The organism is Arthrobacter sp. ISL-30, from assembly GCF_018613855.1.
In the GTDB taxonomy this organism is placed as follows: domain Bacteria; phylum Actinomycetota; class Actinomycetes; order Actinomycetales; family Micrococcaceae; genus Arthrobacter.
Genome location: NZ_JAGGPK010000045.1, coordinates 1 through 51132, shown reverse-complemented (window position 1 = coordinate 51132; position 51132 = coordinate 1). Strand labels below are relative to the sequence as shown.

The window sequence follows — 51132 nt, the reverse complement described above, 5'->3', positions numbered from 1 at the left end:
CACCCGGTGCCGCCCACCGATCACTCAACCCTGCCCACACCACACACTGGCCCACCTCATTTTCGGACTAGTTGGGGGGCGCGGAGACGACGGCGAGCGCCTCCTCCACCGAATCCACCAGGAAGATCCGCCCACCCATGGGCCTGCCTTTGGCCAGGCTCTGCAGCATCGGCCAGGCGGGATACCGGTGTTCCCAATGCTCACGGCCTACGAGCACCATGGGAGTGATGGTCTCGGGCGCACCATAGTAGTTTTCGCAGGCGTCCTGGAAGATTTCCTGGACAGTACCCGCGGAACCGGGCAAAAAGATGATTCCGCCGTTGCACAGTTCCAGGAGGATAGCCTCGCGTTGGGCGTTGGCAAAATACTTGGCGATATGCGTGGCGAAGAGGTTGGGCGGTTCGTGTCCATAGAACCAGGTAGGGATGCCTAGCGACCCCGTCCCCTCCGGGTGGCGGCGTACCACGTCCGCAGCTGTTCGGGCCCAGGCCGTGATCGACGGCCGGTAACCGGGAACCGCGGCGAGCGCCTCGAGCTCAACGGCGAAGTCGGCGTCGGACAGTCCACTCAGGTAGGCACCAAGGTTGGCGGCCTCCATCGCTCCGGGCCCGCCGCCGGTGGCCACCCTGAGCCCCGAGGCGGCGAGGAGCCGACCCAGCCGGGCGGCTTCGGCAAAATCATTGCCGCCCCGCTGCGCCGCGTGCCCTCCCATAACGCCCACCAGCCCCGAATCTGCGAAGTCACCCTCAACCAGGAGCTCATCCAGGGCGTCTCCAATAGCATGGTCATGCAATGCGGCTGCAAGGGTTGCATCCAGGCTCGCGCGCTGCCGGGGCAGGATGCTCCACTCGTACACACGGGCATCGAGTGTTGCCTCGTATTCGCTGGAGCCGATGTTCTGGTAGAGCTCCGTCGCGCTGTAGAGGGTTCCCCGGTAAGGGTTGAAGGGAATGCCGTGCAGCCTCGGGAAGATCAGCGCACCGCGGCTGCGCAGCGAATCCTCCGTCCCATCATCAAAGGTGCAGCCCAGGAAAATGGCGCCTTGGGCGTCCAAGGCGCCCAGCTCCCTGGACCTTCCCCGCAGGTCCAGGGACTGGGCATGCCAACCGTGCATGCTCGCGGCACCGGCGCCGACCAGCTTGTCGAACTCCTCAACGCTGTGGATATCGAGGGTGCGTGGGCTGGGGTTCAAAGCGCCTGAGGGACTCATGGATCCAGCCTAGCGAGCGGACGGCCAGCCCAGGCAGGTGCTAGCGGGCCTGAACTGCCGGCGCGTCCTGCACCTCGGATACGCCGCGGAAGCGAGCCTCCAGTTGCTCCAGGGACCGGCCCTTTGTCTCGGGAACAAACTTGGCAACAAAAGTCAGGGACACCAGGTTGACCACCACAAGCGGCGCCCACACCAAGGCCCAGCACCACGCGAGCCATGATCATGAAGGGAACGGGTAGGGGCCATGGCACAACCCAATGCCCCCGCCAAGAAGAGCACGGCACAGACAAGCAGGGTCCCCGCCTGCCGAGGCGATCGGCGAGCCTCTCTGCTGAGGATGACGGGACATCTGAGGATGACGGGACATCTGAGTGATGCCAGTCGCTGTAGAGCGCTCTAATTTCACTGTCAAGGGTTAGTCTTAATGTCAGAACATGCAGGCAGCAGAAGCACATGCCTTGACGCGGCGTGCGACACTGATATGATCAACAAAAACAGGATGTCCTATCAAACATACATATGCAGACAATCCTTGTTTCGAAAAGCCACGGTGCCCTGGACGGGGCAGCAAGGGGAGAGCCAATGGCGAATCAACTCAGCCTCCACATTGACCGCTCCTCCCCCGTGCCGCTTTACCATCAAGTGGTCCAAGGCATTGAAGCCGCGATCCACAGCGGGCTCCTGGAACCGGGAAGTCGTCTGGACAACGAGATCGACCTGGCCGCACGGCTCAACCTGTCCCGCCCCACAATGCGCAAGGCAATGGACGAGCTGGTCCGCAGCGGGCTACTCGTGCGCAAGCGTGGCGTCGGAACGCAGGTGGTCTCCAGCCAGGTACGGCGTCCGCTGGAGCTCTCAAGCTTGTACGACGACCTCACCAACAACGGCAAGCAGCCCACCACGGAAGTGCTGAGCTTCTCCCATGAGGAAGCTGACCAGCCAACCCTTGCGACGCTGCAGCTCCCCGCCGGTTCCAAGGTGTACCACTTCACCCGCCTACGGAAAGTCGGCGGAAAGCCGTTGGCACTCATGGAGAACTGGGTTCGGGACGACATCACGAAGATCGACGCAGAAACCCTCAGCTCCGAAGGCCTTTACGCCGTCCTGCGCAGGGGTGGGGTCAACTTCCGGCTGGCCTCCCAACGCATTGGGGCAATGGTGGCCAATGACTATCAGGCTCCGCTACTCGAGACAGCGATGGGATCGGCCCTCGTCACGATGGAACGTACCGCCGTCGACGATACCGGCCGGATGGTGGAGACCGGGCACCACGTGTACCGGGGCGACTCCTACAGCTTTGAAATGACACTGGTCCAACGCTAGACATACAGTCCAACGCTAGAAATACAACTGAACGCAAGGAAGCAATCTATGGCCAACTGGGTATACCCGCTGGGCACAGCCAATGACGGCAAATGGGACATTTCACTCGGCGCCTCGGATTCCGCGCTCGTGGTGGACGGTTGGGCTCATACCGGCATCAAGGTCGCCACGCTGGCGGCCGGTGCCGCCGTCGAGCTTCCCGCTTCGGAAGAAGAGCGCATCGTGGTGCCGCTGAGCGGCTCCTTCACCGTGACGGTCGACGGCGTCGAATACCGCCTCGCGGGACGGCAGTCCGTCTTCCACGGCCCAAGTGACGTCCTGTACTCGGGAATCAGCAAGGAGATGACCATCACCTCGTCCGACGGCGGCAGGGTCGCCGTCGCCACGGCGCCGGCGAACGCGTCCTATCCCACCCGGCTCGTGACCGCTGCGGAAACCCCGGTGGAACTGCGTGGTGCGGGGAACTGCTCCCGCCAGGTCCACAACTTCGGCACTCCGGCGGCCCTCGAGGCTGACCGTTTCATCGTGTGCGAGGTCATCACCCCGGCCGGCAACTGGTCCTCCTACCCGCCGCATAAGCACGACGAGGAAAAGGATGGCGAAACAGCCCTCGAGGAGATCTACTACTTCGAAACACGCGTGGCGCTGGAGAGCCCGGCTCCCGGGGAGGCGGACGCCGTCGGCTATGCCCGGGTTTATGCCTCGGATGAACGGCCAATCGATGTTGCAGCGGAAGTCCGGACCGGTGACGTGGTGCTTGTCCCCTATGGCTGGCATGGACCTGCAATGGCAGCACCTGGGTACGACCTCTACTACCTCAACGTCATGGCCGGGCCCGGTCGCGTCCGGGACTGGCTCATCAGCGATGACCCCCACCACGGCTGGATCCGTGGGACCTGGGAGCAGCAGGACATCGATCCCCGGCTCCCGTTCGGCGCCTAGCTGCCGACGCGCTACCTGCCTCAGGACACGAATACGGCCTGCGGAACCCAGTATCCGGGTATCCGCAGGCCGTATCCGTGTCCTTTGCGCGATTCAGGCAGCCACTTCCCTCGCAACGCGGACGGGCATGCCGGTGGCCAGGGATTCCTGCGCTGCGTCGGCAACCCGGGATGCCGCGACGGCGTCCTCCGGAGTGCAGGGATTCTCCCGCTGCCCGAGAATCAACTCGACGAAGGCTGCCATCTCGGAGCGGTAGGCGTGGTCGAAACGTTCGGCAAAGGTCCTGTGGGGATCTCCGCCGGGGAAGGAGATGCCTGCCTCGGCGGAGGACAGGGCGGTCTTCTCGTCCAGGCCCACCATCAGTGAGCGCCGGGAGCCTTGGATTTCCAGCCGGACGTCGTGCCCGGCCCCGTTGTAACGGGTGGCCGACACGGTCCCTACCGTCCCGTCGTCGAAAGTTACCAGCGCGAGGGCGGTATCGACGTCGCCGACCTCGCCGATAGCCGGATCGCCGTTGTTGGAACCCTTGGCATACACCTCGACGATTTCCCTGCCCGTGAGCCAGCGGAGAATGTCAAAGTCATGGACGGAGCAGTCCCGGAAGAGCCCGCCGGAACTGGCCAGGAACTCCACCGGCGGGGGCGCCATGTCGCACGTGACGGCCCGAAGCGAGTGGATCCAGCCCAGCTCACCCGCCTGGTACGCGCGCTTCGCCTCCACGTACCCGGCGTCGAAGCGACGCTGATGGCCGATTTGGACGACCCCGTGCCGCTCATTGATGTAGTCGAGCACAGGCAGCGCGTCCGCCACATTCATCGCCACGGGCTTTTCGCAAAAGACCGGGATGCCGGCATCCACCCCGGCCTTGATTAGCTCGGGGTGGGTGGCAGTTCCCGTGGCAATAACTAGACCGTCGATGTTCGAAGCCAGGAGTTCATCAACGGAAGGCACAAACTCCGCGTCCAGCCCTTCCGCGACCCGCCGGGCATGGTCCTCAGCGACGTCCGTCAGCCGAAGCCCGACGTTGATGCCCTCGGGGTTGAGGGCATCATTGAGCGCCGCAATGTTGTTGGCGTGCATGACGCCGATACGCCCGACGCCCACCAGTCCCAGTGATATTTGCTTCATCGTTTCTCCTCCGCAAATACGGTAAACGCCTGCCGGAAAGCTTCAAGCGCGGCGTTGCTGTCCGCGCTCGCCCAGGCTTCCATACCCACTGTCCCCTCATACCCGGCGTCCGCGAGTGCCTTCGCCACGGCAGCGTAGTTGATCTCGCCCGTTCCCGGTTCGCAGCGGCCAGGTACGTCCGCCACTTGGATTTCCCCTATATAGGGAAGCGCCGTTCGGACCAGCTCGATGAGGTTCCCCTCGCCCATCTGGGCGTGGTAAAGGTCCAGCATCAGCTTGGCGTTCGGATGCCCCGCGGCTTCCACGAGGGCCAGGGTGTCCTTCGCCCTTGCCAGCGGGATGCCGGGGTGGTCAAGGATGGTGTTCAGGTTCTCAAGGCAAAAGGTCACCCCGTGCTTCTCGCCGAGCACCCCCAACCGCTCCAAGGTCCTCGCACCGGTGGCCCACATTCGCCCGGTGGAGCGGTAGACCGGCCGGGCCGCCGCGCCGTCGACCAGCTCTGCCGGGTGCACTACCATGCGGCTGACCCCGAGCTCGAGGGCTGTTGGAATGAGGGCTTCAGCCGTCCGTACAACGTCGTCCGCCGTGTCCGTATCCACCAGGCTGCCCGAGGTGTAGCCGGTCATCGAGGAGAAGACGGCACCCGTGGCCTTCAACGCCGGGATGTCCTTGTTCCGCGAATCCCACAGCTCGACGTCGAACCCCGCCTCATGAATGCGGCGCACGCGCTCAGTAAACGGAAGGTCGGTGAAGACCATTTCCGCGCATACGGCAAGCCGCATCAGACGGCCGCCTGGGCGGGGCCGGAAGGAGCCACGCCGAGGGACGCCACGCGCACGGGAGCACCCTGTTGTACCGATTCGATGCAGGCAAGTGCCATGGCCAAGGCCCTCCGCGCATCTGTGGCGCCCGGAGTGAGGCTAAAAGAGAGACGATGCTAAACGATCCTGTTGCGTCCCATCCCGCCTCGCGCGCACCACCGAGGCGAAATCGATGAGTTCGTCGGTGTAGGCCTGACGGAACAACTCCACGTTCAGCCTTGGCGTATCGGCGGAAAGGCCCTCGGCGGTGTAGCGGCGGGCCTCTGTCTCGGTGCTCCGTCCGGCCTGGACCATTCCCTTCGAGCCGAACACTTCTCCTCGCACGTCATAGCCGTAGAGTGCGCTGAAGTTCGCCTCGGCGACGGCGATGGCACGGTTGGAGTACTTGATGGTCACTACTGCAGTGTCCAGGAAGCCCTGGTCCCGGAGGTCGGGCTCTACGAGGGCGTCGGCAACGGCGTGGACTTCCACAGGCTCCGCGCCTTCATTGAACCAGTTCAGGGTGTCGAAGTCGTGGATCAGCGTCTCCAGGAAGATGGTCCAGGCGGGGATCCGTGCGGCATGGCCGATGCTTCCGGTTCCGGGGTCGCGGGTCAGGGAGCGCAGCAGTTGGGGCTCTCCGGCGATGCCCGCCGCCAGGTCTTTCTTGGCAGCCTGGAAGTCCTCCGCGTACCGACGGTTGAAGCCAATCTGGAAGTGCACCCCGGCGGAATCTACCGCAGCAAAGGCGGTGTCGAGTTCTTGGAGGCTTTGTCCGGCGGGCTTCTCACAGAAGACGTGCTTTCCCGCGCGTGCTGCATCCGCAATCAACGAGGAGTGGAAGCGGGCCGGGCTGGCAATGACGACGGCGTCGATCTCGGGATCCGCCAGGATGTCAGTGGCGTCTGCGGTGACCTTCAGAGTTCCCAGCGTGGCTGCCAACGCCTCGGCGGACTCTACGTTGGGATCGGCGATCGCAGCAAGTTCGGCGCCCGGGATGCGGCGGGCAATACTCTCCGCATGGAATGCCCCCATCCAGCCTGAGCCAATGAGGCCGATCCGGACAGGTGACGGACGGTTTCCCGCCGGTTGAGTGATGTAAGCCAAAGGTGTGTTCCTCTCAAGGGAAATCGGGGTTAAAGAAAGCAGGGGGACGGGCCTCAACGACCGGTCCCCTTGCTTCCGCTTGTCAAAGCTAGTGTCGGGACTCGCCCCCGGTCTGGGCGACATCAGCTACTTCGTTCTGGACTTCCTTCACTATGTCGGAGTGTCCGCCGAGCTGTTCGAGCTCATGGGCCAGTTCCGCCAACTCCGCACCGCCGGCCATTTGGGCGGTCAGCTCGTCGAGGGTGATGTCCTTTTTCTCGTAGTAGCCGATGGAACGGCCGCGTTTGAGGAGCAGGAAGCGGTCACCGACGGGGAAGGCGTGGTGCGGATTGTGGGTGATGAAGATGACCCCCAGCCCGCGGTCGCGGGCCTGCAGGATGTAGCGGAGAACGACGCCGGACTGCTTGACACCCAGCGCGGCCGTCGGTTCGTCAAGGATCAGGACCTTCGCGCCGAAGTACACAGCGCGGGCGATCGCCACGCACTGGCGTTCACCGCCCGAGAGTTGGCCGATGGGCTGCTCGACATCGCGCAGGTCGATGCCCATGTCGGCCAGTTCCTTCTTGGTGATGTCCTTCATTTTCTGGACATCCATGCGGCGGAATGGGCCCACACCGGTGGTGAGCTCGGAGCCGAGGAAGAAGTTGCGCCAGATCGGCATCAGGGACACGACGGCGAGGTCCTGGTACACGGCCGCGATGCCGGCGTCGAGGGCTTCGCGGGGGCTGCTTAGCTTCCGCTCCTCCCCCATGATCTTGAAGACGCCTTCGTCATGTTGGTGCAGCCCGGCGACGATCTTGATCAGGGTTGATTTGCCAGCACCGTTGTCCCCCAGGACGCAGGTCACGCGACCGTTGTCCACGGCCATGGTGACGTCCCGGAGGGCGACGATGTTGCCGTAGTGTTTGCCCACTGCTTCCAGGGACAGCAGGTGCACCGGGGTATGGGTCAGCGGGTCTTTTTCATCCTTCAGCAGGGTCTGCTGGTCAATCTGCTTGGCATTCATGGGTGTTCAGCCCCTCTACTTGAGCTCGGCGCGGCGCTTGACGATCAGGTTGACGATGGTGGCCAGAAGCAGCATCAGGCCCAGGAAGAACTTGAACCAGTCCGGGTTCCACTGTGCGTAGACGATGCCCTTATTGGCCATGCCAAAGATAAAGGCACCGATCGCCCCACCCACGGCCGAGCCGTAACCGCCAGTGAGCAGGCAGCCACCGATCACTGCGGCGATGATGTAGAGGAACTCGTTGCCCACCCCTTCGCCGGACTGGACTGCGTCGAAGGCAAATAGGTTGTGCATGCCCAGGACCCAGGCGCAGAACCCAACGGCCATGAAAAGGCCGATCTTGGTCGCCTTGACCGGGACACCGACGGCGCGGGCTGCATTTGCGTCGCCGCCAACTGCGAAGATCCAGTTCCCGACCCTCGTGCGAAGCAGCACCCAGGAGGCTACGGCGACCATCGCGATCCAGATGAACACCGTGTTGTTCACGTCCACCCCACCAATTTTCACCGAGGAGGAGAACACCGCCCGGGCCGACTGGTAACCGTCCATGCTCGAGATGGAGGGGGACGACACGCCACCACCGATCAGCCGGGTCAGGCCCAGGTTCAGCCCGGTCAGCATCAGGAAGGTCGCCAAGGTGACGATGAAGCTGGGCAGCTTGGTCTTCATCAGGATCCAACCGTTGATAAAGCCAATGGCCAGTGACACGACCAGGGCCAGGAGCACGCCGACCCAGACATTCATCGAAAAATACCAGCTGAACATGGAGGCTGTCAGGGCCGAGCTGATGACTGCAACGCCGGTGGAAAGGTCGAACTCGCCGCCAATCATCAGCAGTGAGACACCCACCGCCATGATGCCGATCGTGGAGCTGCCATACAGGACGGTAGCGAAGGCGTTCGGCTGGATGAACGTCTGGGACACCGAGGCAAAGAAGACGAAGAGGACGATCGCGCCGACAAGAGCGCCGACTTCCGGCCGGCCGAGCAGTTTCTGGAGTGGGCTTTTCCGGGTTACGCGTTCGTCCCGGGCTGTAGGTTGGACGGCTGTTTGGGTCATGGTGATTCTCCTACCTAGGGCCGGATCCCTGGCCGTTGACGGGCCACGGATCCGGCTGGAAGGGTGTCCTTAGCGGACGCCTTCCTGGGCGAACTTGAGCACGTCCGGGGCAGCGGACTTGTCGATGATGGAAGGACCGGTCAGCACCGGGAGGCCGCCGCCAACGTGGATACCGGCGCGCTTCGCCTGCCACAGGGCGTCGACGGAACCGTAGCCCTGCAGCCACGGCTGCTGGTCAACCGTGAAGGCGACTTTGCCATCAATGATGGCCTGTGCGAGTTCGCCATTCATGTCGAAAGAGGCCACCTTGACCTTGTCCTGAAGGTTCAGCGACTCAACGGCCTTGTTGATGGTCAGCGTGAAGGGCGCACCAAGTCCGATGATGGCGTCAGCCTCGGGGGTTGCCTGCAGCTTCGCCGTCACAGTGGAGGACACCTGGGTCATGTCTGTGCCCTGGACGAACAGGTTCTCAGTGGTGGGGATCTTCGACTTGACACCTGCGCAACGTGAATCCAACGCCACGTTGCCCTGTTCCATGATCACGCAAATCGGGCGCTTGACACCGAGGCTGTTGAGCTTTTCACCGACAGCGGCTCCCGCGAGGTTTTCATCAGACCCGAAGTGGGTGAAGGCGCCGATACCCCTCCAGACGTCGGCACCGGAGTTCAGGCTGACAATGGGAATTCCGGCATCTGTGGCCTTCTTCAAAGCATCCCTGAGGGCGTCCGGCTTGGCCAGGGTGACGGCGATTCCGTCCACCTTCTGGTCAACGGCCTGCTGGATGAGCTGGGCCTGGCGTCCGCCTTCAGGATCCGAGGTATAAAGCAGTTCAACGTTGTCCTTGGCTGCAGCCTCCTCGGCACCCTTGCGAAGGATGTCCCAGAAGGTATCGCCCGGTGCAGCGTGCGTGATAAGCGCCACCTTCATTCGAGGTGTGCTGGCTACCTGTCCGCCTCCGCCGCTTCCGGCTTCCGGCTGCCTTCCGCCGGTGCTGGAGCAGGCGGAAAGGGCCATCAGGGGAATAACAGCTGCCATAACAGCGGCCTTCCGCCAGGAAAATTTCGTCACGGTGAATCTCCTTTGATCTCTGGCTCTGGGCCGCCACCTTGCGGCCACAGGAGCTTCTAGAACGATCATGGTGATTCAGCTCACCAATGTCAATAGTTTGTCCTGACATCAGGATGTTTTAACTTACAAAGAACATAAGCAAACAAAAAAGCACTGGAAACAACGAAACTTCTCCGTCGTCTCCAGTGCTTTTGACTGGTTCCTGGTTCCCGGGACCTAAGCCCGGACAACAGCCGCCTGCAAGCCGGCCCGAGCCTTGAAGTAGTGCTCCAGGTCTTCCAAGGACTTGCCGCGGGTCTCAGGAACGAACTTGGCAGCGAACGTGATTGCCGCAATCCCCAGCAACACAAAAACGAAGAAGGTGTTCGAGATGCCAATGGCAGAAAGCAACTGCGGGAATCCGAAGCCGATCAGGAAGTTGACTATCCACAAGACGAACGCTGAAATACCCATGCCAATACCGCGCATCTTGAGCGGGAAGATCTCAGAGAGCATGAGCCAGGTCACCGGCGAAATCGCACCTTGCTGGAAGGCAAGGAACGTCACGGTGAGCGACAGGATCACAAAGCCGCGGACCATGCCCTCCGGCAACACCAGGGAGGCGACCCCGATCAGCAGCAGCGCCGACGTCGTGCCGATCTGCCCCGTGATCAGCATGGGACGGCGCCCCACTTTGCCCAGCAGCCAGATCCCCACGAAGGTTGCCAGCACGGAGATGACGCCGTTGGCGATGTTTGCCACCAAGGCGCCTTCCGTGCCGAAGCCCGCCTGGGTCAGGATTTGAGTGCCGTAGTACATGATCGAGTTGACGCCCGTGATCTGCTGGATGACGGCCAGGCCGAGCCCGACAAAGAAGATATGACGCAGCCATGGCTCGCCGAGGTCCTTGAGCGACCCCATTTTGGACTTGTAGTCCTCCACGGCCAATGCCTTCACCTCGTCGAACTCCGTGCGCGCTTCCTCCGCCGAACGTACTTTCTGAAGCACGGTCAGGGTCTCACCGAAGCTGCCCATGGAAGCGAGCCAGCGGGGACTCTCAGGCATCATCAGCATGCCGAACCAGAGGAAGATCGCCGGGAGGGTGGCCAGGACAAGCATCCAGCGCCAGACGCCGGCACTCTCGCCCCAGGTGTTGCCGATGACGGCGTTGAACACAAACGCCATGAGCTGCCCGGAAACGATCATGAGCTCGTTTTGGGTGACGATCCGGCCTCGCAGGCGCGATGGCGACATCTCCGCCAGGTAAACCGGCACCATGACCGAGGCGCCTCCCACGGCGAGCCCCAGGATCAGCCGTGCGACAACCATGATTTCGGTGGTAGGTGCAAGGGTGCAGCCGAGTGTGCCCAGGAGGAAGACGAAAGCGAGGACCAGTATCATCTTCCGCCGGCCGTGCCGGTCGGCGAGCCGTCCTCCGGTGAGGGCACCGAAGGCTGCCCCGAAGAGGAGCGACGACGTGACGATGCCTTCCGTCAATGGCGTCAGGCCGAGGTCCGTCTGCATATAGGGCAGCGCGCCGTTGATAACCCCGGTGTCGTACCCGAAGAGCAGACCGCCGAAGGTGGAGATGATTGTTACCCGACGGAGGGCGCGTTTATGATCCAGGGGGGCTCTCTGTTTAGAACGGAAATACGTCGTCATTCGCCTGCCTTACGGACATACTCACCTATGGTCTCCAGCTGGAAGCGGGACACTTCCTGTGCGTTCTCGTTTTCCGCAAAGACGCTGGAGACCATGACAGTGTTTTCACGGTCAAGGAAGCCGATTTCCTTCAGCCCGCCGAAGAACTCATCCCAGTTCACGTCACCGTCGCCAATCTTCAGGTGCTGGTGCACGCGGACGGCGTTGCCTGGCGGGTTGGTGATGTAGCGCAGGCCGTGCGAAGCGTGGTGGTCCATGGTGTCCGAGACGTGGACCAGGCGCAGCTTGTCGCCTGCGGCGCGCATAATCTCCAGTGGCTTGTTGCCCATGTGGAAGGTGTGCGAGGCGACGTAGACCATGCCGATGTTCGGGGAGTTGACGCCGCGGAGGACGCGGAGCGCGGCCAGCCCATCCTCGACGAAGTCGTCCGGATGCGGGTCAATCAGCACATCCAGGCCTTCACGCTCGATGATGGGGAGCAGCTCCTCCATGGAACGGTAGAAAGCACGCTCCGATTCCTCGGCCTTTTCAGGGCGGCCGCTGAACTCGGTGTTCATGGTCTTTACGCCGAGGTCCACGGTGATCTGGATAGCGCGCTTCCAGTAGCGGACGGCGGCCTCGCGGGCGTCCTCGTCAGGTCCGGACCACCGCAGCACCGGAAGCACCGAAGCGATTTCCACGCCAGCGTCCTTACACGCCTTGTTCAGCTGCCGCACGAGCTCGTCGTCGGCCTTGGGGTGGTTGAAGAAGGGGATGAAGTCCGCATGCGGCGTCATCTGCAGGTACTTGTAGCCGAGGTCGGCTGCCACGAGCGGAAATTCCAGCAGGCTGTGGCTGTGATGGAAGGGCGTGGGGTCCAGTGCAATTTTCATGGTCACTCCTTTGTGGTCGGCTCAGGTTTTGGAGGGCATAAGTTTTTGGAGGGGCACAAGGCGATAGCCGGCCGGCATCCCCGGCCGGCCATCCCCAGGCACCGCGCTCTGTGCCGCTGTTCGGCGTCGCCTGTTTAGTTGTAGAGGTCCGGCTTGGCGTTCAGCTGGACTTTCACCTTTTCGCCCGACTTCTGGGCTTCGACGCCGGCCTCGCAGCACGCGGCGGTGGCGTAGCCGTCCCAAGCGGTGGGCCCGCCTATTTCACCATGGCGGGCGGCGTCCACCCAGGCCTGGACCTCGACGTCGTAAGCTGCGCCGAAGCGCTCCTCAAAGCCGGGCGTCACACGCCCGCCCCAGCGTCCGGCGGTACGCACGTACGGTCCGCCGTCGCCGCCGATGTTCACGATCCCGTCCTCGAAGGACGCCTGGGTTGCTACCTCGTAGCCAAACTTGGCGTTGACGTAGATTTCGACGTCGGCCAGCACACCGGACTCGGTTTCCAGGAGGACATGCTGAGGGTCATGCTGTCCCTTCGGGGCGTTGCGGGTGGGCTTGCCAAGCCGGACCTGCACCGAGGTGATTTCCTCGCCTGTGAAGAAGCGGATCGCGTCGAATTCGTGAACCACGGAGTCGTTGATGAGCATCTCGTTGGTGAAGCCTTCGGGAGTGGTCGGATTGCGGTGCTGATGGTGCAGCATGAGCAGTTCACCCAGTTCGGCGTCGCGGATGATGGACCCCAGGGCCGCGTATTCGGCGTCGAAACGGCGCATGAAGCCCACCTGGATCCGCTTGTGCCCGAGGGCCGTCTCTGCCTCCACCACTCGCCAGGCGCTCTCGGCATCGGGGGTCAGAGGCTTTTCGCAGAGGATCGGAAAGTCCTTTTCGAGCGCTTTGTAAAGGATCTCCTCGTGCAGGAAGCCCGGCGTGGCGATCAGTACTGCGTTGACGTCACCATTGTTGAGGGCTTCCTCAGCACTGGCCAGTGCCACGGCGCCGTCAATGCCTTCAATGGCAGCCTGTGCTCGGGCGAGGTCAACATCGACGACGGCCGCAACCTCGGCGCCGTGGATGCGAGTGTTGAGGCGCTTGATGTGGTCCGCACCCATGCGTCCTGCGCCGACGACGGCGACGCGGAGGTTATCAGTCATTGTTCTTCCTTAGTTACGGTGGTTGGCGTAAGCAGTTGTTTCGGTGGCGGCCGTTAGCCCACTGTGGTGCGGGAGCCGCAGGAGAGCAGGTAGTTGCGGGTCCGCTTGGCGATCGGCATGGGGACGTCGAACGCAATCGGGTACATGTCCTGCTCCACGATGCCGAAGATTGGACGGTTCAGGCCTTCCACCGCTTCGATGACGGCGCGCAGGTCCGGCAGCCCGTTCGGCGGCTCGGTCATGACGCCGGCCAGGTTGGCAGCGGCCCACGTCATGTTTTCTTCGTTGACCTTCTTCAGGATCTCCGGGTTGATCTGCTTCAGGTGCAGGTAGCCAATACGGTCCGGGTGGTTCTTGATGAGTTCCAGGCTGGAAGCCCCGCAGTATTCCGCGTGCCCGGTGTCCAGGCAAAGGTTCAGGTACTTGGGGTCGGTGGCAGCTAGGAGGGTTTCGATGTCCTCCTGGGCGCCGACGTGGGAGTCCGCATGGGAGTGGAACTGCTGCTTGAGGCCGAAGTCCTCGAGCAGGACCTTGCCCATCCGGTTGTGGCCGGCGAACAAGTCCGCCCACTGGCGGTCGTTGAGCTGGCCGCTCTCCACCGCCTCGCCCGTGACGTCGTCGCGCCACATGGCGGGGATGACCACAATGTGCTCGCCGCCCATAGCGGCAGTCAGCTCTGCTACCTTACGGGCAGGCTCCCACGCTTCGTCGTACTGCTCCGCGCCGCGGTGGAACGCGGTGAAGACCGTGCCTGCGGTGACCTTGAGATCCCGCTGCTTGAGCTCTTCGGCCAGCCGCGCCGGCTCGGTGGGCAGGTAGCCGTAGGGGCCGAGCTCGATCCACTTGTAGCCGGATTCCGCCACCTCATCCAGGAAACGTTCCCACGGAGTCTGCTTGGGGTCATCCGCGAACCACACGCCCCACGAGTCCGGAGCGGTTCCGATGATGAGCTTGTTTTCTACTTCAGTCATGACAGCATTGTCTTTCTTTTGTCGACTTGCACCGGGCAATGTTTGGGCCAGTAAACCCGGGGCTTAGTCCCGGTGGGTCCGACCTTCGGTGCCGTCGTCGGCGCGGCCGGGAACGGCGTCCTCTCCCCCGGCCAGGTGGTCGGGGAGGCCTTCGGCGATGCCGTCGTGGCGGACGGCGTGGTCGTCGGCGTGCGAGGGGAAGTTGTAGGAGGCACCGGACGCGTGGGTGGCTTCGGGCCAGCGGGACGTGACGACTTTGCCGCGGGTGTAGAACGAGACGCCTTCCGGGCCGTAGATGTGCTTGTCGCCGAACAGCGAGGCCTTCCAGCCGCCGAAGGAGTGGTACGCCACCGGCACAGGGAGGGGGACATTGATGCCGACCATGCCCACGGTGACCGCGCGCTGGAACTTCCGGGCGGCGGCGCCGGAGGAGGTGAAGATGGCGGTGCCGTTGCCGTAGGGGTTGGCGTTGATCAGCTTGATGCCCTCCTCGAGGTCGTTCACGCGGACGACGACGAGGACGGGGCCGAAGATCTCCTCGGTATAGGCACTCATTCCGGTCTTGACGTGGTCGATCACGGTGGGCCCGACCCAGAAGCCTTCCTCGTGGCCGGGGACCACGAGATCGCGGCCGTCCACCACCATCGCTGCCCCGGCGGCTTCGGCTTCGGTGACGATCCTGACGATGCGTTCCTTCGAAGCCGGCGTGATCACCGGGCCCATTTCGGCGTCGGGTTCGGTGCCGTTCTTGACCTTCACGGCCAGGGCACGATCTTCGACTTTCTTGACCAGCAGGTCAGCGGCGTCCCCGACGGCGACCGCCACCGAGATGGCCATGCAGCGTTCCCCGGCGGAGCCGAACGCGGCGGCGGCGAGGTGGTCGGCGGCGTTGTCCAGGTCCGCATCCGGCAGAATGATCGCATGGTTCTTCGCCCCGCCCAGGGCCTGGACCCTTTTGCCGTGCTTCGTGGCGGTTTCGTGCACGTACTGGGCGATCGGGGTGGAGCCGACGAAGGAGATGCCGTCCACGTCCGGGTGGGTCAGCAGGCCGCCAACGGTTTCCTTGTCCCCGTGCAGGACCTGGAACACCCCGTCCGGCAGGCCAGCCTGCTTCCAGAGCCTGGCGAGCAGCAGCGAGGCGGAGGGGTCGCGTTCGGAGGGCTTGAGGATGAACGCGTTCCCGGTGGCGATCGCCATCGGCGCCATCCACAACGGCACCATCACCGGGAAATTGAACGGCGTAATCCCGGCGACCACGCCGAGGGGCTCACGGAAGGAGAACACATCGATGCCGGTGGAGACCTGGTCCGAGTACTCACCCTTCAACAGCTGCGGGATACCGCAGGCAAACTCAACCACTTCCAGGCCGCGGCCAATCTCGCCCTTCGCGTCCGAGATCACCTTGCCATGCTCGGCCGTGACCAGGGCGGCGAGCTCGTCGACGTGGGAGGCGACCAGTTCACGGAACTTGAACAGCACCGCGGTGCGCTTGGCCAGGGAGATGTCGCCCCACTTTTCCGAAGCAGCCTTGGCTGCGGAGACGGTGGCGTCCAGGTCGGCCCGGTTCGCCAGCCGCAACTCCGCGGTGACCTGCCCTGTGGCCGGGTTGTAGACCGGCTGGGTGCGGTCGCCTTCACCGGGGGTCTCGGCGCCGTTGATGAAATGGTTGATGGTTGTGGTGGTCGTCGTTGACGGTGTCATCAGAAAAGTTCCTCGCTCTGTGTATTGAGGGCGTCAGCCGAGCAGTTTGCGCTGGCGGGACTTGTGGTCGATGTAGGTGTTGAAGGCGTTCTTGGTGGATTCGAGTTCGGAGACTTCCGAGACGGGCACGTCCCACCAGGATTCGGAGCTCGGGGCGTCCAGCAGCGGATCGGATTCGACGTGGATCACGATCGGCCCGGTCTCTTCCGGGGCGGCCTTGGCGTCGCGGATGGCCTGTTCGAGTTCGGCGATGACTTTCTCGCCGGGTTCGATCCGGATGACTTTCGCGCCCAGGGACTCGGCATTGGTGGCCAGGTCGATCGGCAGCCGCTCACCGTCGTCGAAGGAGTGTTGTTCCTTGTCCAGGACGCGGTATTGGGTGCCGAAGCGCTGCGAACCCAGCGACTCGGAGAGTGAGCCGATGGAGGCGTAGCCGTGGTTCTGGATCAGGACCACGATCAGCTTGATCCGTTCGGCGACGGCGGTGACCAGTTCCGTGTGCATCATCAGGTAGGACCCGTCCCCCACCATGACCACGACGTCGCGCTGCTCACCGCTGGCTGCGGCTTCGGCCAGGGCGGCGCGCTTGACGCCCAGCCCTCCCGGGATCTCATAGCCCATGCAGGAGTACGCGTACTCCACGTGGTAGCCGAACGGGTCACTGACCCGCCACATCTTGTGCAGGTCCCCGGGCAAGGAACCCGCAGCACAGATCACCACATCCTGGGCGTCCATGGCGCGGTTGGTGGCGCCGATGATCTCGTTCTGCGCCGGCAATGGGGTATGCCGGGTGTCGAACGCCTCATCCACGATCCCGTCCCAGCGCTGCTTCTCCGCGGCAATCCGCTGTTCGAGGTCAGCGCCGACGCGGTAGCCGCCCAGGACCTGGTTCAGCTTCACCAAAGCCTTGCGGGCATCGGCCACGATCGGCAGGGATGTGCCGTGCTTGTACGCGTCGATCGGTGCGACGTTGATGTTGATGAAGCGCACGTCCGGGTTCTGGAACGCCGTCCGCGAGGCGGTGGTGAAGTCCTCGTACCGGGTGCCGATCCCGATGACCAGGTCAGCCTCCGCGGCCAGGGCGTTCGCCGCCGTCGTCCCCGTCGAACCAATCGCACCAACCGAGTATTTGTGGTCCCACGGCAGGACCCCTACGCCGGCCTGCGTGTTCCCCACCGGGATACCCGTCAGTTCCACGAACTTCGCGAGTTCCTCGTTCGCGTAGGCGTACAGCACGCCACCGCCGGCAACAATCAGCGGTCGCTTCGCAGCACGGATCGCCTCGGCTGCGCGGCGGATGTCATCGTCCTCGGCCTCCGGGCGGCGGATCCGCCACTCACGCTCGGCCAGGAACTCCTCCGGAACATCCAGCGCTTCGGCCTGAACGTCCTGCGGCAGGGAGATCGTCACAGCACCGGTCTCGGCCGGGTCGGTGAGCACGCGCAGGCCGTGGTGGAAGGCCGAGAACAGCTGCTCCGGCCTCGAGACCCGGTCGAAGAACTTGGACAGTGGCCGGAACGCGTCATTGACCGTGATGTCATACGCATACGGCTGTTCGAGCTGCTGCAGCACCGGATCCGCCGCCCGAGTGGCGAACGTGTCACTGGGCAGCAGCAGCGCCGGCAAACGGTTGGTCGTGGCCAAGGCAGCCCCCGTGAGCAGGTTGGAGGAACCCGGGCCGATCGAGGTGCTGATCGCAAAGGTCTGACGCCGCCGGGTATGCCGGGCATACCCCACAGCCTGGTGCACCTGGGCTTGCTCATTCCGGCCCTGGTAGTACGGCATGATCCTCGGATCAGCAGCCTGGTACTGCTTCAACGCCTGCCCGACACCGGCAACATTGCCGTGCCCGAAAATGCCGAAGGTCCCCGGGATCAGGCGCTCCCGATAATCCTGGCCCCCAACGGAATCGACCGTGTACTGCCTGGACAGGTACTCGACCACGGCCTGCGCCACGGTCATCCGGCGGAAACCTGTTCCTGTTGCTGTTCCCATTGAGTCTTACTCCGATACTTTCACAGGGGTACGGACCTCGTTCGACGCCGTGGTGGGCGATTTCTGCAGCAGCGAGGCTGCGGCGGCCACGGCCCCGGCGACATCGCCGTCGGCCGGGTAGAGCAGGGTCCGACCCACGGTCAGGCCCTGCACCCCGGGCAGCGCCAGGGCGGCTTCCCAGCTTGCGAAAACCTCGTCCTGGCCGGCGTCCGGGTCCCCGCCCAACAACACGGTCGGCAACGTGGTCGCCGCCATTACCCGCTCCATCTCCGCCACCACCGGCAGCTTCATCCAGGTGTAGGCGCTCGTGGAACCCAGGCCCTCGGCGATCGCGATCGACTTAATGACAGCGTCCGGGGACAGGTCGTTACGGACCCTGCCGTTCTCCCATGTTGAGAGGAAGGGCTCCACCATCGCGATGAGCCTGCGCTCGGCCAGGGAGTCAATGGCTTTCGCTGTGGCTTCCAGCAGGGACACGGTATCGGGGTCGCCCAGGCAGATCCGAGTCAGCATCTTCCCGCCGTCGGCCCCCAACTCCTCGAGCGCGGCCGCGGTGTGGCCGGTGAAGCGGTCATCGAACTCGTTCACCAGCCCGGACAGCCCGCCACGGTTCATCGACCCGAACACCAGCTTGCCCTCCAACGCGCCCAGCAGCAGCAGGTCATCCATGATGTCCGGGGATGCCAGGATGCCGTCAACAGCAGGGTTCGCCAAGGCGATCTGCAAGCGGTCCAGCAGGTCCCTCCGGTCCGCCATCGCCACCGGGTTGTTGCCCACGGCGAGGGCACCACGAGCCGGATGGTCGGCAGCGACAATGAAGTTCTGCGTCCCGTGCCGCGGCCCGGGGTGCCGACGGCGGGCAGCAGCCGCGCGCGCGATTGCCGTCGGGTCCTCCAAACGGATCGCGGCCAGGTGTTCGTAACGGCGAGGGTCGTCGTTGACGGTCATCGCGCGGCTCCTTCGGTAGCGGGGGCAATAGTCGAGTCAGGGACCAGGCGTCCGCGTTCGGCCAGCAGCGAGGTGACTTCTTCCGGCGTCGGCATCGCATCAGCGCAGGAGAGCCGGGAGGCGACAATGGCCCCGGCCGCATTGGCATAATCCAGGACTTGGGCCAGCGGCCAGCCGGACAACAGACCGTGGCAGAAGGCACCGCCGAAGGAGTCGCCGGCGCCCAGGCCATTCAAGGTTTCCACCGGAACGGGAGCCGAGACAACGCGCTCGGTACGGGTCTTCGCCATCACACCCTCGGGACCAAGCTTCACGACGGCGATCTCAACACCCGCAGCCAGCAGGCGGTCCGCCTGCTCATCGGGAGTGCCTTCGCCGACGGCTACGGCGCACTCCTTGTCATTGCCGATCGCCACGGTGACGTGCGGCAGGACTTTGGCAACCTCAGCCTGGGCCTCCTCTTCCGAGGCCCAGAACATCGGACGGTAATCGAGGTCCAGGATGGTGTACTGTCCCGGCTTCAGGCCCGCCCGAGGACGCGACTCATGTGCCTTGATATGCGCCTCCCGGCTGGGCTCCTGGCACAAGCCCGTCACGGTGGACCAGAAGATGCCGGCCTCCCGGATCGCCTCCACATCGAGCTCTTCGGCCCTGATCTGCAGGTCCGGTGCCGTGGGAAAACGGCCGTAGAAGTAGAGCGGGAAATCATGCGGGGGCTGGATTGCACAGAACGTAGCTGGTGTCTGGAGCCCCTGCACCGGAGAGACGAAGGTGTCGTCAACACCAAATTTCCTCAGCTCCTTGTGCAGGTACCTGCCGAAGGGGTCATCGCCGGTCCGACTGATGACGCCCGTCCGTCGCCCATGACGGGCCGCCGCCACGGCGACGTTCGACGGGGAACCGCCAAGATACTTGCCGAAGGAAGCTACGTCCTCCAGGTCCACTCCAATATCGTTCGGGTAGATATCAACGCTGATTCGCCCGATCGTGAGCAGTTCGTGGGTCACAGTAATCGTGGACCTTTCTTTTGAAGTCAATCCGGCAGGACAGAAGGGCTTCGTAGCTGTCCGCCCTACACGTGAGCGGGACCACAACCACTACTTTGCACCAGAATTTATGTCCTGTCAAAAGTTTGTACTGACATATTTACAACATACACAATGGGTCAAGAAGACGCTCTTCAGCGCTGGCCTATTTGGCCGGGACTGCCAGCTCACCAGTGACGTATTGAGCCCGACCAAACCCGAAGGACCAGTCGCCGGGAGCGTTTTCGACATAGCCGACGAAGACGTCTTCGCCGGCAACGCCGATTCCGATCAGGCGTTCGGCTATGGCCGCAAAGAGCGATTGCTTGGCCTCCTGGCTCCGCCCTCCCTGGGTGAAGATCTGGATCATGACAACGCCACTACTGCGCTCGAAGCCCAGTCCGGCATCTTGGGCGAAGATCTGCCCCTGCGGGTGCTCAGTGAGGATATGGAAGTAGTCCCGCTCCGGGATTCCGTATTCCGCAAGGATTGCGTCATGGATCACCTTGCTCAGAGTGGCAAGTTCCTCGGCGCTACGGCCTTGGTTGACGTCGATTCTGACGAGGGGCACGTCCCACTCCTTCAATAGTTTGTCCTGACATAATAACAAAGTACTCCGAGCATGCAACAGGAGGATCCAGCCAAACCTGACAATGAAGGCCCAGATGGCATAGTGGTTTATTGTGAGCCAGCAGCCCCGCACCGCCCGTTCCGTAACCATGGAGGATGTTGCCCGCATGACGGAAATGGGCGGCAGGAAGGCGATGGAGGAGTTCCTCTCCTCCGGGCAGGAGGTTCCCACGGCGGTTTCGCGGACAACGACCTCACCGCCATCGGCGTCCTGGAGGCACTCATGGGCCACGGACTGGGCGTCCCGGGCGACGTGGCGGCATCCACGCTAGTGGGGCTGACCTCCATCGACCAGCATTCGCGAGAACTCGGAAGGACCGCCGCCGCCACCATGTTGCAGCGATTGTCCGATCCCGACAGGGAGCCTTCCATCACCAATCTTGGACCCACGCTCGTGGTTCGCCGGACCACCGATCCCTCGTGGAGGGGCTAGCAACTGCCTTAAACGCCGACGGCGTCCGTCACCTTCGCAGGGAAGGTGACGGACGCCGTCGTTAGTTCCAGCTACAGGCCCCCGGCTAAGGGGACTGTTCGCCTAGAGGGCTGCGTAAACCTCGCGCAGCAGTGCGGCGGTCTCGGACGGCGTCTTGCCGACCTTCACGCCTGCTGCTTCGAGGGCTTCCTTCTTGGCCTGGGCGGTACCGGCTGAGCCTGAGACGATGGCGCCTGCATGGCCCATGGTCTTGCCCTCGGGAGCGGTGAAGCCTGCCACGTAGCCGACGACCGGCTTGGTGACGTTGGCCTTGATGAAGTCCGCGGCACGTTCTTCGGCGTCGCCACCGATTTCGCCGATCATGACGATCGCCTTGGTCTCGGGGTCAGCTTCGAAAGCGGCCAGCGCGTCGATGTGGGTGGTGCCGATGACGGGGTCGCCACCGATGCCGATAGCGGTGGAGAAACCGAGGTCCCGCAGTTCGTACATCATCTGGTAGGTCAGGGTCCCGGACTTGGAGACGAGGCCGATGGGGCCCTTGCCTGTGATGGTGGCCGGGGTGATGCCCACAAGGGACTCGCCCGGGGTGATGATGCCGGGGCAGTTCGGGCCGATGATGCGCGTGACCTGGTTGCCGTCGGCGTCCAGCTTGGACTGCGCGAGGGCCCAGAATTCGGCCGAGTCCTGCACGGGCACGCCTTCTGTGATGACCACGACGAGGCCGATGCCTGCTTCGATGGCTTCCACTACGGCGTCCTTGGTGAAGGCCGGGGGAACGAAGACGATCGAAACGTCGGCGCCGGTCTCGGCCATGGCTTCCTTGACGGTGCCGTAGACGATGATGTCCTTGCCACCATGCACGACGACGGAGCCAGCCTTGCGGGCGTTGACGCCGCCGACGATGTTGGTTCCGGCAGCCAGCATCAGCTTGGTGTGCTTGGTGCCTTCGCCGCCGGTGATGCCCTGGACGATGACCTTGGAGTCCTTGTTGAGGTAGATAGACATTCTCGTGTCCCTTTACTTAGCGGCGTGGGCGAGCTCGGCGGCCTTGTCGGCGCCCTCGTCCATGGTGGCAGCCAGGGTCACCAGCGGGTGGTTGGCTTCGGTGAGGATGCGGCGGCCTTCTTCGACGTTGTTGCCGTCCAGGCGCACGACCAGCGGCTTGTTCGCTTCCTTGCCGAGTTCGGCGAGGGCGCCCACGATGCCCTTGGCGACGGCGTCACACGCGGTGATGCCACCGAAGACGTTGACGAACACGCTCTTGACCTGCTCGTCGCCCAGGATGATGGACAGGCCGTTGGCCATGACCTCAGCCGAGGCTCCGCCGCCGATGTCCAGGAAGTTTGCCGGCTTCACGTTGCCGTGGTTTTCGCCTGCGTAGGCCACAACGTCCAGGGTGGACATGACCAGACCGGCGCCATTGCCGATCACGCCGACTTCGCCGTCAAGCTTGACGTAGTTGAGGTCCAGTTCCTTGGCCTTGGACTCGAGCGGGTTGGCGGACTCCTTGTCCTCCAGCTCGGCGTGGTGCGGGTGGCGGAAGTCGGCGTTCTCGTCGAGGGAGACCTTGCCGTCCAGGGCAACGATGTCGCCTGAGCCGGTCTTGACGAGCGGGTTGACCTCCACCAGGGTGGCGTCTTCCTTCTTGAAAACATCCCAGAGCTTCAGGATGACGTCGGCTACCTTGCCGCGCAGTTCCTCAGCGAAGCCGGCGGTTGCGACGATTTCGTCGGCCTTGGCCTGGTCGATACCCACGGCGGGGTCGATGGATACCTTGGCGAGGGCCTCCGGGCGCTCGACGGCGAGCTGCTCGATTTCCATGCCGCCTTCAACCGAGCACATGGCCAGGTAGTTGCGGTTGGCTCGGTCCAACAGGACGGAGAAGTAGTATTCCTCAGCAATGTCAGCGCCCTGGGCGATCATGACCTTGTTGACCGTGTGGCCTTTGATGTCCATGCCCAGGATGTTCGTAGAGTGCTCAAGGGCCTCATCGGCGGACTTGGCAACCTTGACACCGCCGGCCTTGCCGCGCCCACCGATCTTTACCTGCGCCTTGACGACGGTGACGCCGCCGATCTTCTCGGCAGCAGCCTTTGCTTCTTCAGGGGTGTGCGCCACGATGCCGGCGAGCACGGGTACACCGTGCGCTTCGAACATATCGCGCGCCTGATATTCAAACAGGTCCACGGTTTAGTGTCCTTCTACGTCGAAGTAGTTTCTGAACAGCCGGAAACCACGTTGACCGCGATAGCCAGCTGCGGAGAGTACGCGCTGCAGGGCCGACGCCGAGGCCGGTCACATTACGTAAGTTCCACAGGGAACTTTAGCCCTTTGGGCAGTCCCGCCTGATCCACAGTACCTGTTAAGTGAGTAACCACACAGTTCTATCAGACGTAGAAATGCCCTTGTATTATGCGGATTTTGAGGGACTCGGACTGTTTGTCGGCGCTGGTGGGGACACGATCTGGTACGCATCACGGCCTACGAAGAAGGCAACCCCGGCCGACACATTTCCGCAGGCAACCCCTCCGTTATAGGCGGAGCAGCGAAGCCCGTTGCGCTCGATGTTTTGTCCGTCTTCGAGCACCGGAACCTCGGCGATCGGCCCCTTGCGGCTGCCGTTGGGGCCGAACTCCGCCTCCATCTCGGTCACGCCCGACCTGCACCCGCCATAGGTGGCCTTCTCGGGGGTGAGCAGGATCGTACCGCCGAGGTATCCCAGGCCTGTTCCCGCGCAGTCATCCTTCACGTCGTCCGAGGCCGGTTTGGGATAATGCGCCAGCTCGCAGTGCACCACGGGGACTGTAGCGAGTTTGTTGTTGACGGGATCGCCATAGGAGTTGGGCTCGTAGGGAAGGTTGAGGTGATCCCCGCGGGCTGTGGTCATGGCACACACAATGTTTCGGTCCGGCGTCACAAACGCTACGTACTCGTCGTTCATCGTGAGGCCGGAAGGCTGCGAAACCGGAATCTGCGTGAGCTGCTCAAGGGGCGCCAACGGCGCGGGCGGAACATACTCCGGGTCCTTGGTGGCAACCGAGCAGGCGGTCACCACAGGCAGGAGCAGGGCAGCCGTGATCCCCAATACAGTCCGTCGCATGGCTCCCATTATGCCCGTGGATCGTTTTGCACCCGGGGAGCCCTCGCGACGTATGGTGCCTCCAAGTTTCAGGATTCCAGCTTGGTCAGCGGCGCGTACCGCAACAGGAGGCGCTTCTCCCCGATGTCGAACTTCACCTTGGCGACGGTCTTGTCCCCGGCGCCCTCGACGCCGACGACGGTTCCGTTTCCGAAGCTGGTGTGGTTGACTTTGTCCCCCACCACCAAGGAGATGACTTCCTTTTGCGGCTGCACCCGATTGCGGGCCACTGATGCCGGTACATCGGCGTCGAACCCTGCGGTGGCGCTGGCGGCCGGACCGCGGGAGGTGCCCGCACCCCAGAACGACCCGCTATAGCGTTCGGACCCGATGGGCCCACCGCTACTCCAACCGGCGGATTGGCGGGCAGTACCTTCGCGCTTCCATTCCACGAGGTCGGACGGGATCTCTTGGATGAACTGGCTGGCCGGGTAGTACTGGCTCTGGCCCCACATGCTGCGCACTTCCGAGCGCGTCACATACAGGCGCTTCCGGGCCCGGGTCAGCCCCACATACGCCAGGCGGCGTTCTTCAGCCAGTTCCTTGGGATCGGTGGCGGAGCGCTGGTGCGGGAAGATTCCGTGCTCCATGCCCGTCAGGAACACCACCGGGAACTCGAGGCCCTTGGCGGTGTGGAGCGTCATCAGAGTGACGACGCCCATGCGCCTGGCCTCGGCCACCGCCGCTGCGGCTTCCTCCTCCGTGCCTGCAGGGGCGTCGGGGATCTGGTCGGCATCAGCCACGAGGGACACCTGCTCCAGGAACTCCTCAAGTGAACCTTCGGGGTTGTCGCGCTCGTACTCACGCACAACAGCGACGAGCTCGGCAAGGTTTTCCACTCGCGATTCGTCCTGGGGATCGTTGCTGGACCGCAGCCCCGCAAGGTAGCCGGTCTGTTCAAGAACGGCCTCGAGAGCTGCGGCAGCACCGGAACCCGAGGCGACTTCGGCGAGGTCGTCCAGGAGTTTCACGAAGCCCAGCACAGCGTTGACTGAGCGGCTTGCCATCCCTGGAGCCTCGGCGGCACGCCGGGCGGCGGTGATAAAGGAGGTGCGTTCCCGCTCGGCGAAGGCCGCCACGGCCCCTTCCGCACGGTCGCCGATGCCCCGCTTGGGTTCGTTAAGCACCCGACGCAGGTTGACGTCGTCGTCGGGGTTGACCAGCACGCGCAGGTAGGCGAGGGCGTCCTTGATTTCCTTACGCTCATAGAAGCGTGTGCCGCCCACAACTTTGTACGGCAGACCTACGCGCACCAGAACGTCTTCAATGGAACGGGACTGGGCGTTGGTGCGATAGAAGATGGCGACATCCCCGGGCCTCAGCCCGTCCTCGTCCTGGAGGCGGTCGATCTCCTTGGCGATGAACTGGGCTTCGTCGTGCTCATTCTCCGCAACGTAGCCGATGATCTTTTCGCCGTCGCCCTCGGCCGTCCACAGCCGCTTTTCAGGGCGGTTGGGGTTGCGTGAGATTACAGAGTTCGCCGCGCTCAGGATGTTCTGGGTGGACCGGTAATTCTGCTCCAGCTTGATGGTTCGGGCGTCGGGGTAGTCGTTCTCGAACTCCACAATGTTGCGGATGTCTGCACCACGGAACGCGTAGATGGATTGGTCGGAATCGCCGACGACGGTGAGCTCGCTGGCGTGGGGGCCTTCGCCGACGATTTCGCGGACCAGGGCGTACTGTGCATGGTTGGTGTCCTGGTATTCGTCCACCAGCACGTGCCGGAAGCGGCGGCGGTAGGACTCGGCGAGCGCCGGGAAGGCCCGGAACATGTAGACGGTCTGGGCGATGAGGTCGTCGAAGTCCATTGCGTTGGCTTGGCGCAGGCGCTGCGCATATCCCTTGAACACCTCGGCCACAGCCTGCTCGAACGGGTCGTTGTAATTGGCGGCAGCGGCGTAGGAATCATCGTCAATGAGCTCGTTCTTCAGCGCGGAGATCTTGTGCTGGATTGCCTTGGGCGCAAACTTCTTGGGGTCAAGGTCCAGGTTCTTGGCTACCAGGGTGATCAACCGGAGGGAGTCAGCGGAATCGTAGATGGAGAAGTTGGATTTCAGGCCGACGTTGACTGCCTCCCGCCGGAGGATCCGCACGCACGAGGAGTGGAACGTGGAGATCCACATGGCCTTGGCCCGTCCGCCAACAAGGGCCTCGATGCGTTCCCGCATCTCTGCGGCAGCCTTGTTAGTAAAGGTGATGGCCAGGATTTCGCCGTGGTGTGCACGCCGAGTGGCGATCAAGTAGGCGATCCGGTTGCTCAACACACGGGTCTTGCCGGAACCGGCCCCCGCCACGATCAGCAGGGGGCTTCCCGAGTGCTTGACCGCTTCTTCCTGCTGCGGATTCAGCCCTTGCAGCAGCGCTGCGGCGGATGGCAACGAATGCCGCTCGCGCCCGGAAGAACCTCCCGCGTCGCCGCCATAGCCGGAGGACGGCAGGCCGCTTTCCGTCGGCGAAATCGTGGACGGCGCAGCCTTCAGTGCGGTCCTGCTGCCGGCTTTGAACGGACCGTCTGCGTACGGGTCAAACAACATATCCATGGTGACACCAGTCTAGGCGGTGGGTCCGACGCTAAGGATCTGAGCCACAGCGGCACCTCGGTTTTCAGCTCAACATCGGCGTCGAGGTGAGGGCCTCGCGCAGTTCCCGCACCGCCGTCGAACCTCCTGCCATAAACCAGTCCAGGCCGTTGACCCTGACGACGTCGGTGTCCCCGCCGGCGGCGCGGACAATCGCCTTTCCGGGGAGCCAGTCCCACTCAGGGCAGCTGTGCTGGAACCAGCAACCAATCTCCCCATCCGCGACTCGGCCCAGATCGCACGAACCGGAGCCGAGCATCCGCAGGGACGCCGCGGAGATTGCCGCTGCGTGCCAGGGCATGGCGCAGCGTGGGTCCGCCAGCCAGGTGGGGTGGATGTACGTGGCGACCCCCAGCTCGGCCAGGGGAATTTCCGCCGGACCGGCAATTCGCTCCCCATTGAGGGTGGCCGGATGGCCCTCACCGCCGATCCACAGCTTGTCCAGCTCAGGCTGGTAGATCGCGCCAAGGATGACCGCCGGATCGGCGCCTCCGTTGGGGCCCGCGTTGCCGCCTGTCAGTGGATCGCTATCAGTTAGGGGATCGGCGTCAGTCAGTGGATCGCCGTCAGTAAGCGTATCAGCGTCCCTAAGGGCTATCGCGGAGCACCAGTACGTGGAGCCGTGCAGGAAGTTGTAGGTGCCATCCACGGGATCGATCACCCACATCCGGCCGCTGGATCCGGCCACGGATGCGCCTTCTTCACCCAGGACCCCGTCGTCCGGTCGGCACCGCTGCAACTGCTCGAGCACGTAGGCCTCCGCGGCCCGGTCGGCCGCCGTTACGATGTCCGACGTCGACGTCTTCCGCTCCCCTTGCAGGCCACCCAACCGCATGAGCAGCGCCAGCTGGCCGGCCTCGCGAACCAGGGCGGATGCCAGCTGGAAGTCGCTGAGCGATGGATCAAGTTCGGTTGCTGTGTGCCTGCCCGTGATCATGGATCCAGCTTAGGGTGCCTGCGGGATAATGGTGATCATGGCCAAGACTCCAGCGCAGCGCATCAAAAAGCACGGAAGCAAGGCCGTGTTACCCCAGCATCAGCTGCCTCCGGTGATCAACCCAACTACAAGCCGCTCTCCGCAGAAGGCCCAGAGCAACAGCAACCTGATCGTCATCGCCGGCGTAGTGGCCAGCCTCTTCCTGTTCTGGTACCTCCATCTGCTTACGCTGAACCAGATGACCCAGTTGTCCGGCGGCCTTGCCATGCCGGATTCCTTGGTGGGCGGCTTTTCGGTCGAGTACGTGGGCGATCTGCGCGCCGTCATGGACGACGACGCCCGAGGCCAGCTGAATTACGTCCACAAGACTGCCGGGACTCTCTTCCCGCTCATTTTTGGCTTCAGCTGGCTGCTCCTGATTGGCACCAACGTGTCCCGGAAGGCCCTGCGCTGGGCCATGTGGGCGGCCCCGCTGCTGTTCGCCGTCGTCCGTTTGTGGGGCAACGTCGCCATTGACACGGCCCTGGCATCCGCAACCCCCGACGCCGGAGCGGTGGCCCTGGCCTCCACCCTCACAGTCGCGGGGTGGGTGCTGTTCCTGCTCAGCCTATTCGCCGGGGGTGCCGCGGTGTTCCTGGGCCGGCGCGAGGCACGGCAATCGGCACGGCAGGCTGCTGCAGAGCGCTAAACGGCCTCACGCTTGCGTGGCCCGGGCCTGTGCCCGCGCCGCTTTCCGTTCCTGGCGTACCCGCTGGGCGATCACCAGGCCGGCGGCACTGAAGCCGATCGTGACCGGATAGCCCATGAGTCGCTCCAGGCTTCCCGGTTCCGGCACGTCCATCGCAGTGATTCCCCCGGCCGTGAGCGCCGCAAGGCAGACTAGTCCACAGGCAAGGACAAACCAGCTGATCGGGGTGTGCGGGCGCCACAGGATTCCAAGGACCACCAGTGCGGCGCCCCCGCTGAGGAAGAACATGACAGCGCCTGTGAAGTGCCACGGCGAACCCACGTCTTCCGGCACCAGCCCCACGATCACAGTGCCTATTCCGGCGGCACCCGTCAGGATGCGTACCGCCGTGCCTGCCAGCCACAATTTTCCGTCGCCAGCCTGGGAAACGCGGATGCCGGGGTGTGCCGCGATGCGCAGGAGTGCCGAATTGAGCAGGAGCGCCCCCATCAGGAGGCCGAGGCCCTGCACCACGAACGAGGCATTCATGAGCAAATGCAGTGGGGAGCACACATTCCTGTCGTGGAAGACGCCGCAATGAATAGCACCGAGGTCGCTGATGAGTCCGATCCGGCGGTCATAGGGCGTCGGCCCGGCCCACGCCTCGATCACCGCGGCTTCTGCCACGAAATACTGGACCACGCTCAGCTGGGCCCAGGCACCAAAATAGGCGCGCTTGGACCTGAGGTTCGGAAAGTAGCTGCCTGTTCCACGCTGAACCGTCGTGTCTTCTTTCATGTCCGCCAGCCTAGTGTCAGCGGGTTCGGCGGCTGCCCCAACAGCTTGTATGCTTGTAAGCGTGTTCAGCGGCCCCGGGCTTTCGGGACCCTGTTCGCGCAAGCCCTCGTAGCTCAGTGGATAGAGCACGGCTCTCCTAAAGCCGGTGTCGTTGGTTCGATTCCAATCGAGGGCACTTGAAGCCGCCATCCGATGCCGCGCAGCCGGTCGATGCAGTGCAGCCCGTCCTGGACCTTCTGTCCTACCTCGCCGGAGCATGGCTCGCGGAACGTACCATGCTGGATCGGGCCACCGGGAGCCGCGGTACGTTCACCGGCGTCGTCACCTTCACCGAAACGCCCGACGGCGGCCTCCTCCTCCGCGAGGAAGGCACCATGCACTGGCCCAGCCATTCCGGCCCCGCCTCCCGCGAGTACGTGCTCCGCCCCTCAGATCAACCCCAAGCCATGGACGTCTTCTTCCGTGACGGCAGACCATTCCACCGAATGAGTTTTGCCCCAGAGGATCGCCATGACAGGCACTGGTGCGATCCGGACACCTACAGGGTCAGCTACACGTGGGAGGGGCCCCAGGAATTCAGTTACGCCTGGGACGTCCAGGGCCCCGCGAAAGACCTGCTGCTTCAGACCCGACTGCGGAAGGAACCATGAACACTCCAGCCAGCGGAGCAAAGCCGGCAGGCCAATCGCAGTCTCCAGGCCAATCGCAGCCGGCAGGCAAGGACCTGATCGTTGTCAGCGCCGTCTGCGTTTTTGACGCTGCAGGCCGGCTGCTCACTGTCCGCAAGCGCGGCACGGAGAAGTTCATGCATCCGGGTGGAAAGCCGGAGATCGGCGAGTCGGCGGCGGAAGCGGCCTCGCGCGAACTCGACGAGGAAGTGGGGATCCGCGTTGCCCCTCAGGACCTGGAACTCCTGGGCACGTGGCTGGCAATGGCCGCTAACGAGGATCACACAAATATTGAGGCCACAGTCTTCATCGCTCCGGGAACGTGGGAGGCACGGCCGTCAGCGGAAATCGCCGAGATCCGTTGGCTTGACCCCACCGAGGAACTCCCCGGCGACCTTGCGCCACTCCTCACGGAGCACATCCTCCCCCTGCTGGCGTCGCCGAGGGGCGAGATCTCGTCCCTTTGACGCCGCCAAAGCCGTGAAAGCTCGCTCCTCGGCAGCGCTCTCCCCTGGTGCGCTCTCCCCTAGTGCTCGGGAACCGCCGCCTCGGCCACGGCTGTAGCCTCTGCGAACTGCGTCCGATAGAGCTCCGCGTAGCGACCGTCGGACGCGAGCAGCGCTGTATGCGTCCCCCGTTCCACGATCGTGCCGTCCTCGACCACCAGGATGAGGTCGGCGGCGCGGACTGTGGACAAGCGGTGGGCAATCACGACGGCGGTGCGCCCCTCGAGCGCTTCCCCCAAGGCGGCCTGGACCGCGGCTTCGTTGGTGGAATCCAGTGCGGCGGTGGCCTCGTCCAGGATCACGACGCGCGGCTGGGCAATGAGCAGGCGGGCAATGGTGAGCCTTTGGCGTTCACCGCCCGAGAGCCGATAGCCCCGCTCCCCCACGACGGTTTCGAGCCCGTCCGGGAGCGACCGGATCATGTCCTCAAGCCGTGCCCTGCGCAGCACCTCCCACATTTGCTCATCGGTGGCCTCGGGCCTGGCCAATCGCAGGTTGGAGGCGATGCTTTCGTGGAACAGGTGCCCGTCCTGGGTGACCATGCCGAGCGTTTCCCGCATCGATTCGAAGGTGATGTCGCGAACGTCCAGCCCGGTGCGCGGGCCGCGGCCACCCAGGCGCACAGCCCCGGAGTCGACGTCGTACAGGCGGGACAGAAGCTGGGCGATAGTCGACTTCCCCGCCCCGGAGGAACCCACCAGGGCCACGGTCTGCCCCGGCTCCACGCGGAAGCTGATACCGTGCAGCACTTCCTCGCCGCCGCGGGTATCCAAAGTGGACACTTCCTCGAGGGACGCCAGGGACACCTTGTCCGCGGACGGGTAGGCGAAGCGGACGTCGTCGAACTCCACGGCCACAGGGCCGGCCGGAACCTTCATGGCATCGGGCTTTTCCTTGATAAGCGGCTCGAGGTCGAGGATCTCGAAGACCCGTTCAAAGCTGACCAAAGCGCTCATGATTTCCACGCGGGCGTTGGAGAGCGCGGTGAGTGGAGCGTAAAGGCGGGTCAGCAGCAGGGCCAGCACAACGACGTCGCCGGCTGCCAGCTGGCCTTCGATGGCCAGCCAGCCGCCCAGCCCGTACACGAGGGCCAGCGCGAGCGCGGAAACCAGCGTGAGCGCCGTGACGAACGTGTATTGCAGCATCGCAGTCCGGACGCCGATGTCCTTGACGCGGCCTGCGCGCACGGCAAACTCGCGGGATTCCTCGTCGGGGCGGCCGAACAGCTTGACCAGCGTGGCGCCGGGTGCCGAGAAACGCTCGGTCATCTGGGTGCCCATGGTGGCGTTGTGGGTGGCTGCTTCGCGCCGCAGATCGGCCAGCTTGGAGCCCATCCGTCGTGCCGGAATGAGGAAGATCGGGAGCAGGAGCATTGCCAGGACCGTTACAAGCCAGGACTTGTTGAGCATCACGGCCAGCGTGAGGGCGAGCGCCACCACATTGCTGACAACCCCGGACAGCGTTCCCGCGAAGGCCGACTGTGCCCCGATGACGTCGTTGTTCAGGCGGCTGACCAGGGCGCCGGTCCGTGTCCTGGTGAAGAAGGCGATCGGCATCTGCTGGACGTGGTCGAACACGCGTGTACGAAGGTCCAGGATCACTCCTTCGCCAATGGTCGAGGACAGCCAGCGTGTTACGAGTCCCAATCCGGCCTCGGCCACGGCAACGATAGCGATCAGGACGGCCAGCCAGATGACAGTCTGGGCTCCGACGCCGGCGATGATTGCATCTACAACCTGGCCGGCCAGCACCGGCGTGGCCACAGCGAGCACGGCGCCGGCGATGGAGGCGAGCACGAAGGCGATGAGTTTGCCCTTGTGGGGCTTGGCGAAGCCGAAAACCCGTTTGAGCGTCTCCTTGGAAAAGGGCCGGGAGCCGCTCTTGGCACGGGTGATGTTGTACAGGGAGCTCCAGGCCACCCGGTCCATGCTCATGGCTTCAGCCCTCCGGCCTGGGTGTCGAAATGTACTTCAGTCACGGTCCCGTCCTCCAGATGCCAGCGGGAATCCAGCCGGACGTTTTCCAGCAGCCGCCGGTCATGCGTGACCAGGAGCAGTGCGCCGTCGTAGTGTTCAAGTGCTTCCTCGAGCTGTTCGATCGCCGGCAGGTCCAGGTGGTTGGTGGGTTCGTCCAGCACCAGCAGGTTCACGCCGCGCGCTTGCAGGAGCGCCAGGGCGGCACGCGTGCGTTCGCCGGGAGACAGCGAGTCCACGGTCCGCGCTGTGTGGTCGGCCTTGAGGCCGAACTTTGCCAGAAGGGTGCGGACGTCGCCGGTGTTCCAGTCGCTGAGCACGGCCTCAACGGCGTCAGCCAGCTTCAGCGGCCCAGTCAGCAGCCCGCGGGCCTGGTCAATTTCGCCGACGGCGACTGATTCTCCCATGGAAGCATTCCCGGAATCCGGGGCCTGGATTCCCAGGAGCAGCCTCAAGAGCGTGGACTTGCCGGCTCCGTTTGGGCCCGTAATGCCGATCCGTTCACCGGCGTTCAGCTGCAGGTTCACCGGTCCCAGCGTGAAGTCCCCCTGGACGGCGACGGCGTCGCGCAGGGTGGCGACGACGGCGCTGGATCGCGGTGCCTGACCGATGCTGAACTGAAGCTGCCATTCCTTGCGGGGTTCTTCGACTTCCTCCAGCCGTGCTATCCGGGACTCCATCTGGCGGACTTTCTGTGCCTGTTTCTCGGAGGATTCCGTGCTTGCGGCCCGGCGGATCTTGTCGTTGTCAGGATTTTTCCGCATCGCGTTTCGGACGCCCTGGGAGCTCCATTCGCGCTGCGTTCGGGCCCGCGCCACCAGGTCAGCCTTCGCGGTGGCGAATTCCTCGTAGCGCTCCCTGGCGTGCCGCCGCGCCACGGCGCGTTCCTCCAGGTAGGCGTCGTAGCCGCCGTCGTACACGGATACTGAGTTCTGGGCCAGGTCCAGTTCCACCACCCTGGTGACGCAGCGGGCCAGGAACTCGCGGTCGTGCGAGACCAGGACGACGCCGCCGCGCAGCCCCTGCACAAAGGACTCAAGCCGGGCCAGGCCGTCCAGGTCGAGATCATTGGTGGGTTCGTCCAGGAGGACGACGTCGAAGCGGCTCAGCAGGAGGGCGGCCAGCGCAACCCGTGCCGCCTGTCCTCCAGAGAGGCCTGTCATCAACGCATCCGGTCCAGCCTCAAGCCCGAGCTCGGCGAGGGTGGCAGCGATGCGGTCGTCGAGGTCGGCGGCGCCGGAAGCCATCCAACGGTCGAAGGCCATGGCATAGGCATCATCGCTTCCGGGTGCGCCGGAAGCGAGGCCCTCGGCCCCGGCTTCCATAGCGTGGGTGGCCTCTGCGCATCCCGTCCTCCGGGCAATATAGGAGGCGATGGTTTCGCCATGCACCCGCTCATGCTCCTGGGGCAGCCAGCCGACGAAGGCGTCGTTGGGGGCGAGGCTCACGGTTCCGCCCTGGGGCTGGTCCGCTCCGGCCAGCAGGCGCAGCAGCGTGGACTTGCCGGCTCCGTTCGCTCCCACCACACCTACGACGTCCCCGGGGGCTACGGTCAGGGAGAGCCCGGAGAAAAGCGTGCGATGGCCGTGGCCTCCGGACAGCTCTTTGGCGACAAGCGTTGCAGTCATTGATCAATCCTCTCACTGCCCGCGCCCTGAAAAACTGCCCCTCTGCCCGTAAAAAAGCCGGCGGCATGGGAAAACCCGCCGGTCCGGACTTGGGGGGTGTACGGACCAGCGGGTTCGAGAATCAAGCATAATTCAAGGTGGCGTCCCCGTAAAATCGACACGAGTCTCACTTTTCAACCCGCCGTTTCAGCTCACCGATTCAGTTCAGCGTTTTCAGTTCACCGCCCGTAGCTTCCAAGCAGAAAGTCTCCATGCCGCTTCCTTCCAAGGCGTTCCAGCATTGGCTCAAGGGCATCGCCCCGGACGTCACGATTGCCGACGTCTGCCGGATTGCAGGATTAAAGCGCACCACCCTCGCCCAGCAGATGGTTCGCGGCAAGGTGGCGGAAGGCAAGGTAGTCAGCATCAGCAGGGCGTTCAACGTCAATCCGCTGGTGGCACTGTCGAGCTTCGAAACCTACGCTGATTTGGCCGGTCCCATAGCCCCGCCCACAGATGCCGAACTGCTGAGCCAGGTGGCCACCCTGGACCTGCTCCAGGCCGTCATCCAGCGCTCCGGCCAGGAACCGGCCGCTCCCTTCGAATTGGCCGAACCGCCTCATACCACGTCGGTGAAGAACTGGGTGGAGTCCATCGACGACGGCGAATTGAGGCTGCGGGTCACTGAGGCAACGGGGATAGCGCCACAGAACTTTTCCGCCCACCTCACAGCCAACCGCATGCCTCCGGAACTTGTGATTGCAACATCCCGGGCGGCCGGCGTCGGTCCTACCGCAGGCCTGGTAGCCAGTGGGCTCATCACAGAGCGCGAGGCGGGCTGGCCACCACACTCCCGCAGGGCAGCCCTGGACCGCCTCAGCGACAGCGACCTCGCCTTGCTGGCGGGCGACCGGCTGGAGGCACTGGGCAAGGCACTCCGCCGTCACGAGCACGATCAAGAACGTACCGACAGAATTTGGGAGAACCTCGGATGACAGATGTCCTTGCCTGGGCCACGCTGATTGTCTGCCTCGCCATCACCCTGGCAAGGCTTCCGGGAGCGATCCGAGGGCATAATCGCTCCCTGTTCTTCATCTTCGCGCTCATCACGCTCGCCATCCTCTTGAGTATCGATGCTCCGTACATGGCCATTGATCGAGTCCTGGGCGGCTTCAATGTGACAAACCTGGTTCTTCGCTTCGTGCTCTACGCGACGTTTTTTGCAGTCGGCGTGAAGTCCACCAAGGCCTTCGGTTCGCAGTCCGGTGAGCGCGCCGTCCGCGGCCCGGTCGGCCTGACAGTTCTGGGAGTCATAGCGGCCCTCACCGTCTGGTGCTTCGCGGTCTCGGACACACAGGGCTCCACGACCGGCTTGAGGGAACTGCCCGAAGGAACAAGCCTTGAATTCTATGCCGCCTTGGGGAGGCTCTATCCCGCCTACGTTGCCGTCTGCCTCATCCCCGGTATCTGGCGTACCGTCCGCGGCTCGGGACCGGGACTCCTGCGCCTCGCGGCCGCCCTGCTTATGGGCGGGCTCTCACTGCTGGTCCTGTCCCAGGTCTTTCCCCTCATACCTCCGTCCCTGCTCTGGCTGCAACCGCTCATCAACTACTCAGCCGCCCTGCTGATCGCCCTCGGGCTGGCGGGAATCGGGGTATCCAAGGCGGTAGCGCGCCGCGGTCGAAACCGGTATGAAGGCCTGGCCGGCAGCACCCGCATGAAAAAGAAAAAGTAATCTTTCACAAAATCATTAGAACGTGACACAATCATGAATGTGTGAAAATCAGCTGCTGCCAGCCGCCGAAACGGAGAACGGGTTTTCGGTGGCGTTGGCGCCTGTTGAATCACATATTGGGGGGATGAGTGGTGGCGGGCTGTTGGGGACCGCCCCCACTCAGCCTTTTAAGCGCACCCTTTCGGTCGCCATAAACTCCACACGCAGAGCCACCACCGCACGCCGTCCTGATGCTGTGCGACGCCATGGCTAAGATGGCCTCATGGACCGCTCTCGTACTCGACGCTCACTCTTTGCCGCTTCCCTTGCCGCTGCTGCCTTGGCACTCTCTGCTTGCGGAGGCCAGTCGGCGCCTACGCAAACGGGCTCTGATACGTCCCTGTCGGATGTGAAGTCCAAGGGCGAAATCGTGATCGCCACCGAGGGCACCTACCGCCCGTTCAGCTTCCACCAGGACGGGGCCGGGCCACTGACCGGCTTCGACGTGGAAGTCGCCAAGGCCGTGGCTGACAAACTCGGAGTCAAGGCGAGCTTCCAGGAAACCCAATGGGACGGCATCTTCGCCGGCCTGGAGGCCAAGCGCTTCGATGTCATTGCCAATCAGGTGACCATCAATGACGAGCGGAAAGCCAAGTACGACCTCTCAGCCCCATACACCGTCTCCACAGGCGTCATCGTGACCAAGGCAGACAACAACACCATCACCGGCTTCGAGAGCCTCAAGGGCAAGACCACCGCACAGTCACTGACCAGCAACTGGTACCAGCTGGCAACGGAAAGCGGCGCGAACGTCCAGGCCGTGGAGGGCTGGGCCCAGGGCGTGACGCTTGTCCGCCAAGGACGCGTTGACGCCATCGTCAATGACAAGCTCACCTACCTGGATTACGCCAAGTCCACCCCCGACGCCGGACTGAAGATCGCCGCGGAAACGGACGAGAAGTCCCAGAGCGCCTTCGCGCTGCGCAAGGGCTCCACGGAGTTGACGTCCGCCATCGACAATGCCCTTGCCGATCTGCGGGCCGACGGGACGCTTGCGAAGATCTCTGACAAATACTTCGGCACGGACGTCACTAAGTAGATGCCACTTGACTGGGACCTGGTCTGGAGTTCCTTCGGTCCCCTGGTAACGGGCGCGGTCACTGGCACCATTCCCCTGACCCTGGCGTCGTTTGCGCTGGGGCTCCTCCTCGCCCTCCTCGTGGCCCTCCTGCGGCTGAGCCGGAACCGGATCTTCTCCGGCGTCGCCAGGTTCTATGTCTCGGTGATCCGGGGAACCCCGCTCCTTGTCCAGCTCTTCGTGATCTTCTACGGCCTGCCCAACCTGGGCGTCAAGCTTGACCCGTGGCCCAGCGCTATCATCGCGTTCTCACTCAATGTGGGCGGCTACGCCGCGGAAATCATTCGGGCCGCGATCCTCTCCGTCCCGAAGGGCCAGTGGGAAGCGGGGCACACCATCGGTATGTCCGGGGCGCAGACGCTGTTCCGGATCATCCTGCCCCAGGCTGCCCGGGTGTCTGTGCCGCCACTGTCCAACACCTTCATCTCCCTCGTGAAGGACACCTCGCTGGCTTCGCTGATCCTGGTCACCGAGCTCTTCCGTAATGCCCAGCAGATTGCCGCTTTCAGCCAGGAGTTCATGGTGCTGTACCTCCAAGCGGCCTTGGTCTACTGGGTCATCTGCCTTGCCTTGTCCAGCGGCCAGTCCGTCCTGGAAAAGAGATTGGACCGCTATGTCGCCCACTGACGCCTCCGGCAGCCGCCCTGGAGTTCACGGCCCGGACGGCCGACACGGCGTCCCGGTGCTGTCAGCACGGGGCCTTACGAAGTCATTCGGGACCAATCAGGTCCTGCGCGGCATCGACGTCGACGTGCGCCGTGGCCAGGTCCTCGCCTTGATCGGCCCCTCAGGATCCGGAAAGACAACTGTCCTTCGTTCCCTGAACGGACTGGAAACGCCCGACGCCGGCACCCTCACCATCGCGGGTACTGGCGAGGGCTCACCCCTGGCGGAGGCGCTGGAGATCGACTTTGGCGGGAAAGTGGGCAAACGGGAGCGGGCGGCCCTGCGCGACCGCAGCGCCATGGTGTTCCAGCACTACAACCTGTTTCCCCACATGACCGTCGTGCAGAACGTCATCGAAGGCCCTGTGCAGGTGCAGAAGCGACCACGGAGCGAGGCTGTGGCGGACGCTGAGCGGCTGCTGGAGAGGGTGGGCCTGGCCGACAAGCGCAATGCCTATCCCTTCGAGCTCTCCGGAGGCCAGCAGCAACGCGTGGGGATCATCCGCGCCCTTGCCCTCAAACCACAGCTGCTGCTGTTCGACGAGCCGACGTCGGCCCTGGATCCGGAGCTGGTAGGTGAAGTCCTTGGCGTCATCAAGGAACTCGCCGAGGAGGGATGGACCATGGTCATCGTCACCCACGAACTCGCCTTCGCCCGCCAGGTGGCGGATGAGGTCATCTTCATGGACGGCGGCGTAGTGGTGGAGCGCGGGCCGGCGGCTGAGATTCTCCGTGCGCCCCGCCAGGAGCGCACGCGCCAGTTCGTCAAGCGGCTACAGCACGACGTATAGCCTGAGGTCGTGCTGTAGCCTCAGCTACCGTCGGAACCGCAGCGTGACCAGCTGGAAGGGCCGGAGGGTCAGCTCGGCCGCGTCCTTGCCCGCGATCACGGCAGCTTCCTGGACCGGCCGCTCCAAGAGGTCTACAGCGAGGACTTCCCTGGTCTCGAAATTGGCCGAAACCACGCCTGTAGACCGTTCCCCGAGCGATTCGTACAAACGCACGATCACGTCTCCGGAGCCATCTTCAGCAAGCTTTACCGCTTCAACCACGATTGCCTGATTGAAGACCGTAAACAGCGGGTCCGCCGGGTTGCCGCCCTTGACCAGTCGAGGGGACAAGTTGGTCCTGTAGCCCTCCTCCACAGCATCCGCAATGCCCGCGCCGGGACGAATGGTCACGTCAAGGACATGCCGGCCCCTGTCCGCGTCCGGATCCGGGAACTTCGGCGCCCTCAGCAAGGAGACCCGCACGTTGGTGGTGGTGCCGCCGTCGCTCCTGACGGTGCGGGTGACGTCGTGCCCGTAGCTGGAGGAATTCGAGATGGCCACGCCATAGCCCGGCTCCCCTACGTGGATCCACCGGTGCGCGCAAATCTCGAACTTGGCAGCTTCCCAGGACGTGTTCACGTGGGTTGGGCGGAAGATGTGGCCAAACTGCGTTTCGGCGGCCGACCTGTCCGCACGTATATCCAGCGGGAAGCCCAGCTTCAGGAGCTTCTCGCGCTCCTGCCAGTCAATAGCGGTGGAGATGGCCAGCGATTCCGCTCCTGCTTCCAGGGAAATGCGCTGGGTAATAGTCGAGGACCCAACCACTCTCTCCACGACCACCACCGCATCCCAGCCTGCCCGCTCCAGCGTTACCGAATGGGCCTCCGTGATGGATGTGACATTCCGGCGATAGAACTCATCGATGTCCCAGGCGTCCCATTCATTTGGCGTGTCGCGATGCAGTTCAAGATGGTTTCCAAACCCGCCCGGGGCGATGGCCTCCCGGCCGCTCGCGTGGTCTGACAGGGACGTGAGCAACCCGTTCGCATCCACTACGGCTCGAATGACGCCGTTGTCCAGGACATACCCGCCGGCCATGTCCTTGACCTCCACGGGGAGCTCGGCCGGGACCGCCTCTGCCGCGGCCAGGGACGGGACACCACTGCGCTCATGGGGAGCCGCGTTCAACAGGAATGACCTGGTGCCGGGACCCAGCAGAGCCAAGGCGGCGTCGGCAATGATGCCCTCCAGGTCCTTGGCTATGGCGTCGTAATTCCGTTCCGCGTCCCGATGCACCCACGCGATGGAACTGCCGGGCAGGATGTCATGGAATTGCTGAAGCAGGACCAGGCGCCAGAGCCGTTTCAGTTCCTGGGCAGGATAGGTGTAGCTGCCTCCGGACCGCACCGCCGCCGTCGAACACCACAGCTCGGCCTCGCGCAGCAGGTGCTCGCTTCGCCGGTTTCCCTTCTTGGTGTTCGCCTGGCTGGTGTAGGTTCCCCGGTGGAGTTCGAGGTACATCTCCCCCACCCACACGGGAAGATTCTTGTACTCGGCCTCGGCCTGTTCGAAGAAAGCGCGTGCCGTGCCGAGGCGAACTTTTGGCGACCCTTCCAGGTCCGCTGTGCGGTGGGCGGCAGCAATCATTTCCCGCGTAGGCCCTCCACCGCCGTCGCCATAGCCGAAGGGGACAAGGGAGATGCTGGCGCGGCCGTGATCGCGGAAGTTTCGCTCCGCGTGGGCAAGCTCGCGCCCGTTGAGTTCGGCGTTGTAACTGTCCACTGGAGGAAAATGGGTGAAGAGCCTGGTGCCGTCGATCCCCTCCCAGTGGAAGGTGTGGTGCGGCATTCGGTTGACCTGGTTCCAGGAGATTTTCTGGGTCAGGAACCATCGGGAGCCGGCAGCCTTGACAATCTGCGGAAGGGCGCCGGAATAGCCGAAGGAGTCCGGCAGCCAGGCTTCCTCGCAGTCGATGCCGAACTCCTGGAGGAAGAAAGACTTGCCCTCCAGGAATTGCCTCGCCAGCGCTTCTCCACCAGGCATGTTCGTGTCCGATTCCACCCACATTCCGCCGACGGGCATGAACTGGCCCGCCTTCGCTTTTTCCCTGATGCGGATGAACAGCTCCGGATAAAACTCCTTGATCCATGCCAGCTGCTGGGCTGAGGAACACGAAAAAACGAAATCCGGGTACTCATCCATCAGCGACACCACGTTGGAGAAGGTGCGGGCGCACTTGCGGACCGTTTCCCGCACAGGCCAGAGCCAGGCGGAATCAATGTGGGCATGCCCGGTGGCCAGAAGGCGATGGGCCGATGCGTAGGCGGGTCTCTTCAACACTTCGGCCAGGACCTCGCGGCCCGCCGCTGCTGTCCCCGGAACATCCTCCGGATCCATGACGTCCAGCATGCGTTCAAGGGCCCGCAGGATCTCATGGCGGCGCGGGAGGTCCATCGGAAGCTCGTGCATCAGGCCATTGAGGGTCCACACATCCTGGTGCAGTTCCCAAACTGTCTCGTCACGCTCCGCTATCGAGATGCTCCCCAGGCGATACTGTGGTTCATCGCCGGCCGTCTCCTTGGACCCCAGTGGTGTGGCCGCGAAGAGCCATCCTTGTGCAATATCCGGGTTGGCCGCCGCCTCCACGTAGAAGTCCACGGACACTCCGCTGCCCAGCATCTTGAGCGGGACATGGTGGTTGCGCGGAGAAATTGCCTTGATGATGGTGCCGTCCGGACGCCAGGCTATTCCCTCACATTGGAATCCCGGGATTTCAGTGGTAAAGCCAAGATCCACCAGGATTTCAACGCTCCGGCCAACGCCCGCGCCCCATCCTTCCGGAACCTCACCCTGGAGCCGCAGCCATTTAGTGCTCCACGGGCTCCCCCATGGCGCACCCTGCCGCTGTGGAACGAATGTCTGGAGAAGGGCCTCAGTCACAGGCACCGGCTCCCCTGGTGCGTCCCAGGAGCTGAGCTCGAGGGGGACCGTCCTTGTGTAAATGGCGGGATAGAGCCGCTCCCGGACGAAACGCTCGAGCCGTACTTCCGTAATCCGGCGGTCGTCGTGCAATTTAGATCCCCTTTGGCGCGTCTGCTGGGTTAAAGGGCCTCATAACCAACGAAACAAGCCTTGACAAGCAGGGTTGAAGGTATCGGAAGCAGGTTCCATTTGATGGATAAAATCTACTTCCTGCCAAGGCATTTAACCAAGTGATCGAGCACTACCCTTCTGTCTTCACAGGGAGGGGCAAACGGTCCCGGCCTGCATAAACATTCAAGCTTGTGCCACGGCTGAAGCCCACGAGGGTCAGGCCGACCTCCTCTGCCAGCTGGACGGCGAGGCTGGACGGCGCACTAACGGCGGCGAGGACGGGAATGCCCGCCATGGCGGCCTTCTGCACCAGTTCAAAGGATGCACGGCCTGAAACCTGGAGGACCGTGCCCGCCAAGGGCAGCCGATCCTCGCGAAGCGCCCAGCCAACCACTTTGTCCACCGCGTTGTGCCTGCCCACGTCCTCGCGCAGGCACAAAAGTTCCACACCGCCGTCGTCGTCGAACCCATCACCGGTGACCCGGAAGAGCCCGGCCGCGTGCACTCCGCCCGTCTTGTCAAAGACGGCCTGCGCCTGCCGCAGGCGGTCGGGCAAAGCCGCCAGGACCTCTACGGGCACCGTGAGGGGGTCCTCCCCCGGACTGAAGCGTGACGATTTCCGTACTGCCTCAATGGAATCCGTTCCGCAGATGCCGCAGGAGCTTGAGGTATAGACGTTCCGCCCAATCTCCGGAAGAACGACGTCGGGCCGCAGTTGCGCCTCCACCACATTGAAGGTCTGCACCCCATTCTCGTCCTCGCCGGCGCAGAACCGGAGCGACACCAGTTGACCAGGCTCCCAGATAACGCCTTCTGACAACAGGAAGCCCGCAACGAGGTCGAAGTCATCCCCCGGGGTGCGCATGGTCACGGAATACGACAGGTTACCAAGTCGGATTTCCAATGGCTCCTCGACTGCGAGGGTGTCCTCGCGGAAACGCACCGGGTAATCCGCCGCTTCCGGTGTCCCGTCCAACACATACTTGTGCACCTTGCGGCGCTGCGTAACCCGTCCCACTTCACGCACCTTCCTGATGCCTTGCGGGGCCGAAACAACATCCTTGCGCGATGCCTGGTTCCGGTTCGTTCATAAGACCATCATTGCAAGCTGCGCGAATCGAATCCAATGCCGTCCGCTTAGCCATCCGTGGTCAGCGTGTTCAACAGGTCAGGGCGGGCATCGGTGGTCACTGCACCCAATCCGTCAGGGCACTCAATCCGTCAGGGCGCTCCAGTCAACGGGCCCGGAATCCTTGGCTGCGGGGCGTTTGCCTCGTGCACCGGGACGGCGCGCCTGTCCCGGCTTCCCGTCAGCCGACTTCGGATCCGGCAGCGGAGGCCCCCAAGGCAGCGCGAAGGCCTGAACAAGTTCACCCAACTGGACACCGTGGGGCGGCACAACCATCACGCCATCGGCACCAGCAAGGCCGCGCATCATGCCCGGACCGGAATGGCCCGCCGGGGAGGCGAGGCCATACAAGAGGCGGAAGGGCATGAGCCGCGTGCGTCCCGGATCGGGATCGATGATGGTTCCGCATGGCACCTCACCCAAGGCTGTTGGCCCGCTGTTCCCCAAGGCGGCGAGGAGCGGACCGCCCACGGTGAACAGGGCCATCATCGCCGCGAGGGGGTTCCCAGGCAGTCCCAGCACGAAGCGGCCGTCGGGCAGTTCGGCCAGCACGGCGGGGTGGCCTGGTCGCATGGCGATTCCGTCAATGAGGAGCCGACCGCCCAGTTCGTTGATTGCCCTGCGGAAATGGTCCGTGCCCGACATGCCGGTCCCCCCGGTGGTGATGACGACGTCGGCCACGGCCCCGGCCGCCAGGCCCGGTAACGCCAAGTCCGGTGCCGCCAGGCCCGGTGCCGCCGGGATTGCCCCATCAGTCACGTCACTACTCGCCCCGGGAATCTCCAGGTCCTCGAGGGCCTCGAGCCACTCAGCATAGGAATCGCCCACGCGGACCTGCTCGCCGCGAAGACCGCCGAGCATTTCGGCGACGGCTCCCAGTTGGGGCCCGAACGTATCCCGGACCTGTCCCGGGGCCGGTAGTCCGGACGTCACGACTTCGGAGCCCGTCAGTACGAGCTTGACGACGGGCTTCCCAAGGACACTCAGTTCATCATGTCCTGCGACGGCGGCAAGGGCTATGTGGGCAGGGTTCAAGACAGTGCCGGCTTTGATAAGTACTTCTCCCGCGGCGGCTTCTTCCCCGGCCTTTCGGATGTGCTGGCCATTCCGCGGTTCCCCGGGCTTGGCTCCCCCGCCCAGGACCAGGATGGGCAGCCCGTCGTCGTCCTTGCCGATTTCTCCGCTCTCGCTGCGCAACACTGCCTTGGCCCCAGGGGGCACAAGGCCGCCGGTGACGATGGGGCTGGCCTGGTGGGGAGCAAGGTGGTGGCCAGGCTCGGCGAGGATCCATGGTCCGCTACCGTTGACGGCCCAGCCGTCCATGGCAGAGGAGGCATAGTGCGGCAGATCCTGCAGGGCCAGGACGTCGTTGGCAAGGGTGCGGCCAAGGGCTGCTGCCAATGGCACGGGTGAGGCAGGAATCGGAGCTGCGCACTCGAAGGCCAGTGTGCGGGCTTCCAACCAAGTATGGGCCGCATGGCGTCCCACTTGAGTGACACCGTCCTCAGCGGCGTCGGAACCGCCTGTGCCCTGCTGAGGGGCCTCTGTCATTCGGCTCCGATTCCCGGTTCCGGGTATTCCTTGGAGAGCTTGCGTGCAAGATCCATCGCGGCATGCATTGAGACGGAGTCGCTGGCCTGCCCTGAACCAGCGACCATGCCTGCCGCGAAGCCGGCAATAAACGTTGTCAGCGGTGCGGCCGGGCGAACCACCGAATGCGCGGCCACACCCGCGAGCGAAAGGACTTCATCCACGTCGACTTCGACGCCCTCGAGCTCAAAAGCTTGAAGGAGGGTGCGGCACCATTCCTCGAGCGTCTCTTCCTGGCTCTTCACGTCCGCCTCCATCTTCCTGTGCTGCATCATTCCCTGCAGCCTGTCATTCGTGCAGCGATTCGTTGGCGCCGCTCTTGGCGCCGGGCAAGTCATTCCTCACGCCGAGTGCCGCCGCGTCATCCCAGGTGTCCACGTCATCAGTGGAATGGGCAGGGACGTTCACTGGCAGCAGCTCAAGCCTAGCAAGGAGCCGGAACACCGGGCCGTTTCTTAACTCGTCACGGTCCGCCGCGGCCGAGGCTTCACGGCTGAGTGCCGCTGTCCTGTAGATGCCGGCCAGTGGCTGAAGACGGCCGTCCGCAGAAGAGGCTACAACTCCGTCCCCGAGGGACGCACCTTCAAGCGTTCGAGCTTCGAGGGCCCTAAGGAGTATCGGCACAGCTTCCCCTATATGGGGCATGTCGCATGCCAGGATGAGTGTCCATTCCGCTGCGGTCCGGGAGCTGCTTTGGGTAGATCTCAGGGCCGCGAGTCCTGCCGCGATGGCCGCAGCCGGCCCGGCGAAGGGCGGTTCTTCCCGAACGATCATAGTTCCTTTGGGTAGGTTGCCCGGATCGGGACCAACAACCACGACGGCGCGGGCTTCGGACGCAGCCTGCAGCGTGTGCTCGAGGAGGGTGCCGCCGTCGTAAATCAGCCCGGATTTGGGCACGCCACCGAGACGGGTGGACTGCCCGCCTGCCAGAATCAGCGCATCAAACTCGACCAGAGCGTTCGTTCCCACCAGAACAGCCTATCCCCAGACTGGCGCCCCCTTATCATGGGAGCTTGGCTGTACGGGGACCTGGCGGGCAGTTCCGGGAAGGGTCAGGCTGCTGATTCCGGCAGCAGGAACGGGTCCCAAGCAGGCGAGGGCTTTTCCAGTTCCTTGATCTGCCAAATGGTGCCCGTGGGTGCTGCTGGAGTGAATCTCAACTTCCAGCCCATCTCGGCCAGAGTGTGGTCACTCTTGGCGTTGTTGCACCGCAGGCACGCAGCAACCAGGTTCTCCCAGGTGTCGGCGCCTCCGCGTGACTTGGGTTGGACATGGTCAATGGTGTGTGCAGCTTTCCCGCAGTAGGCGCACCGGTGCCCGTCGCGCCGCAGGACACCCCGGCGGCTGACGGCGGTGGTGGTGTTGTACCGTGGCCGGATGTAGCGGTTAAGGAGAATGACGGAGGGCCGTCCGAAAATCTCCTGTGGCCCGACGACAGGCTCGTCGCCTTCGGCCACTACGCTAGCTTTTCCAGTGAGCACAAGGACCAGCGCCCGGCGGAATGTAATTACCGCCAGCGGTTCATATCCAGCATTAAGAACGAGAGTGCGCATGCACATACCTCTTCACGGCCGCACCCGTCAGGGGCACGAGGGCCGGCTGCCCTCTGCATGTCCGGGCTATGGATCGACACCATTAGGGTAAGCGCCAAAGGGCCGTATCACCGAATCGGCCTCATCAGAAAGCAAGGGTGTCGGCGAAAGTTCACGCTCCGGACATCCAGGAATTTAACGAGAACACCCCCGCAGGCCGACTGGCCGCGGGGGTGTTGACGCAAAAAGGAATCAGCCGCCGACGCGGATGAAGACCGGACCCGAGCCCACGTTGACGCTGAACAGGGCGGTGGTGCCGCCGTTCCAGCCACCGTGCACTGCCTGGCCGTTGCCGACATATACAGCAATGTGGGCCATACCCATGCCGCCGTTTTCGTAGTAGGCGAGGTCGCCCGGCTGAGCCTCAGCGGCACTCACGGTGCGGCCCAGGGAAAGGTAGCCTGCCGGCCAGCCGTGGTAGTGGATGCCAACAGCAGCCAGGGAGTTGGTGGCCAGCATGGTGCAGTCCTGGGAGACACCCAGCTGTGCATAGGCTGCGGCAGCGATAGCCGCGCCCTTGCCGCTGGCTGCTGCGGGAGCCACATCAACCTTGGCAGCAACGTTTACAGCGGGAGCGGCCGGAGTTTCCTGAACCTCGACAACCGGCTTGGGGGCCTCAACGACGGGAGCCGCCACGGTGCTGACCGCGGGGCTTTCGTAGGAGATGGCCACGCTGGAGGCTGCGGAGATGCTTGCCTGGGCTACGGACTTGACGTCGAGCGTAGACGCGGACGTCGATTCACGCTGGACATTGGTCTCGGCGGCGTTAGCGGCCAGGCCGCTGGTCAGAACCAGGCCGGAAGCTGCAGCGATTACTGCAGCCTGACGGCCTACACCACCGGCGTTGTCGCCGACAGCCTTGGCAATGACAGCCAGCGAGTTGGTCTTGGTGACCTCGGCGCGGTGCCGTGCAATGGTGTTTGCACGTGTAGTCATTATTTCTCTCTTTCGTTTTCCTCAAGCTGGGGGTGCAGCTTGCGGGCTTTGGGCGCGCCGGCATCTTGGGGGTATGCCGGATCGCCCCGAACGGATTCCTTAGCGGAGGGTGTAGAACGAGGACGTGCCCGTAGCGGACACTGCGTGCAGGATGGTGCCCTGCGAGGGGTTGAGCGCGCTGATCATCATGCCGTTGCCGACGTAGATACCCACGTGGGCACCGCCGTTTTGCATGACAAGGTCGCCGGGCGCCGGGGTGGAGGTGGGCGTCATGGAAGTCCAGGCGTTCACGCGGGGAATGCTGATGCCAGCCTGTGCGTAAACCCACTGGGTGAAGCCGGAGCAGTCCCAGCCACTGGGGGTGGTACCGCCCCAGAGATACGGGCTGCCGATCCCGGTGTAGGCAATGGCGGCGAGGCCTGCTGCTGCAGCAGAAGCCGCGGCGTCGGACTTTTGGGTGGATTCGTCCGTGGACTTCACCTCGACGCGGGGGGCCTCGATTTTGGGAGCTGCCTTGGTAGCTACCGCCGGGCTCTCAAACGACACGGCAGCCGTCGGCTCAACGGAGATGACCATTTGGGCGGAGCCGGTTTCCGAAACGGAAGAATCAATCTTTGCATCTGAGGCCTGGGCCGGCAGGCCAACGGTCAACAACAGGCCCGATGCGGCTGCGATAGCAGCGGCCTGGCGACCTACAGTGCCGGCATTCGAGGTAACAGCCTTGGAAATGGAGCCCAACGGGTTTACTGGACCCGTTTCAGCGCGATGGCGCGCAAGGTTGTTGCGTGACGACACAGGTAGCCTCTCCCAGTGCCTACGAGGTGAGCTGTCGGATTCGGATGGGAGTCACCCGGCCGCATCGCTTCCAAGGAAGCTTTGCGACTTAACCCCAAGGTCTTCTTTCGAAGACCAAAATTGGTTCCCCCGCCTCTGCCAGACGATGTTTTGCGAACGGATCCTGAGTGGTGGCAGAGCTAGGCAATCCACTCAAGCACGCTAACTCCCTAAAAAGTTGGCGTGATCTAGACGGTACAGCAGTTCTGGTCCAATGTCACATTCAGGTCACGAGGTGTTACCGGAATTTGATAGAAGACCATCGGATTGGCTACAGCCAGCCCTTGGGGTCAACGACTTCGCCATTGACCATCACTTCAAAATGGAGGTGGCATCCAGTGGATGCGCCGGTGGTTCCGCTAAGGGCCACAATCTGGCCACGGCTCACTTGCTGGCCAACCTGGACCCTGGAGGAGGACAGGTGGTTGTACGTGGTTTCCAGCCCGTTGCCGTGATCAATCACGACCCGGTTTCCACCGCCGTATGGGTGCCAGCCGACAAACGTCACGGTGCCGCTGGCAGCTGCATAGACAGAGGTTCCGCACTGCGCCGCATAATCCTGGCCGCGATGGAACTCGCCGGCGCCGCCCGTGATCGGGCTGATGCGATAGCCAAACGGGGAGGCCGAGATGAGCTGGTCCAATGGGCTGCCCAGGGTGCCTGCCGAAGCCGCGGGGCTGACGCTGCCCGCCGACTGGGCGCTTAGCAGCGACTTGAGCTTGCCGTCAGGATCTGCTTTGGTGGCAACGGATGCCCGACTGAAGTCAATCTTGGCGTTGGCGGCCGCCGAGATTTCCGGCTGCGCGCCCAAGGACATAGCCGACGGCGACTGGCCGCTCTCCGACGTCGCGACCACCGGGCTGGTGGCTGGCAGTGTTACGGTCAGCGCCAGGCCTGTGGCAGCAAGGGCGATGCCCGCCTTCTGCCCCACGCCGCTGGCTGCGGCGAACTCGGCCACCTGGCGAAACGGACCTCGACGGCGGCGCGCGTCGCGGTGGACATCGCGGGGCCGGTCCTCAATTGCGAAGGTGGCAGGCCGCAGCTCTTGAGTGGGGCCCGACGCCCTTCGGCGGCCCCGTGCGTTCTGCGTGGTCAAAGACTTTTCCTCTCTGGAAGCCTGCGAAGTTAGCTGTCGGATTCGGATCAGAGAGTTCAGACCCGGCCCGCCAGGGAGGCGGAAAACGGCATGGGGGTATCCAGGGAAGGACCCTCATTGGTTTTCACGCATCCGAAACGGGCTTCACCCCAAGGCCGCTTCTCAACGGCCGCTGGTGGTTCCCCCGCCTCTGCCAGTAGATGGTTCGAACACCTCATCCGCTGGCAGAGCTCGGCTCCGGATGAGGTAACGCTTTGGTATCGGCGCTAATCAACCACTATAGGCGATAAGGGCGAGCAGTAATAATTCCGTTATCTTGCTCGCGGGCGCGCCCCAGTGAGCTGAATTTCGCCATTCGATGGCGCCTGCAGGTCAGCCGTAAGTTGGCCCTTTGAAAGCCGGAGAGAATGTAACTTTTCTCACGTGGCTGGCAGTCCACTTTGTGGACAGTTCACTCAACGGACAGTGACAAAGACATGTGCCGCAACCTCCGGCGGCAGCTCGAGTGCGCCCTCGATATTGGGCACTCGAACCGAGATGTACTCCCCCACCCGCTCGAGCGAGATCCGGGCGCCCGGCCTGATCCCGCCTTCTTCCAGCTGAAGCAGCAACTCTGGCTCCACCTGGACCGGCTCCGCAAGGCGACTGACTGTTACTTGGGAGTCGCCGGAGTACGAGGCCATGGCCTCAAGCAGGTTGACGACCCCATCCGAAAAGGATTCGGACGGTTTGCCGCCCAGGGCTTCCAGCCCGGGAATCGGATTACCGTAGGGCGATTCCGTTGGGTGATCCAGCAGCTCGTACAGCCGGCGTTCGACGCGCTCGCTCATCACATGCTCCCACCGGCATGCCTCGTCATGAACGTAGGCCCAGTCCAGGCCGATGACGTCCGCCAGGAGGCGTTCGGCGAGCCGATGCTTACGCATCACTTCCGTTGCGCGTTTCCGGCCCATTTCAGTGAGTTCAAGATGACGGTCACCGGAAACAACCACCAGTCCGTCGCGTTCCATGCGTCCAATGGTCTGCGATACGGTCGGACCGGAGTGGCGAAGGCGTTCGGCGATCCGGGCCCGGAGGGCAACGATGTTCTCCTCTTCGAGCTCCAAAATGGTCCGCAGATACATCTCAGTCGTATCGATTAGGTCCGTCATCCCGTTCAGCTCCTCGAACACAGTATCCCGCGCTTTTTCCACCGTATCGCGTTACGGTTGCGCCCACCGGCGGAGCGGTATTTTCCGCTGCTACGCCAACAATCATCCTAGCTTATTTGGAATAACTCCGGATAACTATTGCGGCTGTCGACCATCTCACTTTTCGGACTTTGACGGGCCCGTTTCCGCCCCGTGCGACCGGTCAGGCAGAATTGGGCATGAGTCGAAGGCGCCCCCCGATGCCGCCTGCCCCGACCATCTCGACGGCCACTGACCATTGGAGCCACCTGTGAGCGACACCAGCATCACCATACCTGCCGACCTGCTACCCAAGGACGGACGCTTCGGTGCCGGCCCGTCCAAGGTTCGCCCGGAACAGATCGAGGCATTGTCAGCCGCGTCCTCCAAGATCCTCGGCACGTCCCATCGCCAGGCTCCGGTGAAGAATCTCGTCGGTTCTGTACGCGATGGCCTCAGCCAGTTCTTCCGTGCTCCCGAAGGATACGAAGTGGTGCTCGGCGTCGGCGGTTCCACGGCGTTCTGGGATGTGGCGGCGTTTGGCCTGGTCGACAAGAAGGCCCAGCACCTCTCCTTCGGCGAATTCGGTTCCAAATTTGCCGCGGCAACGGACAAGGCGCCGTTCCTGGAAGCTTCGTCCATCATCAAGTCAGAACCCGGCACCCGCCCCGACCCCAAGGCCGAAGTCGGCGTGGACGTCTATGCCTGGCCGCAGAACGAAACCTCCACCGGTGTCGCCGCCCCGGTCAAGAGGGTGGACGGTGTGGACGACGGCGCCCTGGTCCTCGTTGATGCCACCTCGGCTGCCGGGGGCCTCGATGTGGATGTAGCAGAAGCGGACGTTTACTACTTCGCCCCGCAGAAGAACTTTGCTTCGGACGGCGGCCTGTGGCTTGGCCTCTTCTCCCCCGCAGCCCTGGAACGGGCCGCCCGCATCAAGGCCACCGGACGCTGGATTCCGGACTTCCTGGACCTGCAGACTGCCATCGACAACTCCAAGCTGAACCAGACCTACAACACGCCCTCGCTGTCCACGCTGGTCACCCTGGACGCTCAGGTGCAGTGGCTGAACAGCAACGGCGGCCTGGACTTCGCCACTGGCCGGACTGCCGATTCCGCAGGACGCGTCTACGACTGGGCTGAGGCCTCCGAATACGCCACGCCGTTTGTTGCCAAGGCCGAGGAGCGGTCCAACGTCATCGCCACGATTGACTTTGATGAGTCGATCGATGCAGCTGTTGTCGCCAAGGTCCTTCGCGCCAACGGAATTGTGGACACTGAGCCGTACCGCAAGCTGGGTCGCAACCAGCTTCGGATCGCAACGTTCGTCGCCATCGATCCGGAAGACGTTTCCGCACTGCTTTCCAGCATCGATTACGTCGTCGGGGAGCTTGCGAAGTAGCCCGCACCTGCGGTTAACCCAACTAGTCCGAAAATGAGGTGGGCCGTGTGTGGTGTGGGCAGGGTTGAGTGATCGGTGGGCGGCACCGGGTGTGAGGCATTGGTGGTGGGTTATGCCGCCGCG

The 51132-nt window shown here is 63.7% G+C and carries 44 protein-coding genes, 1 tRNA gene, 2 pseudogenes and 2 riboswitches; of the genes and pseudogenes, 13 read left to right on the top strand and 34 right to left on the bottom strand.

Annotated features, from left to right (window positions below; all coding sequences use genetic code 11):
* Positions 1–67 precede the first annotated feature (67 nt).
* The gene (locus J7E82_RS17110; protein WP_214864796.1) at positions 68–1210 is read right to left on the bottom strand and encodes an LOG family protein; all 1143 of its coding nucleotides are present in this window, start codon (positions 1208–1210) and stop codon (positions 68–70) included.
* 582 nt (positions 1211–1792) lie between these two features.
* Here J7E82_RS17110 and J7E82_RS17105 point away from each other — a divergent pair.
* Entirely contained in the window at positions 1793–2533 is a 741-nt protein-coding gene (locus tag J7E82_RS17105) for a GntR family transcriptional regulator (protein WP_214864794.1), read from the top strand.
* A 48-nt stretch (positions 2534–2581) separates the two neighbouring features.
* Entirely contained in the window at positions 2582–3475 is an 894-nt protein-coding gene (gene iolB, locus J7E82_RS17100; RefSeq protein ID WP_214864792.1) for a 5-deoxy-glucuronate isomerase, read from the top strand.
* Positions 3476–3568: 93 nt separating this feature from the next.
* Here the strand turns inward: iolB and J7E82_RS17095 are convergent, their stop codons facing one another.
* From J7E82_RS17095 to J7E82_RS17025, 15 genes and pseudogenes are all read right to left on the bottom strand, one after another.
* Positions 3569–4603, bottom strand: a complete 1035-nt coding sequence (locus J7E82_RS17095) for a Gfo/Idh/MocA family oxidoreductase (protein ID WP_214864790.1) — start codon at positions 4601–4603, stop codon at positions 3569–3571.
* Positions 4600–5385, bottom strand: a complete 786-nt coding sequence (locus J7E82_RS17090; protein ID WP_214864788.1) for a TIM barrel protein — start codon at positions 5383–5385, stop codon at positions 4600–4602. Before J7E82_RS17090 ends, J7E82_RS17095 begins: the two co-directional genes overlap by 4 nt.
* Positions 5385–6510: pseudogene (locus tag J7E82_RS17085) on the bottom strand (Gfo/Idh/MocA family oxidoreductase). Before J7E82_RS17085 ends, J7E82_RS17090 begins: the two are co-directional and overlap by 1 nt.
* 88 nt (positions 6511–6598) lie before the next feature.
* Positions 6599–7516, bottom strand: a complete 918-nt coding sequence (locus tag J7E82_RS17080; RefSeq protein WP_214864787.1) for an ATP-binding cassette domain-containing protein — start codon at positions 7514–7516, stop codon at positions 6599–6601.
* A 15-nt stretch (positions 7517–7531) separates the two neighbouring features.
* Complete coding sequence (locus J7E82_RS17075; protein WP_214864785.1) at positions 7532–8575, bottom strand: ABC transporter permease; 1044 nt, start codon at positions 8573–8575, stop codon at positions 7532–7534.
* A gap of 69 nt (positions 8576–8644) precedes the next feature.
* A complete protein-coding gene (locus J7E82_RS17070; protein WP_214864783.1) occupies positions 8645–9643 on the bottom strand; it encodes a substrate-binding domain-containing protein in 999 nt (332 codons plus the stop codon).
* Positions 9644–9859: 216 nt separating this feature from the next.
* Positions 9860–11284: a sugar porter family MFS transporter gene (locus J7E82_RS17065; protein WP_214864781.1), complete on the bottom strand. Its 1425-nt coding sequence runs from the start codon at positions 11282–11284 to the stop codon at positions 9860–9862.
* On the bottom strand, positions 11281–12156 hold the full coding sequence (locus tag J7E82_RS17060) for a sugar phosphate isomerase/epimerase family protein (protein WP_214864779.1): 876 nt from the start codon (positions 12154–12156) through the stop codon (positions 11281–11283). Before J7E82_RS17060 ends, J7E82_RS17065 begins: the two co-directional genes overlap by 4 nt.
* A gap of 134 nt (positions 12157–12290) precedes the next feature.
* Positions 12291–13304, bottom strand: a complete 1014-nt coding sequence (locus J7E82_RS17055; RefSeq protein ID WP_214864777.1) for a Gfo/Idh/MocA family protein — start codon at positions 13302–13304, stop codon at positions 12291–12293.
* Positions 13305–13357: 53 nt separating this feature from the next.
* Positions 13358–14275, bottom strand: coding sequence for a sugar phosphate isomerase/epimerase (locus J7E82_RS17050; protein ID WP_214864775.1), 918 nt, complete (start codon positions 14273–14275; stop codon positions 13358–13360).
* Positions 14276–14464: 189 nt separating this feature from the next.
* A pseudogene (locus J7E82_RS17045) lies at positions 14465–15976 on the bottom strand (CoA-acylating methylmalonate-semialdehyde dehydrogenase); the annotation flags it as partial.
* Between the two features lie 33 nt (positions 15977–16009).
* A complete protein-coding gene (iolD, locus tag J7E82_RS17040; RefSeq protein ID WP_374223634.1) occupies positions 16010–17938 on the bottom strand; it encodes a 3D-(3,5/4)-trihydroxycyclohexane-1,2-dione acylhydrolase (decyclizing) in 1929 nt (642 codons plus the stop codon).
* Between the two features lie 39 nt (positions 17939–17977).
* Positions 17978–18919: a deoxyribose-phosphate aldolase gene (locus J7E82_RS17035; protein WP_214864772.1), complete on the bottom strand. Its 942-nt coding sequence runs from the start codon at positions 18917–18919 to the stop codon at positions 17978–17980.
* Entirely contained in the window at positions 18916–19926 is a 1011-nt protein-coding gene (gene iolC, locus J7E82_RS17030; RefSeq protein WP_214864770.1) for a 5-dehydro-2-deoxygluconokinase, read from the bottom strand. The genes J7E82_RS17035 and iolC overlap by 4 nt, the downstream gene beginning before the upstream one ends.
* A 184-nt stretch (positions 19927–20110) precedes the next feature.
* Positions 20111–20515: a tautomerase family protein gene (locus J7E82_RS17025; protein WP_214864768.1), complete on the bottom strand. Its 405-nt coding sequence runs from the start codon at positions 20513–20515 to the stop codon at positions 20111–20113.
* Positions 20516–20566: 51 nt separating this feature from the next.
* Here J7E82_RS17025 and J7E82_RS17020 point away from each other — a divergent pair, with 51 nt between their 5' ends.
* On the top strand, positions 20567–21007 hold the full coding sequence (locus J7E82_RS17020; RefSeq protein WP_214864766.1) for a substrate-binding domain-containing protein: 441 nt from the start codon (positions 20567–20569) through the stop codon (positions 21005–21007).
* A 102-nt stretch (positions 21008–21109) separates the two neighbouring features.
* Here the strand turns inward: J7E82_RS17020 and sucD are convergent, their stop codons facing one another.
* The 5 genes from sucD to J7E82_RS16995 form a co-directional block, all read right to left on the bottom strand.
* Entirely contained in the window at positions 21110–22012 is a 903-nt protein-coding gene (gene sucD / locus J7E82_RS17015; protein WP_214864764.1) for a succinate--CoA ligase subunit alpha, read from the bottom strand.
* 12 nt (positions 22013–22024) lie between these two features.
* Positions 22025–23194 (bottom strand): ADP-forming succinate--CoA ligase subunit beta, encoded by a 1170-nt coding sequence (gene sucC, locus J7E82_RS17010; RefSeq protein ID WP_214864762.1) that lies wholly within the window; start codon positions 23192–23194, stop codon positions 22025–22027.
* Between the two features lie 223 nt (positions 23195–23417).
* A complete protein-coding gene (locus tag J7E82_RS17005; protein WP_214864760.1) occupies positions 23418–24116 on the bottom strand; it encodes a hypothetical protein in 699 nt (232 codons plus the stop codon).
* Between the two features lie 59 nt (positions 24117–24175).
* Entirely contained in the window at positions 24176–26686 is a 2511-nt protein-coding gene (gene pcrA / locus J7E82_RS17000; RefSeq protein ID WP_214864757.1) for a DNA helicase PcrA, read from the bottom strand.
* Between the two features lie 64 nt (positions 26687–26750).
* Positions 26751–27662 (bottom strand): inositol monophosphatase family protein, encoded by a 912-nt coding sequence (locus J7E82_RS16995; RefSeq protein WP_214864756.1) that lies wholly within the window; start codon positions 27660–27662, stop codon positions 26751–26753.
* 37 nt (positions 27663–27699) lie between these two features.
* Between J7E82_RS16995 and J7E82_RS16990 the strand changes: the two genes are divergently transcribed.
* Positions 27700–28350 carry a hypothetical protein gene (locus J7E82_RS16990; RefSeq protein ID WP_214864754.1) on the top strand — a complete coding sequence of 217 codons (651 nt, stop codon included), beginning with the start codon at positions 27700–27702 and terminating at the stop codon, positions 28348–28350.
* A 6-nt stretch (positions 28351–28356) separates the two neighbouring features.
* Here the strand turns inward: J7E82_RS16990 and J7E82_RS16985 are convergent, their stop codons facing one another.
* Complete coding sequence (locus tag J7E82_RS16985; protein WP_214864752.1) at positions 28357–29127, bottom strand: DUF998 domain-containing protein; 771 nt, start codon at positions 29125–29127, stop codon at positions 28357–28359.
* Positions 29128–29229: 102 nt separating this feature from the next.
* Here J7E82_RS16985 and J7E82_RS16980 point away from each other — a divergent pair.
* The 3 genes from J7E82_RS16980 to J7E82_RS16970 all read left to right on the top strand — a co-directional run bounded on the left by J7E82_RS16980 (position 29230) and on the right by J7E82_RS16970 (position 30262).
* Positions 29230–29302: transfer RNA gene (locus tag J7E82_RS16980), tRNA-Arg, on the top strand.
* A gap of 40 nt (positions 29303–29342) precedes the next feature.
* Positions 29343–29777, top strand: coding sequence for a DUF6314 family protein (locus tag J7E82_RS16975; RefSeq protein ID WP_308113916.1), 435 nt, complete (start codon positions 29343–29345; stop codon positions 29775–29777).
* Positions 29774–30262 carry an NUDIX domain-containing protein gene (locus J7E82_RS16970; RefSeq protein WP_214864748.1) on the top strand — a complete coding sequence of 163 codons (489 nt, stop codon included), beginning with the start codon at positions 29774–29776 and terminating at the stop codon, positions 30260–30262. Before J7E82_RS16975 ends, J7E82_RS16970 begins: the two co-directional genes overlap by 4 nt.
* A 59-nt stretch (positions 30263–30321) precedes the next feature.
* Here the strand turns inward: J7E82_RS16970 and J7E82_RS16965 are convergent, their stop codons facing one another.
* Together J7E82_RS16965 and J7E82_RS16960 are read right to left on the bottom strand one after the other, a co-directional pair.
* A complete protein-coding gene (locus J7E82_RS16965; protein WP_214864746.1) occupies positions 30322–32235 on the bottom strand; it encodes an ABC transporter ATP-binding protein in 1914 nt (637 codons plus the stop codon).
* On the bottom strand, positions 32232–33902 hold the full coding sequence (locus tag J7E82_RS16960) for an ABC-F family ATP-binding cassette domain-containing protein (RefSeq protein WP_214864744.1): 1671 nt from the start codon (positions 33900–33902) through the stop codon (positions 32232–32234). Before J7E82_RS16960 ends, J7E82_RS16965 begins: the two co-directional genes overlap by 4 nt.
* A gap of 251 nt (positions 33903–34153) precedes the next feature.
* On the opposite strand from J7E82_RS16960, the gene J7E82_RS16955 reads away from it, so the two are divergent.
* The 5 genes from J7E82_RS16955 to J7E82_RS16935 all read left to right on the top strand — a co-directional run bounded on the left by J7E82_RS16955 (position 34154) and on the right by J7E82_RS16935 (position 38189).
* Positions 34154–34876, top strand: coding sequence for a hypothetical protein (locus J7E82_RS16955; RefSeq protein WP_214864742.1), 723 nt, complete (start codon positions 34154–34156; stop codon positions 34874–34876).
* Entirely contained in the window at positions 34873–35616 is a 744-nt protein-coding gene (locus tag J7E82_RS16950) for a hypothetical protein (protein WP_214864740.1), read from the top strand. The genes J7E82_RS16955 and J7E82_RS16950 overlap by 4 nt, the downstream gene beginning before the upstream one ends.
* Before the next feature lie 262 nt (positions 35617–35878).
* A complete protein-coding gene (locus tag J7E82_RS16945; RefSeq protein ID WP_214864738.1) occupies positions 35879–36694 on the top strand; it encodes an amino acid ABC transporter substrate-binding protein in 816 nt (271 codons plus the stop codon).
* The gene (locus J7E82_RS16940; protein WP_214864736.1) at positions 36695–37360 is read left to right on the top strand and encodes an amino acid ABC transporter permease; all 666 of its coding nucleotides are present in this window, start codon (positions 36695–36697) and stop codon (positions 37358–37360) included. It abuts the gene before it with no gap.
* A complete protein-coding gene (locus J7E82_RS16935) occupies positions 37347–38189 on the top strand; it encodes an amino acid ABC transporter ATP-binding protein (RefSeq protein WP_214864734.1) in 843 nt (280 codons plus the stop codon). Before J7E82_RS16940 ends, J7E82_RS16935 begins: the two co-directional genes overlap by 14 nt.
* 24 nt (positions 38190–38213) lie before the next feature.
* Here the strand turns inward: J7E82_RS16935 and J7E82_RS16930 are convergent, their stop codons facing one another.
* From J7E82_RS16930 to J7E82_RS16885, 10 genes are all read right to left on the bottom strand, one after another.
* Positions 38214–41240, bottom strand: a complete 3027-nt coding sequence (locus J7E82_RS16930) for a glycoside hydrolase family 38 C-terminal domain-containing protein (protein ID WP_214864732.1) — start codon at positions 41238–41240, stop codon at positions 38214–38216.
* Positions 41241–41391: 151 nt separating this feature from the next.
* Positions 41392–42279, bottom strand: a complete 888-nt coding sequence (fdhD, locus tag J7E82_RS16925) for a formate dehydrogenase accessory sulfurtransferase FdhD (protein ID WP_214864730.1) — start codon at positions 42277–42279, stop codon at positions 41392–41394.
* Positions 42280–42474: 195 nt separating this feature from the next.
* Positions 42475–43941, bottom strand: a complete 1467-nt coding sequence (locus tag J7E82_RS16920) for a molybdopterin molybdotransferase MoeA (RefSeq protein ID WP_214864728.1) — start codon at positions 43939–43941, stop codon at positions 42475–42477.
* A complete protein-coding gene (locus J7E82_RS16915; RefSeq protein ID WP_251042041.1) occupies positions 43938–44255 on the bottom strand; it encodes a DUF6457 domain-containing protein in 318 nt (105 codons plus the stop codon). The genes J7E82_RS16920 and J7E82_RS16915 overlap by 4 nt, the downstream gene beginning before the upstream one ends.
* Positions 44256–44268: 13 nt before the next feature.
* Positions 44269–44949, bottom strand: a complete 681-nt coding sequence (locus J7E82_RS16910; protein ID WP_308113914.1) for an NTP transferase domain-containing protein — start codon at positions 44947–44949, stop codon at positions 44269–44271.
* Between the two features lie 83 nt (positions 44950–45032).
* Entirely contained in the window at positions 45033–45533 is a 501-nt protein-coding gene (locus J7E82_RS16905) for an HNH endonuclease (protein ID WP_214864726.1), read from the bottom strand.
* Between the two features lie 231 nt (positions 45534–45764).
* Positions 45765–46508: an NlpC/P60 family protein gene (locus J7E82_RS16900; RefSeq protein ID WP_214864724.1), complete on the bottom strand. Its 744-nt coding sequence runs from the start codon at positions 46506–46508 to the stop codon at positions 45765–45767.
* 99 nt (positions 46509–46607) lie between these two features.
* Positions 46608–47303, bottom strand: a complete 696-nt coding sequence (locus tag J7E82_RS16895; protein WP_214864722.1) for a C40 family peptidase — start codon at positions 47301–47303, stop codon at positions 46608–46610.
* Between the two features lie 2 nt (positions 47304–47305).
* Positions 47306–47468: riboswitch (cyclic di-AMP (ydaO/yuaA leader) on the bottom strand.
* Between the two features lie 145 nt (positions 47469–47613).
* Entirely contained in the window at positions 47614–48438 is an 825-nt protein-coding gene (locus tag J7E82_RS16890) for a M23 family metallopeptidase (RefSeq protein WP_214864720.1), read from the bottom strand.
* Between the two features lie 4 nt (positions 48439–48442).
* Positions 48443–48685: riboswitch (cyclic di-AMP (ydaO/yuaA leader) on the bottom strand.
* A 208-nt stretch (positions 48686–48893) separates the two neighbouring features.
* On the bottom strand, positions 48894–49589 hold the full coding sequence (locus J7E82_RS16885; protein WP_214864718.1) for a metal-dependent transcriptional regulator: 696 nt from the start codon (positions 49587–49589) through the stop codon (positions 48894–48896).
* A gap of 289 nt (positions 49590–49878) precedes the next feature.
* On the opposite strand from J7E82_RS16885, the gene serC reads away from it, so the two are divergent.
* The gene (gene serC / locus J7E82_RS16880; RefSeq protein ID WP_214864715.1) at positions 49879–51009 is read left to right on the top strand and encodes a phosphoserine transaminase; all 1131 of its coding nucleotides are present in this window, start codon (positions 49879–49881) and stop codon (positions 51007–51009) included.
* Positions 51010–51132 lie beyond the last annotated feature (123 nt).

Coding starts and splice junctions, on each gene's coding strand:
- J7E82_RS17090 (WP_214864788.1), bottom strand. CDS start 5,385: ATGCGGCTTGCCGTATGCGCGGAAATGGTCTTCACCGACCTTCCGTTT.
- J7E82_RS16990 (WP_214864754.1), top strand. CDS start 27,700: ATGGCCAAGACTCCAGCGCAGCGCATCAAAAAGCACGGAAGCAAGGCC.
- J7E82_RS16970 (WP_214864748.1), top strand. CDS start 29,774: ATGAACACTCCAGCCAGCGGAGCAAAGCCGGCAGGCCAATCGCAGTCT.
- sucD (WP_214864764.1), bottom strand. CDS start 22,012: ATGTCTATCTACCTCAACAAGGACTCCAAGGTCATCGTCCAGGGCATC.
- J7E82_RS17095 (WP_214864790.1), bottom strand. CDS start 4,603: ATGAAGCAAATATCACTGGGACTGGTGGGCGTCGGGCGTATCGGCGTC.
- J7E82_RS16960 (WP_214864744.1), bottom strand. CDS start 33,902: ATGACTGCAACGCTTGTCGCCAAAGAGCTGTCCGGAGGCCACGGCCAT.
- J7E82_RS16940 (WP_214864736.1), top strand. CDS start 36,695: ATGCCACTTGACTGGGACCTGGTCTGGAGTTCCTTCGGTCCCCTGGTA.
- J7E82_RS17020 (WP_214864766.1), top strand. CDS start 20,567: ATGCAACAGGAGGATCCAGCCAAACCTGACAATGAAGGCCCAGATGGC.
- J7E82_RS16905 (WP_214864726.1), bottom strand. CDS start 45,533: ATGCGCACTCTCGTTCTTAATGCTGGATATGAACCGCTGGCGGTAATT.
- J7E82_RS17050 (WP_214864775.1), bottom strand. CDS start 14,275: ATGACTGAAGTAGAAAACAAGCTCATCATCGGAACCGCTCCGGACTCG.
- J7E82_RS16965 (WP_214864746.1), bottom strand. CDS start 32,235: ATGAGCATGGACCGGGTGGCCTGGAGCTCCCTGTACAACATCACCCGT.
- J7E82_RS16985 (WP_214864752.1), bottom strand. CDS start 29,127: ATGAAAGAAGACACGACGGTTCAGCGTGGAACAGGCAGCTACTTTCCG.
- J7E82_RS16945 (WP_214864738.1), top strand. CDS start 35,879: ATGGACCGCTCTCGTACTCGACGCTCACTCTTTGCCGCTTCCCTTGCC.
- J7E82_RS16935 (WP_214864734.1), top strand. CDS start 37,347: ATGTCGCCCACTGACGCCTCCGGCAGCCGCCCTGGAGTTCACGGCCCG.
- J7E82_RS17105 (WP_214864794.1), top strand. CDS start 1,793: ATGGCGAATCAACTCAGCCTCCACATTGACCGCTCCTCCCCCGTGCCG.
- J7E82_RS17035 (WP_214864772.1), bottom strand. CDS start 18,919: ATGACCGTCAACGACGACCCTCGCCGTTACGAACACCTGGCCGCGATC.
- J7E82_RS16915 (WP_251042041.1), bottom strand. CDS start 44,255: ATGATGCAGCACAGGAAGATGGAGGCGGACGTGAAGAGCCAGGAAGAG.
- J7E82_RS16885 (WP_214864718.1), bottom strand. CDS start 49,589: ATGACGGACCTAATCGATACGACTGAGATGTATCTGCGGACCATTTTG.
- J7E82_RS16900 (WP_214864724.1), bottom strand. CDS start 46,508: ATGACTACACGTGCAAACACCATTGCACGGCACCGCGCCGAGGTCACC.
- pcrA (WP_214864757.1), bottom strand. CDS start 26,686: ATGGATATGTTGTTTGACCCGTACGCAGACGGTCCGTTCAAAGCCGGC.
- J7E82_RS17055 (WP_214864777.1), bottom strand. CDS start 13,304: ATGACTGATAACCTCCGCGTCGCCGTCGTCGGCGCAGGACGCATGGGT.
- J7E82_RS17005 (WP_214864760.1), bottom strand. CDS start 24,116: ATGGGAGCCATGCGACGGACTGTATTGGGGATCACGGCTGCCCTGCTC.
- J7E82_RS17110 (WP_214864796.1), bottom strand. CDS start 1,210: ATGAGTCCCTCAGGCGCTTTGAACCCCAGCCCACGCACCCTCGATATC.
- iolD (WP_374223634.1), bottom strand. CDS start 17,938: ATGACCGTGGCGCAGGCCGTGGTCGAGTACCTGTCCAGGCAGTACACG.
- J7E82_RS16920 (WP_214864728.1), bottom strand. CDS start 43,941: ATGACAGAGGCCCCTCAGCAGGGCACAGGCGGTTCCGACGCCGCTGAG.
- J7E82_RS17075 (WP_214864785.1), bottom strand. CDS start 8,575: ATGACCCAAACAGCCGTCCAACCTACAGCCCGGGACGAACGCGTAACC.
- J7E82_RS17080 (WP_214864787.1), bottom strand. CDS start 7,516: ATGAATGCCAAGCAGATTGACCAGCAGACCCTGCTGAAGGATGAAAAA.
- iolB (WP_214864792.1), top strand. CDS start 2,582: ATGGCCAACTGGGTATACCCGCTGGGCACAGCCAATGACGGCAAATGG.
- J7E82_RS17060 (WP_214864779.1), bottom strand. CDS start 12,156: ATGAAAATTGCACTGGACCCCACGCCCTTCCATCACAGCCACAGCCTG.
- J7E82_RS16995 (WP_214864756.1), bottom strand. CDS start 27,662: ATGATCACGGGCAGGCACACAGCAACCGAACTTGATCCATCGCTCAGC.
- J7E82_RS16955 (WP_214864742.1), top strand. CDS start 34,154: ATGCCGCTTCCTTCCAAGGCGTTCCAGCATTGGCTCAAGGGCATCGCC.
- J7E82_RS16950 (WP_214864740.1), top strand. CDS start 34,873: ATGACAGATGTCCTTGCCTGGGCCACGCTGATTGTCTGCCTCGCCATC.
- J7E82_RS17065 (WP_214864781.1), bottom strand. CDS start 11,284: ATGACGACGTATTTCCGTTCTAAACAGAGAGCCCCCCTGGATCATAAA.